Origin of the sequence: Halorarum salinum, assembly GCF_013402875.1 — an archaeon.
Taxonomy (GTDB): Archaea; Halobacteriota; Halobacteria; order Halobacteriales; family Haloferacaceae; genus Halorarum; species Halorarum salinum.
On the sequence record NZ_CP058579.1, the window covers coordinates 681,092 to 735,746 of the forward strand.

At 71.2% G+C, this 54,655-nt stretch carries 59 protein-coding genes (2 of these 59 cut by a window edge); 37 read left to right on the forward strand and 22 right to left on the reverse strand.

Annotation, left to right across the window (positions count from 1 at the left end; translation table 11 throughout):
• Window positions 1–1,225, forward strand: partial view of a DUF4382 domain-containing protein gene (locus HUG12_RS03225; protein ID WP_179267396.1) — the 3' portion only. 509 nt of this gene lie to the left of the window's left edge; the window shows 1,225 of its 1,734 coding nt (coding positions 510–1,734); its start codon lies off the left edge, out of view; it ends in the stop codon at window positions 1,223–1,225.
• A 6-nt stretch (window positions 1,226–1,231) separates the two neighbouring features.
• Here HUG12_RS03225 and HUG12_RS03230 read toward each other — a convergent pair whose 3' ends face one another.
• Window positions 1,232–1,885 (reverse strand): hypothetical protein, encoded by a 654-nt coding sequence (locus HUG12_RS03230; protein ID WP_179267397.1) that lies wholly within the window; start codon window positions 1,883–1,885, stop codon window positions 1,232–1,234.
• Between the two features lie 435 nt (window positions 1,886–2,320).
• On the opposite strand from HUG12_RS03230, the gene HUG12_RS03235 reads away from it, so the two are divergent.
• Window positions 2,321–3,364, forward strand: coding sequence for an AAA family ATPase (locus HUG12_RS03235; RefSeq protein ID WP_179267398.1), 1,044 nt, complete (start codon window positions 2,321–2,323; stop codon window positions 3,362–3,364).
• Window positions 3,361–3,951: a protein sorting system archaetidylserine decarboxylase gene (locus HUG12_RS03240; RefSeq protein WP_179267399.1), complete on the forward strand. Its 591-nt coding sequence runs from the start codon at window positions 3,361–3,363 to the stop codon at window positions 3,949–3,951. Before HUG12_RS03235 ends, HUG12_RS03240 begins: the two co-directional genes overlap by 4 nt.
• 66 nt (window positions 3,952–4,017) lie before the next feature.
• Here the strand turns inward: HUG12_RS03240 and HUG12_RS03245 are convergent, their stop codons facing one another.
• Window positions 4,018–5,010: a THUMP domain-containing protein gene (locus HUG12_RS03245; protein ID WP_179270551.1), complete on the reverse strand. Its 993-nt coding sequence runs from the start codon at window positions 5,008–5,010 to the stop codon at window positions 4,018–4,020.
• 146 nt (window positions 5,011–5,156) lie between these two features.
• Between HUG12_RS03245 and HUG12_RS03250 the strand changes: the two genes are divergently transcribed.
• From HUG12_RS03250 to HUG12_RS03265, 4 genes are all read left to right on the forward strand, one after another.
• Window positions 5,157–5,717: a TATA-box-binding protein gene (locus HUG12_RS03250; RefSeq protein WP_179267400.1), complete on the forward strand. Its 561-nt coding sequence runs from the start codon at window positions 5,157–5,159 to the stop codon at window positions 5,715–5,717.
• Between the two features lie 4 nt (window positions 5,718–5,721).
• On the forward strand, window positions 5,722–6,132 hold the full coding sequence (locus HUG12_RS03255; RefSeq protein ID WP_179267401.1) for a DUF7473 family protein: 411 nt from the start codon (window positions 5,722–5,724) through the stop codon (window positions 6,130–6,132).
• Window positions 6,129–7,196, forward strand: coding sequence for a CPBP family intramembrane glutamic endopeptidase (locus tag HUG12_RS03260; RefSeq protein ID WP_246308130.1), 1,068 nt, complete (start codon window positions 6,129–6,131; stop codon window positions 7,194–7,196). The genes HUG12_RS03255 and HUG12_RS03260 overlap by 4 nt, the downstream gene beginning before the upstream one ends.
• A gap of 74 nt (window positions 7,197–7,270) precedes the next feature.
• The gene (locus HUG12_RS03265; protein ID WP_179267402.1) at window positions 7,271–7,825 is read left to right on the forward strand and encodes a DoxX family protein; all 555 of its coding nucleotides are present in this window, start codon (window positions 7,271–7,273) and stop codon (window positions 7,823–7,825) included.
• 36 nt (window positions 7,826–7,861) lie between these two features.
• Here the strand turns inward: HUG12_RS03265 and hisG are convergent, their stop codons facing one another.
• Window positions 7,862–8,713 (reverse strand): ATP phosphoribosyltransferase, encoded by an 852-nt coding sequence (gene hisG / locus HUG12_RS03270; RefSeq protein WP_179267403.1) that lies wholly within the window; start codon window positions 8,711–8,713, stop codon window positions 7,862–7,864.
• 153 nt (window positions 8,714–8,866) lie between these two features.
• Between hisG and HUG12_RS03275 the strand changes: the two genes are divergently transcribed.
• The 5 genes from HUG12_RS03275 (at window position 8,867) to HUG12_RS03295 (ending at window position 14,667) form a co-directional block, all read left to right on the forward strand.
• Window positions 8,867–9,961, forward strand: coding sequence for a hypothetical protein (locus HUG12_RS03275; RefSeq protein WP_179267404.1), 1,095 nt, complete (start codon window positions 8,867–8,869; stop codon window positions 9,959–9,961).
• A gap of 126 nt (window positions 9,962–10,087) precedes the next feature.
• Window positions 10,088–11,386 carry an amidohydrolase gene (locus HUG12_RS03280; protein ID WP_179267405.1) on the forward strand — a complete coding sequence of 433 codons (1,299 nt, stop codon included), beginning with the start codon at window positions 10,088–10,090 and terminating at the stop codon, window positions 11,384–11,386.
• Between the two features lie 97 nt (window positions 11,387–11,483).
• Window positions 11,484–12,056 carry a putative glycolipid-binding domain-containing protein gene (locus tag HUG12_RS03285; protein ID WP_179267406.1) on the forward strand — a complete coding sequence of 191 codons (573 nt, stop codon included), beginning with the start codon at window positions 11,484–11,486 and terminating at the stop codon, window positions 12,054–12,056.
• A 105-nt stretch (window positions 12,057–12,161) separates the two neighbouring features.
• Entirely contained in the window at window positions 12,162–13,451 is a 1,290-nt protein-coding gene (locus HUG12_RS03290) for an adenosylhomocysteinase (protein WP_179267407.1), read from the forward strand.
• 91 nt (window positions 13,452–13,542) lie between these two features.
• Entirely contained in the window at window positions 13,543–14,667 is a 1,125-nt protein-coding gene (locus HUG12_RS03295) for a CNNM domain-containing protein (protein WP_179267408.1), read from the forward strand.
• 111 nt (window positions 14,668–14,778) lie between these two features.
• Here the strand turns inward: HUG12_RS03295 and HUG12_RS03300 are convergent, their stop codons facing one another.
• Together HUG12_RS03300 and thpR are read right to left on the reverse strand one after the other, a co-directional pair.
• Window positions 14,779–15,591, reverse strand: a complete 813-nt coding sequence (locus tag HUG12_RS03300; RefSeq protein WP_179267409.1) for a formate/nitrite transporter family protein — start codon at window positions 15,589–15,591, stop codon at window positions 14,779–14,781.
• 124 nt (window positions 15,592–15,715) lie between these two features.
• Window positions 15,716–16,273, reverse strand: coding sequence for an RNA 2',3'-cyclic phosphodiesterase (gene thpR / locus HUG12_RS03305; RefSeq protein ID WP_179267410.1), 558 nt, complete (start codon window positions 16,271–16,273; stop codon window positions 15,716–15,718).
• A 74-nt stretch (window positions 16,274–16,347) separates the two neighbouring features.
• Here thpR and HUG12_RS03310 point away from each other — a divergent pair, with 74 nt between their 5' ends.
• The 4 genes from HUG12_RS03310 (at window position 16,348) to HUG12_RS03325 (ending at window position 19,187) form a co-directional block, all read left to right on the forward strand.
• The gene (locus HUG12_RS03310; protein ID WP_179267411.1) at window positions 16,348–17,094 is read left to right on the forward strand and encodes a tetratricopeptide repeat protein; all 747 of its coding nucleotides are present in this window, start codon (window positions 16,348–16,350) and stop codon (window positions 17,092–17,094) included.
• Entirely contained in the window at window positions 17,094–17,396 is a 303-nt protein-coding gene (locus HUG12_RS03315) for a DUF424 domain-containing protein (RefSeq protein WP_179267412.1), read from the forward strand. Before HUG12_RS03310 ends, HUG12_RS03315 begins: the two co-directional genes overlap by 1 nt.
• A 111-nt stretch (window positions 17,397–17,507) precedes the next feature.
• Window positions 17,508–17,828, forward strand: coding sequence for a hypothetical protein (locus HUG12_RS03320; RefSeq protein ID WP_179267413.1), 321 nt, complete (start codon window positions 17,508–17,510; stop codon window positions 17,826–17,828).
• Between the two features lie 78 nt (window positions 17,829–17,906).
• Window positions 17,907–19,187 (forward strand): aminotransferase class V-fold PLP-dependent enzyme, encoded by a 1,281-nt coding sequence (locus HUG12_RS03325; protein ID WP_179267414.1) that lies wholly within the window; start codon window positions 17,907–17,909, stop codon window positions 19,185–19,187.
• A gap of 79 nt (window positions 19,188–19,266) precedes the next feature.
• Here the strand turns inward: HUG12_RS03325 and HUG12_RS03330 are convergent, their stop codons facing one another.
• The gene (locus HUG12_RS03330) at window positions 19,267–19,929 is read right to left on the reverse strand and encodes a hypothetical protein (protein WP_179267415.1); all 663 of its coding nucleotides are present in this window, start codon (window positions 19,927–19,929) and stop codon (window positions 19,267–19,269) included.
• Window positions 19,930–20,172: 243 nt separating this feature from the next.
• On the opposite strand from HUG12_RS03330, the gene HUG12_RS03335 reads away from it, so the two are divergent.
• A complete protein-coding gene (locus tag HUG12_RS03335) occupies window positions 20,173–20,595 on the forward strand; it encodes an iron-sulfur cluster assembly scaffold protein (protein WP_179270553.1) in 423 nt (140 codons plus the stop codon).
• A 140-nt stretch (window positions 20,596–20,735) separates the two neighbouring features.
• Here the strand turns inward: HUG12_RS03335 and radA are convergent, their stop codons facing one another.
• From radA to htpX, 4 genes are all read right to left on the reverse strand, one after another.
• Complete coding sequence (gene radA / locus HUG12_RS03340) at window positions 20,736–21,767, reverse strand: DNA repair and recombination protein RadA (RefSeq protein ID WP_179267416.1); 1,032 nt, start codon at window positions 21,765–21,767, stop codon at window positions 20,736–20,738.
• A 233-nt stretch (window positions 21,768–22,000) separates the two neighbouring features.
• Entirely contained in the window at window positions 22,001–22,612 is a 612-nt protein-coding gene (gene pspAB / locus HUG12_RS03345) for a PspA-associated protein PspAB (protein ID WP_179267417.1), read from the reverse strand.
• Complete coding sequence (gene rmuC, locus HUG12_RS03350) at window positions 22,612–23,643, reverse strand: DNA recombination protein RmuC (protein ID WP_179267418.1); 1,032 nt, start codon at window positions 23,641–23,643, stop codon at window positions 22,612–22,614. Before rmuC ends, pspAB begins: the two co-directional genes overlap by 1 nt.
• 461 nt (window positions 23,644–24,104) lie before the next feature.
• Window positions 24,105–24,971, reverse strand: a complete 867-nt coding sequence (htpX, locus tag HUG12_RS03355; protein ID WP_179267419.1) for a zinc metalloprotease HtpX — start codon at window positions 24,969–24,971, stop codon at window positions 24,105–24,107.
• Window positions 24,972–25,127: 156 nt separating this feature from the next.
• On the opposite strand from htpX, the gene HUG12_RS03360 reads away from it, so the two are divergent.
• The 8 genes from HUG12_RS03360 to HUG12_RS03395 all read left to right on the forward strand — a co-directional run bounded on the left by HUG12_RS03360 (window position 25,128) and on the right by HUG12_RS03395 (window position 31,707).
• Window positions 25,128–26,351 carry an inorganic phosphate transporter gene (locus HUG12_RS03360; RefSeq protein ID WP_179267420.1) on the forward strand — a complete coding sequence of 408 codons (1,224 nt, stop codon included), beginning with the start codon at window positions 25,128–25,130 and terminating at the stop codon, window positions 26,349–26,351.
• 126 nt (window positions 26,352–26,477) lie between these two features.
• Complete coding sequence (gene fer, locus HUG12_RS03365) at window positions 26,478–26,867, forward strand: ferredoxin Fer (RefSeq protein ID WP_179267421.1); 390 nt, start codon at window positions 26,478–26,480, stop codon at window positions 26,865–26,867.
• A gap of 198 nt (window positions 26,868–27,065) precedes the next feature.
• A complete protein-coding gene (locus tag HUG12_RS03370; RefSeq protein WP_179267422.1) occupies window positions 27,066–27,260 on the forward strand; it encodes a hypothetical protein in 195 nt (64 codons plus the stop codon).
• A 62-nt stretch (window positions 27,261–27,322) separates the two neighbouring features.
• Window positions 27,323–27,976 carry a metal-dependent hydrolase gene (locus tag HUG12_RS03375; protein WP_345776997.1) on the forward strand — a complete coding sequence of 218 codons (654 nt, stop codon included), beginning with the start codon at window positions 27,323–27,325 and terminating at the stop codon, window positions 27,974–27,976.
• A 92-nt stretch (window positions 27,977–28,068) separates the two neighbouring features.
• The gene (locus HUG12_RS03380) at window positions 28,069–28,752 is read left to right on the forward strand and encodes a hypothetical protein (RefSeq protein ID WP_179267423.1); all 684 of its coding nucleotides are present in this window, start codon (window positions 28,069–28,071) and stop codon (window positions 28,750–28,752) included.
• A gap of 53 nt (window positions 28,753–28,805) precedes the next feature.
• Window positions 28,806–29,876, forward strand: coding sequence for a prepilin peptidase (locus HUG12_RS03385; RefSeq protein ID WP_179267424.1), 1,071 nt, complete (start codon window positions 28,806–28,808; stop codon window positions 29,874–29,876).
• Window positions 29,877–30,173: 297 nt separating this feature from the next.
• Complete coding sequence (gene hisI / locus HUG12_RS03390) at window positions 30,174–30,551, forward strand: phosphoribosyl-AMP cyclohydrolase (RefSeq protein ID WP_179267425.1); 378 nt, start codon at window positions 30,174–30,176, stop codon at window positions 30,549–30,551.
• 4 nt (window positions 30,552–30,555) lie between these two features.
• Complete coding sequence (locus HUG12_RS03395) at window positions 30,556–31,707, forward strand: DUF7118 family protein (RefSeq protein ID WP_179267426.1); 1,152 nt, start codon at window positions 30,556–30,558, stop codon at window positions 31,705–31,707.
• 16 nt (window positions 31,708–31,723) lie between these two features.
• Here HUG12_RS03395 and HUG12_RS03400 read toward each other — a convergent pair whose 3' ends face one another.
• Window positions 31,724–32,284 (reverse strand): GNAT family N-acetyltransferase, encoded by a 561-nt coding sequence (locus HUG12_RS03400; RefSeq protein WP_179267427.1) that lies wholly within the window; start codon window positions 32,282–32,284, stop codon window positions 31,724–31,726.
• An 80-nt stretch (window positions 32,285–32,364) separates the two neighbouring features.
• Window positions 32,365–33,726, reverse strand: coding sequence for a phosphoglucosamine mutase (glmM, locus tag HUG12_RS03405; protein WP_179267428.1), 1,362 nt, complete (start codon window positions 33,724–33,726; stop codon window positions 32,365–32,367).
• A gap of 217 nt (window positions 33,727–33,943) precedes the next feature.
• Between glmM and HUG12_RS03410 the strand changes: the two genes are divergently transcribed.
• The 4 genes from HUG12_RS03410 (at window position 33,944) to HUG12_RS03425 (ending at window position 36,716) form a co-directional block, all read left to right on the forward strand.
• The gene (locus tag HUG12_RS03410) at window positions 33,944–34,279 is read left to right on the forward strand and encodes a DUF7344 domain-containing protein (protein WP_179267429.1); all 336 of its coding nucleotides are present in this window, start codon (window positions 33,944–33,946) and stop codon (window positions 34,277–34,279) included.
• A 147-nt stretch (window positions 34,280–34,426) separates the two neighbouring features.
• Window positions 34,427–35,851 carry a dihydrolipoyl dehydrogenase gene (gene lpdA / locus HUG12_RS03415; protein WP_179267430.1) on the forward strand — a complete coding sequence of 475 codons (1,425 nt, stop codon included), beginning with the start codon at window positions 34,427–34,429 and terminating at the stop codon, window positions 35,849–35,851.
• A 175-nt stretch (window positions 35,852–36,026) separates the two neighbouring features.
• On the forward strand, window positions 36,027–36,197 hold the full coding sequence (locus HUG12_RS03420; protein ID WP_179267431.1) for a hypothetical protein: 171 nt from the start codon (window positions 36,027–36,029) through the stop codon (window positions 36,195–36,197).
• 66 nt (window positions 36,198–36,263) lie between these two features.
• Window positions 36,264–36,716, forward strand: coding sequence for a hypothetical protein (locus HUG12_RS03425; RefSeq protein WP_179267432.1), 453 nt, complete (start codon window positions 36,264–36,266; stop codon window positions 36,714–36,716).
• Here HUG12_RS03425 and HUG12_RS03430 read toward each other — a convergent pair.
• Both HUG12_RS03430 and HUG12_RS03435 read right to left on the reverse strand, forming a co-directional pair.
• Complete coding sequence (locus tag HUG12_RS03430; RefSeq protein ID WP_179267433.1) at window positions 36,652–37,167, reverse strand: 2'-5' RNA ligase family protein; 516 nt, start codon at window positions 37,165–37,167, stop codon at window positions 36,652–36,654. The two genes, HUG12_RS03425 and HUG12_RS03430, sit on opposite strands and share 65 nt — an antisense overlap.
• 9 nt (window positions 37,168–37,176) lie before the next feature.
• A complete protein-coding gene (locus HUG12_RS03435; protein ID WP_179267434.1) occupies window positions 37,177–37,350 on the reverse strand; it encodes a DUF7554 family protein in 174 nt (57 codons plus the stop codon).
• 91 nt (window positions 37,351–37,441) lie between these two features.
• On the opposite strand from HUG12_RS03435, the gene HUG12_RS03440 reads away from it, so the two are divergent.
• From HUG12_RS03440 to HUG12_RS03450, 3 genes are all read left to right on the forward strand, one after another.
• A complete protein-coding gene (locus HUG12_RS03440) occupies window positions 37,442–38,623 on the forward strand; it encodes a helix-turn-helix transcriptional regulator (protein WP_179267435.1) in 1,182 nt (393 codons plus the stop codon).
• Between the two features lie 93 nt (window positions 38,624–38,716).
• Window positions 38,717–39,718 carry a DUF7096 domain-containing protein gene (locus tag HUG12_RS03445; protein WP_179267436.1) on the forward strand — a complete coding sequence of 334 codons (1,002 nt, stop codon included), beginning with the start codon at window positions 38,717–38,719 and terminating at the stop codon, window positions 39,716–39,718.
• A gap of 104 nt (window positions 39,719–39,822) precedes the next feature.
• Window positions 39,823–40,920, forward strand: coding sequence for an SPFH domain-containing protein (locus tag HUG12_RS03450; protein WP_394354280.1), 1,098 nt, complete (start codon window positions 39,823–39,825; stop codon window positions 40,918–40,920).
• Between the two features lie 62 nt (window positions 40,921–40,982).
• Here the strand turns inward: HUG12_RS03450 and HUG12_RS03455 are convergent, their stop codons facing one another.
• Window positions 40,983–41,246, reverse strand: a complete 264-nt coding sequence (locus tag HUG12_RS03455; RefSeq protein WP_179270555.1) for a glutathione S-transferase N-terminal domain-containing protein — start codon at window positions 41,244–41,246, stop codon at window positions 40,983–40,985.
• A gap of 144 nt (window positions 41,247–41,390) precedes the next feature.
• Between HUG12_RS03455 and HUG12_RS03460 the strand changes: the two genes are divergently transcribed.
• Both HUG12_RS03460 and HUG12_RS03465 read left to right on the forward strand, forming a co-directional pair.
• Window positions 41,391–42,509 carry a 60S ribosomal export protein NMD3 gene (locus HUG12_RS03460; protein WP_179267438.1) on the forward strand — a complete coding sequence of 373 codons (1,119 nt, stop codon included), beginning with the start codon at window positions 41,391–41,393 and terminating at the stop codon, window positions 42,507–42,509.
• Window positions 42,510–42,689: 180 nt separating this feature from the next.
• Window positions 42,690–43,679 carry a glycosyltransferase family 4 protein gene (locus HUG12_RS03465; protein ID WP_179267439.1) on the forward strand — a complete coding sequence of 330 codons (990 nt, stop codon included), beginning with the start codon at window positions 42,690–42,692 and terminating at the stop codon, window positions 43,677–43,679.
• 47 nt (window positions 43,680–43,726) lie between these two features.
• Here the strand turns inward: HUG12_RS03465 and HUG12_RS03470 are convergent, their stop codons facing one another.
• Together HUG12_RS03470 and HUG12_RS03475 are read right to left on the reverse strand one after the other, a co-directional pair.
• Window positions 43,727–43,912, reverse strand: coding sequence for a DUF7317 family protein (locus tag HUG12_RS03470; RefSeq protein WP_179267440.1), 186 nt, complete (start codon window positions 43,910–43,912; stop codon window positions 43,727–43,729).
• Between the two features lie 145 nt (window positions 43,913–44,057).
• Window positions 44,058–45,956, reverse strand: a complete 1,899-nt coding sequence (locus tag HUG12_RS03475) for a helicase C-terminal domain-containing protein (RefSeq protein WP_179267441.1) — start codon at window positions 45,954–45,956, stop codon at window positions 44,058–44,060.
• Window positions 45,957–46,129: 173 nt separating this feature from the next.
• Here HUG12_RS03475 and HUG12_RS03480 point away from each other — a divergent pair, with 173 nt between their 5' ends.
• Window positions 46,130–46,843 (forward strand): histidine phosphatase family protein, encoded by a 714-nt coding sequence (locus tag HUG12_RS03480; protein WP_179267442.1) that lies wholly within the window; start codon window positions 46,130–46,132, stop codon window positions 46,841–46,843.
• A gap of 64 nt (window positions 46,844–46,907) precedes the next feature.
• Here HUG12_RS03480 and larE read toward each other — a convergent pair whose 3' ends face one another.
• From larE to HUG12_RS03500, 4 genes are all read right to left on the reverse strand, one after another.
• The gene (gene larE, locus HUG12_RS03485) at window positions 46,908–47,843 is read right to left on the reverse strand and encodes an ATP-dependent sacrificial sulfur transferase LarE (protein ID WP_179267443.1); all 936 of its coding nucleotides are present in this window, start codon (window positions 47,841–47,843) and stop codon (window positions 46,908–46,910) included.
• Window positions 47,844–48,087: 244 nt separating this feature from the next.
• The gene (locus tag HUG12_RS03490) at window positions 48,088–48,456 is read right to left on the reverse strand and encodes an Hsp20/alpha crystallin family protein (RefSeq protein WP_179267444.1); all 369 of its coding nucleotides are present in this window, start codon (window positions 48,454–48,456) and stop codon (window positions 48,088–48,090) included.
• A gap of 126 nt (window positions 48,457–48,582) precedes the next feature.
• Entirely contained in the window at window positions 48,583–49,710 is a 1,128-nt protein-coding gene (locus tag HUG12_RS03495) for an ORC1-type DNA replication protein (RefSeq protein ID WP_179267445.1), read from the reverse strand.
• A gap of 157 nt (window positions 49,711–49,867) precedes the next feature.
• The gene (locus tag HUG12_RS03500) at window positions 49,868–51,895 is read right to left on the reverse strand and encodes a MutS2 family protein (RefSeq protein ID WP_179267446.1); all 2,028 of its coding nucleotides are present in this window, start codon (window positions 51,893–51,895) and stop codon (window positions 49,868–49,870) included.
• Between the two features lie 556 nt (window positions 51,896–52,451).
• Between HUG12_RS03500 and HUG12_RS03505 the strand changes: the two genes are divergently transcribed.
• Window positions 52,452–53,450, forward strand: a complete 999-nt coding sequence (locus HUG12_RS03505; protein WP_179267447.1) for a tyrosine--tRNA ligase — start codon at window positions 52,452–52,454, stop codon at window positions 53,448–53,450.
• 240 nt (window positions 53,451–53,690) lie between these two features.
• Entirely contained in the window at window positions 53,691–54,170 is a 480-nt protein-coding gene (locus HUG12_RS03510) for a universal stress protein (RefSeq protein WP_246308132.1), read from the forward strand.
• Window positions 54,171–54,306: 136 nt separating this feature from the next.
• On the opposite strand, the gene HUG12_RS03515 is transcribed toward HUG12_RS03510, so the two are convergent.
• Window positions 54,307–54,655, reverse strand: partial view of a hypothetical protein gene (locus HUG12_RS03515; protein WP_179267448.1) — the 3' end only. Its footprint extends 1,586 nt past the window's final position; only the last 349 of its 1,935 coding nucleotides appear in the window; its start codon lies beyond the right edge, outside the window; the stop codon is at window positions 54,307–54,309.

The following is a 54,655-nucleotide window of genomic DNA, read 5'->3' on the forward strand; positions in this document are numbered from 1 at the left end:
CGAGGCCGACGTGAAGCTGCCGAGCGAGCGGCTCCGCCTCAACAAGGGGTTCGCGGTGGGGAACGGCGAATCGGTCGACTTCGTCTTCGACGTGACCGTCTTCGAACGCGGCCCGAACGGCTACGTCCTCCGGCCCGTGGCGGGCGAGTCCGGCACCGGCGACGAGGTCGACATCGAGGCCCTCGAGCGCGGAAACGGCTCCGCGGCCGGCGGAGGCAACGCGAACGGGTCGGGCAACGCCGGGAACGGCGGCGACGGTGCCGGAAACGGCGCGAACGGTAACGATGGGGCCGACGATGGCGACGGCTCGAGCGATGAGGCGAACGGGAACGGCGCCGACGGGACGAGCGGCAACGGCGACGTGAACGCCGACACGGAGGGTAGCATGACCTTCTACGTGAGCGACGAGGAGAACGCCATCGGCGACTTCGAACGTCTGAACGTGACGGTGACGGCGGTCGGTCTGCACCGCGCGGGCGACGGCGACTCCGGCGGCTGGGTCGAGCGGGACGTCGACGACCGGACCGTCGACCTGACGACGCTGACGGGGGCGAACGCGACGCGGCTCGGCACCTTCGGCGTCGGGAACGGCACCTACGACAGGGTGTTCGTCCACGTCGGCGGGATCGACGGAACGCTGGCGGACGGCGAGTCGGTGAACGTCAAGCTCCCGTCGAGCAAGCTCCAGGTGGACAAACGGTTCACCGTCGGGAACGGCGAATCGGTCGACTTCGTCTACGACATGACGGCGTTCGAGGCCGGCAACTCGGGCAAGTACATCCTCAAGCCGGTCGTGGGCGAGTCCGGGACGGGCGACGAAGTGGACATCGACCCCGTCGACGAGGACGATTCGAACGAAGGCGACGCGGACGACGAGTCGGCGGACGGGGACGGATCGGCGGACGACGCCGCCCTGAACGCCTCCTTCGTCGGCGACGTCTCGGCCGGCGAGGAGGCCACCGTCGCGGTGACCCGGAGCGGTACCGGGGTCGAGAACGCGACGGTCAGCGTGACCCAGCAGGCCGACGACGGGCTCTCGATCGTCGAGTTCGAGACGGACGCGAACGGGACCGCGACGTTCGACGTCGATGCGAACGCGACCGGGCTGAGTGTGACCGTCGAAGACGGCGGCGACGAGGTCGAACTCGAACGCGAGTTCGAGGCCGATGGAACCGACGACGGGAGCGGTGACAGCGCCGCGTTGCGGGCCCCGCTCCCTGGGTGATCCCGGTCAGGACTCGGTTTCCGCGGTTCCGTCGGCTTCGGTTCCGTGAGCCGTGGGTTCGCCGGTCGAGGCTCCGTCGGTCGGAGTAGCGTCGGTCGGAGTGCCGTCAGGGGTGGCCCCGTCAGCTCCGCCGGACGAGCCGCCGGAGTCGCCTCCGGACACGCTCCGGCCGGCGCCGGCGCTCCCGCCGATCGCGTCGGAGGAGGCGTAGTTCACGCCGACGTACTCGCCGTCGTGCAGCAGGACGAGCGTGTAGTCGGCCGGCACGGTCAGGTTCGCCGCGAAGCGCGCCTCGGCGCGGCCCGCCTCGCACGTACCGGCGTCGCCGTCCCGGACGGTCCGTACGTCGAGCATGAACGTTTCCGGCGCGATGCGGTCGAACCGGGCGTCGAGGCTCACGTCGGGCCCGGCGACGGTGAGGTTCTCGCGGAGCGTGAGGTTCTGGCCGGAGCCGTTCGGGGCGCTCTCGGTCCGGTCGACGGCGCCGGGTTCGGTCGGGTCGACGCAGCCGACCGCCGTCGTTTCGAAGCCGTTGAGGCCGGCGTCGGGCTGTTCCGCGAACGGGTCGTCGATCGCGACCGCCGTCGTGACGCCGCCGGCGGCGGCGCCGCCGACGAACGCGAGGAGGGCGATCACGATGGCGGTGGTGCGGGAGACCATGCGTTCAGTGGGTTTCGACTCCGGGTTATCAGTGTTGTCGTCGATCCTGTAGGAGTGGCTGTCCGGGTGGAGGGGAACTGCGGAGATGGTCTCGAAAGCCTCCGCGGCTGTCGGCTCGGGGACCGCAACTGCGCTCCTCGCCTCGGTCGCGCCGCTCCCTCGGCCGCGGTGCTCGTCCCTCGCGCGCGTCCGGCGGGCACTACCCGGGACCTGCGGTCCCGTGCGGTCACCCTCGCTCGCACGCTCGCTCGCGTGACCGAGGCGCGGCCGCCGCGCGCCAAGTGGCTGACTCCCCATCGACGCGAGCACTGTGGCGGGGACGCAGAACGCGGGGCTTTCGAGGAGGCCTTGTTTCACCTCGCTCCGTCTGACACGTCCTAACCGAACCAACTAGAACGGCCACGTTCATAGCCCCCGGCCCGCTACGAGCCACCAATGGACGGCCCGCTGTGGACCGAGACGCACGCCCCCGACCTCGCTGACCTCCCCCAGCCGGAGGTGCGCGAGCGGCTCTCCCGGGCGGTCGACGAGCCGATGAACCTCGTCGTCCAGGGTCCGACCGGCGTCGGCAAGACCGCCGCCGTCAGGGCGCTCGCCCGCGAGACCCACGCCGACCCGGGCAACGACCTCATCGAGATCAACGTCGCGGACTTCTTCGGCCGCACGAAGAAGGAGATCCGCACCGACCCGCGCTTCGAGCCGTTCCTCCAGGGCCGGAGCCGGATGGCCAAGCGCGACATGATCAACCGGGTGCTGAAGGAGTCCGCGGCCAACGCGCCGATGTCCGGCGAGTACAAGACGGTCCTGCTGGACAACGCCGAGGAGATCCGCGAGGACTTCCAGCAGGCGCTCCGGCGCGTGATGGAGCAGTACCACCGCGCGACCCAGTTCGTCATCGCGACGCGCCAGCCCTCGAAGCTCATCCCGCCGATCCGGTCGCGCTGCTTCCCGGTGCCGATGCGCGTCCCGACCACCGACGAGACCATCGGCGTGCTCGCGGGCATCTGCGAGGCCGAGGACGTCGAGTACGACGAGGACGGGCTGGAGTTCGTCGCCAGCGCGGCCAACGGCGACCTCCGCCGTGCCGTGCTGGCGACCCAGGCCGCCGCGGTCGAGCACGACGAGGTGACGATGCAGGGCGCCTACGAGACGCTCGACGACGTCGGGAACGACGAGCAGGTGCTCTCGGCGCTCGAATCAGCCCGGAAGGGGGAGCTGAAGGACGCCCGGAGCACCGTCGACGACCTGCTCTCCGATGAGGGGTTCGACGGCGGGGGGCTCCTCCGGGAGCTCTGCCGGGTCGCGCGCTCGAAGTCGGACGCCTCGCCCGAGTCGGTCGCGCGCCTCCACGCGCTCGCCGGCGAGGTCGACCTCGACCTCTCGGAGGGGCTGGACGACCGGCTCCACCTCACTCACCTGCTGGCCGCGTGGGGTGCGGGCCGCAGGACGACCGAACGGCCGGTCCGCGGGAAGGCATGAGGCTCGCGACCGGCTCCCGGCGGTACGTGCTCCCGCCGCTCCTGCTCGGGGTTCCGGTGCTGCTCATCGCCACCCCCGTCGGCCTCGCGCTGCTCGCGCTGGCCGGCTTTCTCGCGTGGTTCTTCCGCGACCCCAGCCGGGAACCTGCCGGCGAGGGCGTGCTCTCGCCGGCCGACGGCCGCGTCTCGGTGCTGCGCGAGGACGGCGACCGCGTCCGCGTCGGCGTGTTCATGAGCCCGTTCGACGTCCACGTCAACCGCGCTCCCGTGGGGGGCGAGGTGACGCGGATCGACCACCGCGGCGCCGCACACAGACCCGCGTTTTCGAAGGAGTCGGCCCGCAACGAGCGCGTCGAGTACTCCCTTGGCGACGCCGACGGCGCGCTCATCGCGGGCTGGTTCGCCCGGCGGATCACCCCCTACGTTTCCCGTGGAGAGTCGGTGGCGCGCGGCGAGCGGATCGGCCACATCGCGTTCGGCTCGCGGGCCGACGTCGTGCTGCCGCCGGAGTACGGGATGGCGGACGTGCGGGTTCGGAAGGGCGAGAAGGTGCGCGCCGGCGAGTCGATAATCGCGAGGGCGGACTGAATCCGACGTCGCGCCGACCGGTCGCCCCCTGTAGATCCCGCTGCTTCCGCCGTACCCACCGCGGACTCACTCCCGCTCCAGAACCAGTACGTGCCGGACGAGCGATCGGTGGACGCGCCGCTCGAACGAGTCCGTCACCGACCACCCCGCGTCCTCGGCCTCGGTCCGCCACGACCGATCCGCGATCAGCACCCCGCGAGGCGCGACTCTGGCGGCCTCCGAGAGCGCGCCCGCGACCAGGTCCGCCAGTTCGTGCCGGGCGATCTTCGACTGGCGGCCGTAGGGCGCGTCGAACACGGCGCCGTCGGCCGCGTCGTCTCGAACCCCGAGTTCCGTCGCGTCGCCGCGGATCACCGCGAAGCCGTCGTCGAGGTAGTGCGCGAGGTTCCCCCTGGCGCCCCGGGCCATCTTCGCCTGGGCGTCGTTGCCGAGGACCTCGCTCCCGACGAGTCCGGCCTCGATGAGCACCCCGCCCGTCCCGCACATGGGGTCGAGGATGCGGCTCCCCGGGCCCGCTCCGGCGAGGTTGGCGTACGCCCGGGCGTCCATCGGCGCCATGCTCCCGGGCTGGAAGAACGGCCGGTCGGTCGGCTTGCGGGTCGAGAAGTCCCGCACCGACTCGGCGACGACCCAGCCGACGAGACAGACCCCGCCGGCGAACAGCACCCGGAGGACCAGGTCCGGGTCGTCGAGGTCGACGGCGAACCCGCGGGCGACGAGCGCGGCGCCGCACTCGCGCTCGGCCTCGCCGGTGCTCGCGTCGGCGGAGTCGCGGACGACGCGGGCACGGACCGCGACGGTGGGGCGGTCCTCGCCCGCTCCGACGCCGACCCCTTCCGGGTCGAGGTCCGCCGACTCGACGAGGGCCCGGGCGGCCGCCACGTCGGCGTCGATGCGACCGAGGAGCGCGAGCGCGCGGCGGGTGTAGGCGAGGCCGCGGACCCGGGAGGGGTCGACCGCGTCCGCGACGGCGAGGCCGGGGGCGACGACCGAGACGTCGCTCGCGGCGGTCGCTGCCTCCCGGGCCGCGAAGGCGTCCTCCTCGCCGGCGAGTTCCAGCCCGTACACGGCCGGAGCGTCGGCGCGCCGTCGTATGAACCCCGCGGCTCGGCGATCGCGGGCGCGTCCCGGCACTTAAGTGATCCGACGCCCGGTTCCGGCGGCGGTACTACTTTAACCCTTAAATACGACGCTTAAAGCGAGAGATGGCCGACGCAAAGGAGTCGATTCACATCGAGAACGTCGTCGCGTCGACGGGAATCGGGCAGGAGCTCGACCTCCAGACCGTCGCGATGGACCTCGAGGGCGCTGATTACGACCCGGAGCAGTTCCCCGGGCTGGTGTATCGCACGCAGGATCCAAAGAGCGCGGCGCTCATCTTCCGGTCGGGCAAGATCGTCTGTACCGGGGCGAACTCGACCGCCGCCGTCCGGGAGGCGCTCCACCTCGTGTTCGACGAGCTGCGGGCGCTCGACATCCCCATCGAGGAGGACCCGGAGATCACCGTCCAGAACATCGTCACCTCCGCGGACCTGGGCGCGTCGCTGAACCTCAACGCCATCGCCATCGGCCTCGGGCTGGAGAACATCGAGTACGAGCCCGAGCAGTTCCCCGGGCTCGTCTACCGGCTCGGCGAGCCGGACGTGGTCGCGCTGCTGTTCGGCTCCGGCAAGCTCGTCATCACGGGCGGGAAGGAGCCGAGCGACGCGGAGGCGGCCGTCGACGTCATCACGGAACGGCTGTCGGAGCTCGGCCTCCTCGGCTGATCGGATGCTCCCGCAGCCCTCGACGCTCCCGGTAGCTCCCGTGTTCCCGCAGCCGTCGCCGACGCCACTGCAGACCTCGCCGGGCCGGATCGTCGCCGGCTTCCTGCTCATCGCGCTCCTCTCGACGTTCATCGCCAACACCGCCGCCTACTTCGTGATGGGCGACGCCGCCGAACTCGGGCGGGCCGTGCTCCCGGGCGCAGCGATGGCTGCCGTCGGCCTCATGGCGGCCGTCCTCCCGGTCCCCGCCGTCGTCGTCCTCGCGCTCGTCGTCGACTACGCCGCCGTCTCGGTCGCCTACGGGTTGAACCGGCGGGGGACGGCGATGGTGACCGCGATGCACTACACGCTCACCGTCGTCGTCGCCGTGTTCGCCAGCTACTCGCTCGCGCTGTACCAGGACGCCCCGCTGTGACCCGGGACCGTTCGTCCGACTCGGGGGAGTCGTCCGACTCGGAACGGTCGCGGGAGCCGGAGCGCTCGCCGGACGCGGACCGGTCGGGTCCGGACCTGCCGCCCGACTCGAACCTGCCGCCGGAGCCCGACCTGTCCCCCGAGTCCCGCCGCGACGGACTCAGCCGGCTCGTCTGGACTCACGACGAGCGCCGGCCCACGGCCCCGCTCCGCCTGGTCGCCGCGGTCGTCGCCGTCGGCGTCGCGTTCGTCGGCACGTCGCTCTCCCTCGCGTTCCTCCCGCTCGCGGGCGTCGCGTTCACCGTCGTCGCCTCGCTCGCGAATCCGGTCGTCGTCTCGCTCGCGGTGCTGCTGGTCGCGTACGCCGTGGACCGCCGCCGGCTGGCGGACCTGGGGCTGCGACGCGAGCGGGGGTGGCTCTCCGACCTCTGGTTCGGCCTCGCGCTCGGCGTCGGCCTCCAGGCGCTCGTCGCGGGCGTCGGCCTCGCGGCGGGCTGGTACCGGCTCGCCGGGACCCTCGTCGGCCCGCCGGTCGGGTTACTGACGGCGCTCGTGCTGTTCCTCGGCGTCGGGTTCTACGAGGAACTGCTGCTCCGGGGCTACCTGCTCACGAACCTCGGCGAGTGGTTCTCCCGGCACGCCGGCCAGCGCGTCGCGGCGGGGCTCGCGCTGCTCGCCTCCAGCGGCGTGTTCGGCGCGGCCCACGTCGCGAACCCCGGCGCCACGGCCGTCTCGACGCTCGGCATCACGTTCGCGGGCGTGTTCCTCGGCCTCGGCTACCTGCTGACGGGGCGGCTCTCGCTCCCGGTCGGCGTCCACATCTCGTGGAACTACGCGCAGGGCGCCGTGTTCGGCTTCCCGGTGAGCGGGCTGGACGTGGGGGCGAGCCTGCTCGCGCTGGAGCCCACCGGCCCCCGGGCGGTCACCGGCGGGGAGTTCGGCCCGGAAGCGGGGCTGCTCGGAGTGCTGGCGCTCTGCGTGGGGATCGGCGCGACCGTGTGGTGGGTTCGGTGGCGCGGCGGGAGCGGACTCGACGGTCGGGTGCTGACGCTCGACCGGCGGTGACCGACCCGTCACCGCCCGTGGTTCCGGCCCGAATCGAGGAGTATCTTTACCAGGAATCCGCGTGTTTTCCGGCCATGTCCTCCCAAGAAGTGGAGCTACGGAGCACGATCGCGGGGTTCACGGCCGAGGGGAGACTGCACACGCTGAGCGTCTGGTTCATCCTCGCGCTGCGACTCATGATGGGGCTGGCGTTCCTCCAGAGCGGGGTCGACAAGGTTCTCTCGGGCGAGTTCTCCGCGAGCGGCTACCTGCAGAACGCGCCGCCGGCGAACGGCAGCCCCGTCGCCGACCTCTTCGTCGCGATGGGGAACACCCCCTGGTTCGTTGAGTTCGTGAACGTCGCCGTGCCGTGGGGTGAGGTCCTCATCGGACTCGGCCTGATCGTGGGGGCGTTCACTCGACTGGCGGCGTTCTTCGGCGCGTTCATGATGCTCCTGTTCTACCTGGGGAACTGGGACATCGCCCACGGCTACATCAACGGCGACTTCGCGTACATGCTCGTGTTCCTCTCGGTCGCCGCGTTCGGCGCCGGGCGCATCCTCGGCCTCGACACCTACATCGAACGGTACGAGGTCGGCGGCCGCTCGCTCGTCGAGCGGTACCCCTGGGCCAGCTATCTCCTCGGGTAAGGGCCGACCCCTCTCCGCGTCCGTCCCGGCGATCGCCTACTCCACCAGCCGCTCGATCTCGGTGACGAGGATGTCGCTCGCGCCGACGGCCTTCAGGTCCGAGATGACGCCGAACACCTCCCGTTCGTCGACGACGGCGTGGACCGCCACGTGGTCCTCCTCGCCGTCGGCGACGTCCATCACCGTCGGCCCGCCCATGCCCGGAATCACGTCCTTCACGTCCTCCAGTCGGTCGCTCGGGGCGTTCATCATCAGGTAGCGCTTCCCGTCGGCGGCGATGACCGACGAGAAGGCGGTCTCGACCTCCCGCACCTTCGGGTCGTCGGCGACGTCCGGGCGGGCGAACAGCCGGACCGAGGAGGCGAGCACCTCGTCGACGACCGCGAGGCGGTTCACCTGCAGCGTCGTCCCGGTCGAGGTGATGTCGACGATGGCGTCGGCCATCTCCACGTGCGGGGTGAGTTCGGTCGCGCCCGTCACCTCCACGACGTCGGCGTCGATGTCCCGCTCCGCGAGGTAGGCTCGGGTGACCGCCGGGAACTCCGTGGCGATCGTCAGCCCCTCGACGTCGCCGGGGTCGGCGATGTCGCCGTCCTCGGGCGCGGCGAGGACGAGCCGACAGCGACCGAAGCCCAGGTCGAGCAGGTCCGCGAGGTCGTGTCCGGACTCGCGGGCCTGGTCGAGCCCCGTGACGCCCAGGTCGGCGGCGCCGTCGGCGACGTACTCCGGGACGTCGGCGGCGCGCGCGAACAGGATGGAGACGTCCGGGTCGACGGTGTCAGCGTACAGCTGGCGGTCGGCGGTCTCCTCGACGTGGAGGCCGGCCCGTTCGAGGAGGTCCATCGTCGGCTCGTGCAGGCGCCCCTTGTTGGGCACGGCGATGCGCATGGGTGGGACGAGGCGGCGGGCCGGGAACTGTCTTTCCCTCGCGACGGGCGGCGTGGACCGGCGGCCCTGGCTCGGCCGCGGTGGGGTACCGCGGTCGAGGACTGTGCGAAAACGGTCGACGGATTGAGGGTTCGGTGCCACACACCGTGCGGCATGAACGCGCTCGTCGCCCCGGCGTTCGGCTATCTCGCGGTCGTGGCTGGGGCCGCACTCGCCGGTCGTCTGCTCGGACTGCTCGTCCACCGGACCGAGGCGCCGCTCCGCTGGTACCGCCGCGGCATCGCCCTGCTGTGCCCGGCCGCCGCCGTCGTCGCCTTCGGCGCGCTCGCGGCGACGGGCGCGTTCGACCTGGTGGCCGCCGCGCTTCCCGCCGGCACGCTCGGGCTAGTGGGGTTCGTCTCGGCGTTCGTCCTCCCTCCGACGCTCGCCACGTTCGTCCCGTACCTCGCCTCCGCCCGCACCTACGGGGACCTGCGAGGCCACGAGGTCGAGCCGATCGACGCCCTGCGTCAACTCGTCCGCTACCTGCTTTCGGTGCTGGTTCCGATCGGCGTGATGGCCTGGTTCGCCCTCGCGGTCGACGGCGGCGCGCTCGTCGTCGCCTGGGCGGCGCTCGCGGCCGCGGCGGTCGTCCTCGCGGTCTGTGCCCCCCTGCTCGCCGTCCTCGGACGGAGGACCCGGCCCCCGACCGACGCCGAACGCGAACGGATGGAAGCCGCCATCGAACGGGCGGACGTCCCGGTCCGGGGGGTCCGGGTGATGCCGACGGACGGGGGGAGCGCCCAGGCCCGGATCCTGGGCGTCGGCGGCCTCCGGCACCTCTTTCTCACCGACGCGGTCCTCGAGGAGTTCGACGACGAGGGCACGGCCGCGCTCGTCGGCCTCGCGGGGAGCCACCGCGACTACCACCTCCCGTCCGTCGGGTTGCTGGTCTACGGGGCCGCTGCGAGCGTCGCGTCGGCCGTCGGCGGGGGGCCGATTCCCGCGTTCCTCGTCGGCTACGTCGTCTCCAACGAGTGCGTCAGACGCCTCTCGTACCGCGCGGACGCGGCGGCAGTCGGGCGGTCCGGCCTCGATCCGGCGACCGTGACCGCGGCGCTGGAACGGGTTGCGGCCCTCCACGACCGGCAGGACAGTCCGTCGGCCGTCGCACGGGTTCTCCTGTCGGTCCCCGACTTCCCCCGACGACTGGCGGCGGTCCGCGCGCGGACGGCCCGCGGGGCCCCGGATGGTGACGGGTCCCGCTGAGGTCGATCGGCCGCGGACGGAACCCGCCCACGGGACGGTCCGGCGGAACGACCGCCGGAGATTCGCCCTCGCGCCCCGCCCACCTTCTTCGACGGATTGAGGGTCCGGCGCCGCCCAGGCCGGGACATGAGCACCCTCGCAGTCGCCGGCGGGCGGGTCCTCCTCCCGAACCACTCGATCGAGCAAGCGGACGTACTCGTCGACGCCGACGCCGGCGAGATACTGGACGTCGCCCCGGATCTCGCCCCAGAGGCGGACGAGACGCTGGACGCCTCCGGGGGACTCGTGATTCCCGGCCTCGTGAACGCCCACGGCCACGCCGCGATGACGCTCCTGCGCGGCTACGCCGACGACAAACCGCTGGAGGCGTGGCTGCAGGAGGACATCTGGCCCGCGGAGGCCGAACTGACGCCCGAGGACGTCGCGGCCGGCACCCGCCTCGCCGCCGTGGAGATGATCCGGAGCGGGACGACCGCGTTCGCGGACATGTACTTCCACGTCGGCGAGGTCGTCGAGGCGGTCCGGGAGGCCGGCCTCCGCGCCCGTGTCGGCCACGGCGTCGTCACCGTCGGCAAGGACGAGGAGGCCGCACGGGCGGACTTCGCGGAGTCGCTGTCCGTGGCCGAGGAGTACGACGGCGCGGCGGACGGCCGGATCCGGACGGCGGTGATGCCCCACGCGCCCCACACCGTCGGCACCGGGTACTTCGAGGAGTTCGTCCCGGCGGCCCGCGAGGCGGGACTCCCGTTCCACTTCCACCTGAACGAGACGGAGGCGTACCTCGACCCGGTCGCGGAGGAGGCGGGGGTGCGACCGACCGAGTACGCCGACGACCTCGGCCTGCTCGCCGAGGACACCTGGGTCGCCCACGGCGTCCACCTGGATTCGGGGGAGGTCGATCGCCTCGCCGAATCGGACACGGCCGTCGTCCACTGCCCGGCCTCGAACATGAAACTCGCCTCCGGGATGGCGCCCGTACAGGCGATGCTCGACGCCGGCGTGCCCGTCGCGCTCGGCACCGACGGCGCGGCCTCGAACAACGACCTCGACCTGTTCGGCGAACTCCGCGACGCGGCGATGCTGGGGAAGTTAGCGGCGGACGACGCCGAGGCGGTCGACGCGGACGCCGCCGTCCGGATGGCCACCGAGGGCGGCGCGGAGGCGCTCGGGTTCGACGGCGGGCGGATCGAGGCGGGCGCGAAGGCCGACCTCGCGGTCGTGGATCTGGAGGCCGCACACCTGACGCCGCAGCACGACCTGGTTTCGCACCTGACCTATGCTGTACGCGGCAGTGACGTCCGGCACACGGTGTGTGACGGTGCGGTGCTGATGCGGGATCGCGAGGTGCTGACGCTGGACGAGGAGGCCGTTCGGGAGCGGGCGGAGGAGGCCGCGAGCGAGCTGGTGGCGCGGGCTGAGGACTGAGCTTTCGGAAGCTACGTAGTCGGGGGTTTTCGAACGGCCGCCGCTGGCGACCAACCGGTACCGGATGGGTTAATCTCCGCCGCGATAGCCTCGTGACGTGTTTCGAGACGTCTACTGGAAGCGGATCGACGGGACTGGAGGAGAGCATCTTCGACTCATCGAGGATTCGAGCGGTGTTTCCGCCCAAAGCGTCGTCGTGGGCGTCGTCGATGGCAGCCCGGTGCGTGTTCACTACGAGATCGAACTCGATCGTCAGTACCGCGTTCAGCGAGTCGATGTCACGACGCCAGGACGGGGACCCGACTCGTTGACGCTTCGAGCCGACGGGGAGGGGAATTGGACCGACGGGCGAGGGGAGGAGTTGCCAGCACTCGATGGCTGCATCGACGTGGACGTTTCGGCGACGCCGTTCTCCAACACGTTACCGATCCGACGAGCGGGTCTCGAACGGGACGAACCGACCGAACTCTCCGTCGTCTACGTCAGGGTTCCCGAACTCTCCGTCGAGGTAGCCACGCAGCGGTACACCCGTCTCGACCCGGCGGACGGAGACGGCGGGAAGTATCGGTACGAAAGCGTGTCCAGCGGGTTCACGGCGGAACTGACGGTCGATTCCGACGGTCTCGTGGTCGAGTACCCGGGGTTGTTCGATCGGGTGCCGCTCCCGTAACCACGGACGGGGGGCGACGTTCCGATACGAATCGGAGTCGGCGGACCACCGTACCGAAGTCCGCCTTCGGCGGCGTTAAGGCACGACCACTCGAACCCACGCATCATGAGTCAATCGTCGTACCCGCCGGTCACACAGCACCTCGACGACCCCGATGCCGCAGCGCGGGAAGGCCGACGGAAGATGGACTGGGCGCTCCAGCACATGCCGATCCTCTCGAAACTCCGCGAGGACTACGAGGAGTCGAAACCCTTCGAGGGCCAGGTCATCGGCATGGCGATGCACGTCGAGGCGAAGACCGCGAACCTCGTCGAACTGCTCGCCGACGGCGGCGCCGAGGTCGCCATCACCGGCTGCAACCCGCTCTCGACCCACGACGACGTGAGCGCGGCGCTCGACGCCCACGAGCGCATCACCTCCTACGCGGTCCGCGAGGTCGACGACGAGGGCTACTACGCCGCCATCGAGTCGGTGCTCTCCCACGAACCGACCCTCACCGTCGACGACGGGATGGACATGGTCGCGGCCGTCCACGAGGACCACCCCGAACTCATCGACTCCATCGTCGGGGGCTGCGAGGAGACGACGACGGGCGTCCACCGCCTGCGCGCGATGGACGAGGACGGGGCGCTCGAGTACCCCATCTTCGCCGTGAACGACACGCCGATGAAGCGGCTGTTCGACAACGTCCACGGCACCGGCGAGTCCTCGCTCGCGACCATCGCGATGACGACGAACCTCTCGTGGGCCGGCAAGACGGTCGTCGTCGCCGGCTACGGCTACTGCGGGAAGGGCGTCGCCAAGAAGGCGGCCGGGCAGAACGCGAACGTCGTCGTCACCGAGGTCGAACCACGTCGGGCGCTGGAGGCGCACATGGAGGGGTACGACGTCAGGCCGATGGCCGAGGCCGCCGAGGACGCGGACGTGGTGCTCACGACGACCGGCAACCGCGACGTGGTCACCCGGGAGCACTTCGAGGTCATGAAGGACGGCGTCCTGCTGGCGAACGCGGGCCACTTCGACGTCGAGGTGAACCTGGACGACCTCGACGACCTGGCCGTCGACCGCTACGAGGCGCGCGAGGGCGTCGAGGCGTACGAGATGGCCGACGGCCGGCGGCTGAACGTGCTCGCCGAGGGGCGTCTCGTCAACCTCGCCGCGCCCATCGCGCTCGGCCACCCGGTCGAGGTGATGGACCAGAGCTTCGGCGTGCAGGCGGTCTGCGTCCGCGAACTGGTCGAGAACGGCGGCGACTACGAGGCCGGCGTCCACGAGGTGCCGGACGTTCTGGACCGGGAGGTCGCCGAGATCAAACTGGCGGCCGAGGGCGTCTCGTACGACGAACTCACCGACGAGCAGCGCGAGTACATGGGCTCCTGGCAGCACGGGACGTAGGGCCGACGGCCACCCCGAGCCGGCGCGTCCGGCGCCCGTCCGCACCGTCCGGCCGTCAAAACCTTACGGTCAGGTCGGCCAGTGAAACCCGATGAACGCCGCCGTCGTCGCCGCGAGGCTGGTCGCCGGCCTCGCGCTCATCCTGGCGAACGGCTTCTTCGTCGCCATCGAGTTCGCGCTCACCCGGGTCCGGCAGTACACCGAGTCCGAGTTCGACGCGCCGGGGCTCCGCCGGGCCTGGGAGATGACCGACGACCTGGAGATCTACCTCACGAGCTGTCAGGTCGGCATCACGGCCACCAGCATCGCGGTCGGCATCGTCGCCGAACCGGCGCTGGCAGCGATCTTCGAGCCGTTCCTCGCGGACACGTTCTGGGCCTCCGTGGGCGCCGGCGGGGTGCTCGCGTTCCTGGTCATCAACCTCGTCCACCTCACCCACGGCGAGCAGACGCCGACGTATCTCGGCGTCGAGCGGACCAAGACCGTCTGTCGGTACGGGGCGACGCCGCTGTACTACTTCGCGAAGGCGATCTCCCCGGTGATGTGGATCGGCGACCACGTCGCGAAGTGGACGCTGCGGCTGGTCGGCGTGGAGATGACCGGGGCGTGGCTCGAGGCCGAGGAGGAGCGCATCGAGAGCCGCGCGCAGTTGCGGAACCGCATGGACTCGCTGCTCGACCGGGGCGACCTGACCGAGGAACGCCGGGAGGAGGTGCTGAACGCCCTCACCGCCGGCGAGCGCCCGGTCGTGGACGCCGTCGTCGACCCCGAGGACGTGGTGTTCCTCTCGACGGAGAACTCCCCGGAGGAGAACTTCGAGCGCCTGGCCGACGCGCCCCACACCCGCTACCCCCTCGTCGGCGAGGGGCCCGAGGACTTCCGGGGCGTCGTGTACGTCCCCGCCGTCGTCGGCGCCGTCGACGAACTCAGGGCCGGCGAGACCACCTTCGAGGAACTCGCCGCGCCGCCGCTGACGCTCCCGCCCGACACGACCGTCAGCGACGCGATCGACGAGTTCCAGGCCGAACGCCAGGAACTCGCGCTCGTCCGCGACGACGACGGCGTCGTCGGGCTGCTCACCGCGACCGACGCGTTCGAGGCGGTGATGGGCGACCTGGAGGACCCCCTGGACGAGGGAGCAGTGACGGACGGGCGGGCGGGCGGGGGGAGCCGACGAGCGGACGGCGACGACCGCGGGCGGGCGAGCGGGGCGTGAGGACGACCGGGGCACGAGGGCGACGGGGGGGCGAGGACCACCGGGATACGAGGACGAACGGCGCGAGCATACGGCTTGCTCGCGGAGGCCCGCGCGGCGACTCGCGACGGCCTACCGCTGACTGTCCGCCCCGACGACGTACCCATACTTGAGCAGCGCGACGAACACCGCGCCGCCGACCGCGTTTCCGACCGTGGCGAGCGCGAGGAAACGGACGTACTCCACCACGCCGACGGCGTCGGAGGAGAACACGGCGACGAGCACCTCGACGTTGCCGGCGATGGAGTGCGGGAGGTGGCCGTAGCCGATGGCGCCCGTCACCATGACGACGACCGCCAGCCGGGAGAGCGTCGAGTCGGCGGCCGCGACCAGCCACGCGACGAGCCCCATCAGCCAGCCGGCGAGCACCGCCCCCCCGAGCAGCGCGGTCGCGGGCTGCCCGACGAACGGGTCGGCGATCTCGGTCAACGACTCCACGTCCGCCAGGCCGTACGCGGGAGCGAACCAGACGGCGAAGGCGGCGAAGACGGCGCCGCCCACGACGTTCCCGACGTACACGAGCCCCCACAGCCGGCCGAGGTCGGGCAGTCCGGCCTCGCCGTCGAGGACCGGGAGCACCGCCAGCGACGTGTGCTCGGTGAACAGCTGGGTTCCGCCGAGGATGACGAGCACGAAGCCGAACGCGTAGCCGAGCGCGGTGAGCATCCGGACGGTCGGCTCCACGTACACGCCCTCGGTGTGGGTGAGCGTGGCCGCGACGAGCAGCGGCCCGAAGCCGATGTCCAGCCCCGCGGACAGCCCGGAGAGGAACAGCGACGAGCGGGGCCGGGACATCTCGTGGACGCCGGTCCCCACGAGCCGGTCGACGATGGTGGAGTCCGTGGCGCGCTCCTCGTCCGCGACACGCCGCTCTACGTCCGCCATGGAACCCGGTTCGACCGGGCGACGGATGAATCCGCGGGCCGAGTCGGCCGGGGTCGCGTTCCCCGCGGGCGCGGTCGGCGGCGGGCGCGGTCGACGGCCCCGGCCGCGGCCAACCCCCGTGCCGTCACAGCGGGAACCGGGCGACGGTCCGGTACGTCGGCCCGTCGCGGTCGAGTTCGCTCGCCTTCAGACGGAGTTCGCTCGCCTCGAACCGGCCGAGTTCGGGGTCGGTCTCCCGGAGGAACCGCCGTACGTCCTCCTTCCCGCGGGCGTCGCTCATCCGCGCCAGCGTCACGTGTGGGGTGAACTCGTGCTCCTCCGGGTCGAACCCGAGCGCGACCGTCTCGCGCTCGACGGCCTCGTGGAGCCGGACGAGTTCCTCGGCGCCCTCGTCGATTCCGACCCAGACGACCCTGATGTACTCCTCGTCGGGGAACGCGCCGAGCCCGGCGACCTCGACCGGGAACGGCCCCGCGTCGGCGGCGTCGACGGCCCGCTCCAGCGCGTCGACCGCTTCGTCGACGTCGTCCTCGGGGGTGTCGCCGAGGAACTTCACCGTCACGTGCGCGTCCCCGGGGTCCGTGTACGAGAGGCCGGGCGCGTCCGGAGCGTCCTCCCGGAGGTCGGCGAACGCCCCCGCGAGCGCGTCCGGGAGGTCGAGCGCGACGAACAGTCGCGGCATACGGGATGGTGGGGACCGGAGGGGCAAAAGCCCGACGCGCAAGCCTTACCCGCACGGTTCGCCAATCCGCAGGTATGACTGACGAGGAGCGACCCCACGAGTTCTCGTCCGGACAGGGGCTCGACGAGGACTACGAGGAGTTCACCCTCGACCCGGAGGAGCTGAACGCCGACCCCTCCCAGGTCGACCCCGTCGACACCCGGGTCATCACCGACCTCCTCGACGAGCGGAACATCGCGAAAGAGCAGGTCGACACGGAGAGTCTCATCGACGTCGGGCTCTCCTACATGGGCATCAACCGGTTCGAGGAGGCGACCGAGACGTTCGGCCGCGCGGCCCAGTTCGCCGAGGACGACAGCCTCGCCGAGCAGGAGGCGTGGGTGAACAAGGGCGTCGCGCACGCCCAGCTCGAGGAGTACGACGAGGCCATCGGCGCCTACCGCGAGGCGCTCCGCATCGACGACGACTCCGAGCACGCCGCCAGCGCCGAGACGAACCTGGCGTACGCGCTCTACGAGTTCGGCGAGAGCGAGGAGGCGCTCGAGCACGCCGAGCGCGCCGTGGAGATCGACCCCCGGTTCGCCCAGGCCTGGTACAACCGCGGCTTCTTCCTGGTCGAGCGGGGCCTGCTGGAGGACGCGGTCAACGCCTTCGACAACGCCATCCGCCTCGGCATGCGCAACGCCGAGGTGCTGGAGGAGAAGGCCCGCGCGCTGGACGAACTCGGCGAGGAGGAGGAGGCCGAGGCGGTCGCCGAGCGCGCCGAGGAACTGCGCAAGGAGGCCGAGCAGGAGATGGTCGAGGAGTTCGAGGAAGGCTGATGCTGCTGAAGGAGCGCGACACGCCCGAGGGGACGCTGGTGTCGGTCTGTGACCCCGACTGCCTCGGCGAGACGTACGAGAACGGCGCGGTCACCCTGGAGGTGACCGAGGAGTTCTACGGCGGAGAGAACGCCGAACCTGCCGACGAGGACGTGGTCGTCGAGAGCCTCCTGGCCGCCACCACGGCGAACCTCGTCGGCGAGGAGTGCGTCTCGGTGGCGGTGGAGGCGGGCATCATCGACGAGGAGCGCGTGCTGGACGTCGGGGGGACGGTCCACGCGCAGTTGCTCTGGCTCAGGTAGGCGTTCCCGTCGGGGGCCACCCCGATCTCCGGCCCGGGAACGTCGCATCCGTCGCGGACCCGCCGGCTCCGAGCGCCGGGACTTTTGCCGTCGCCCGCCGTCCGCACACCCATGGTCGACACCCGCCTGCTCGTCCGGATCGACGCGTTCCTGGGACTGTTCGCGCTCTGTCTGGTGCTCGCGACGTTCTATCTCGTCGTCAGGGCGCCCCTCGTCGGGTTCGCCGCGCTCGTCGTCCTCGGGCTCGGGCTGTACGGGCTCGGCTCGTACGTGAGCGGATTCCTCGACGGCGCCGGCGACGTCCCCGGGCTCTCGGTCGGCGACGGTGCGAGCGACGCCGCGGCCGGCGGCGTCGAAACCGACGACGTCGGCGAGGGGCGGGGAGGCGAACCGGGGGCCGCGATCGGACCGGACGCCGACGCCCGCGAGTAGCCCGGCGAAACCGCTCCCGGTTACGAACCGTCGCCCGGACCGAAGGGATGTTAGCCCTCGGACCCCTTTCCCCCGGTAATGGAACCCACTCAGGAACCGTACCCCCTCGACGTGGCGGCCGTCAGGGCGGACTTCCCCATCCTCGACCGGAAGGTCGGCGGCGACGCGACCGTCCCCGGCGAGGGCGAGGGCGACACGACGCCGCTCGTCTACCTCGACAACGCGGCGACCAGCCAGACGCCCGAACAGGTCGTCGACGCCATCGCGGAGTACTACCGCTCGTACAACGCGAACGTCCACCGCGGCATCCACCAGCTGAGTCAGGAGGCCAGCGTGGCCTACGAGGAGGCGCACGACCGCGTCGCCGAGTTCGTCGGCGCCGACGGGCGCGAGGAGATCGTCTTCACGAAGAACACCACCGAGGCGGAGAACCTCGTCGCGTACGCCTGGGGGCTGAACGAACTCGGTCCCGGCGACAACGTCGTGCTCACCGAGATGGAGCACCACGCCTCGCTGGTCACCTGGCAGCAGACCGCCCGGAAGACGGGCGCGGAGGCCAGGTTCGTTCGCATCACCGACGAGGGGCGGCTGGACATGGACCACGCGCGGGAGCTGATCGACGAGGACACGAAGCTCGTGTCGGTGGCCCACAGTTCGAACACGCTCGGCACGCTCAACCCCGTCGAGGAGCTCGCGGACCTCGCGCACGACCGCGGCGCGCTAATCTTCCTCGACGGCGCCCAGTCGGTCCCCCACCGCCCGGTCGACGTGAAGGAACTCGACTGCGACTTCCTCGCCTTCTCGGGCCACAAGATGCTCGGGCCGACGGGCATCGGCGTGCTGTACGGGAAGGAGGGGATCCTGGAGGGGATGGAGCCGTACCTCTACGGCGGCGACATGATCCGCAAGGTCAGCTTCGAGGAGACCCAGTGGGAGGACCTGCCGTGGAAGTTCGAGGCCGGGACGCCCAACATCGCCCAGGGGATCGCGCTCCACGCCGCCATCGACTACCTCGACGACCTGGGGATGGGGAACGTCCACGAGCACGAGTCGGTGCTGACCGAGTACGCCTACGACCGACTCGCCGAGTTCGACGACGTGGAGATCTACGGCCCGCCGGGCGACGAGCGCGGCGGCCTCGTCTCGTTCAACGTCGGCGGCGTCCACGCCCACGACCTCTCGAGCATCCTCAACGAGCACGGCGTCGCCATCCGCGCTGGCGACCACTGTACGCAGCCGCTCCACGACGTGCTCGGGACGGCCGCGTCGGCGCGTGCGAGCTTCTACGTGTACAACACGCGCGAGGAGATCGACAAGTTGGTCGAGGCCGTCGACGACGCGAGAGAACTGTTTGCGTAAACGGACGACCCCGAACGGGGACTCTGCGTCGATCCCAGCGGCTTCCTTCCACGAAAAAGAGCGAACTCGGAGGACCGCTCTATTCCCACCGTTCCTCGGTTGCAGCGACGGGGATGTTTCGGACGGAGAAGGTTTCCCCACTCAGCTCGACCGTCACGTCGATCGTATCCGGAAGGAACTCTTCGAGTTGAGAGAACTGAAACGGCGGGCTCTGAATCATTCCCGGTGATGAGGACTTGCTGGCATCAACGGGGTATTCAACCGCGATCCATCTAACGTGGTCCGGGAACTCTTGATCTGTTGGGGTTGCCCGAACTGCCACACGTAGTCTCGTTGCATCCTCCCCAAACTCCTGACTTACTTGTTGGGACACTAGTTCACGGGCCTTTTGGCTGGCCTCAGAGAGTACGGCCCTCGTGAATGAAACCTCGTACGTGGGGCTCACCTTCTCTTTCGCCGTTTCATCACGAATCCCTTGCTTTTGTCTCGTGATTGGCTCGCCATTTTGTAGGAAAGTAGGCGGTTTTCGTTGCTGTTGCTGATCCACCTCTGAATTGAGATGTATGCCTGCGACGTGCTCCGTGAGTCCCGACTCGACGATGGCGTTTTCGACGGTTTCGGGGGCGACAGCAAACTCGTCAGCTATTTTCTCGACGGATTCTCCCCCAGTTAAAAGCTGTCCGACAGCAGCAGCGACACGCCGATCTGCGTGCAGGAGGACGAACTCATTTACTTCAGTCATTTTTAGAGGTAAACGGCGGTGGTATATACAATCTTTGGCGGTTTCTGTCTGTTATTGTTAGTCACCAATCCGCACCTCGAATTGATTTTCAATATTTTCGACTGCAATCCAATTCGAGGTTGAGCTCACAGAGAACAGAGGTGTCCACAAAACCACTTCTCTGTCGCTCACGAACGAACGCAACCCAAAAGGTGGGGCGGTAGGCTTTTCGGGCCGACTCGCCTAGGTCGGTCAACAATGGGAATCGGCGGCGGCTCCGACATGTATCGCCAGCAGATCCTCGACCACTACAAGAACCCCCGCAACTACGGCGAGATGGACGACCCGACGTTCTCGCACGTCGGCGAGAACCCCTCCTGCGGGGACACCATCAGGGTCGACGTCCGGCTGGCCGACGACGGCGAGACCATCGAACGCGTCGCGTTCTCGGGCGACGGCTGCGCCATCTCGCAGGCCTCGGCGTCGATGCTCTCCCAGCGCCTCCGCGGGATGACCCTGGAGGAACTGGACGAACTGGACACCGAGGACGTCACCGAGATGCTCGGCGTCGACATCTCCCCGATGCGGATCAAGTGCGCCGTGCTCGCCCGGCAGGTCGCACAGGACGGCGCGAAGCTTCACGAGGGCGACCTCGAGGACCTCGACGTGACGAAGACGGAGGACTGACGCGGTCGCCGTCCCCGCTTCGATTCCCGCTCACCGGTTTTGCGGATTCCCACGGCGAAGAGCCCCGCCGCTGCGGGGCGTAGTGCTCGAGGGGAAAGCCGAAACGGGGGAGCGCGTCGTCCGCGAGGTACGCTGGCCGACTACTCCGGCTTGAGCCCCTCGTCCTGGACGCGCATGATCGACTCGCCGTCGGCCAGGTTCGGCGCGTCGACGAGCTTCACGATGCGCTTGTCGCCCTTCGACTTGCGGAGGTACATCCGGAACGTGGAGGTGTGCCCGAGGATGTTCCCGCCGATGGGCTGGGTCGGGTCGCCGAAGTAGGAGTCGGGGTTGGAGGCGACCTGGTTCGTCACGAGCACGACCGAGTTGTAGAGGTTGCCCACGCGCATCAGGTCGTGGAGGTGCTTGTTCAGCTTCTGCTGGCGGTCGGCCAGTTGGCCGCGGCCGACGTACTCCGCGCGGAAGTGGGCCGTGAGCGAGTCGACGCACAGCAGTCGGACCGGGAACTCGTCGTCCTCGTGCTCGCTCGCGACCTCCTTGGCCTTCTCCGCGAGGAGGATCTGGTGGTTGGAGTTGAACGCCTTCGCGACGTGGATCTTGTCGAGCACGTCCTCGAGCAGCGCCTCCATCGTCTCCTCGTCGCCGGGGCTCCCCTCGATCTCGCGCTCCTCGAGCAGCGCCTCGAGGACCTCGTCGTCGAGCCCGCGCACCATGTCGTCGATGCGCTCGGGGCGGAAGGTGTCCTCCGAGTCGATGAAGATGCAGCTCCCCTCCAGCCCGCCGTACTCCTTCGGGAGCTGGACGTTCACGGCCATCTGGTGGGTGACCTGCGACTTGCCGGCGCCGAACTCGCCGTACACCTCGGTGATCGACTGCGTCTCGAGGCCGCCGTCGAGCATCTCGTCCACCTCGGGGATGAGCCACGAGAGCTTCCCGATCTGCTGGCGGCGTTCGAGCACCTGCGCGCCGGACTCGAAGCCGCCGACGTCGGCGGCCTTCCGCGCGCCCTGGATGACGTCGTTGGCGGTCGAGTCGCCGATGTCGGCGGTGTTGCCCAGCTCGCTGGGGCTGGCGACCGCGATGCTCTGGTAGCTTTCGAATCCCGCTTCGACGAGTTTGTCCGCCGTCGCCGGCCCGACGCCGGGAAGGCTTTCGAGGTCGTCTTCTGCCATCGTGATACCGGCTTGTGCGGCTCCACACATAAACCCCCGTTAACAGGGAAGTGGAAGTGAAAACGCGGGCAAGCGCCGGGGCTGTTCTGTCGGCGTCGCGAAGTTTCAGGGAGGAAGGGGCGCGCGTCGAGGGGGGACCCTACTTGTGGCGGACGGGCAGTGGTGCCGGACGGAGGGTCGTACGGGACGGACGGCGAGGTGGCGGCGACCGTCGGGTTCGACGGTCGCCGGACCTACCCCCAGGGATGGCCCCCGCGGCTGTCGGGCCAGAGCGGGTACCAGTACTCCTTGTCCGGTTCGAGGTCGAGTTCGCCGTCGAGCACCGACTCCAGTTTACCCTCGATCCGCCCGTCGTGCTCGCCGTTCTTCGGGGCGAACGGGTAGTAGGCGCCCCGCCGGAACGAGTAGATCCAGTAGGCTCGGTCGCTCGAATCTCTCGTCCGCTCGAACCCGAAGACGGCCGCGAGGAGCCGCGAGCCGTAACCCCGCTCGACGAACGTGTCGGCCGCGAAGTGGATGGAGGTGACGAGGTCCTCGGGGTCGTCGTCCGCGAGCACGACCCACTGGTAGCCGTGGTCGTCCGCGTGGCGGCGGAACTCCGTGCCGGTCTCCTCGCTCCCGGCGTGGAGGATCTCCTCGACCTCCTCGACCGTCGAGGCGAAGTCGGTGGAGTCGACCGAGGAGAAGCAGAGCGCCGCCTCCCCGACCGGGGCGAAGCCGAGGTCGGCCTCCATCGTCACGTAGGCGGTGCTCATCCCGAACAGGTCGTCCGGGTCGGCCTCGCGCGTGGCGTCGCTCTCCGCGCTGATGCCCAGCGCCGCCTTCACGGAGTCGAACAGCCCCATCAGGTTCCCTCCCCGTCGGCCGCCCCCCGACCGTCGGTTCCGTCGCGTCCCTCCGTCGAGCCACGTCCGTCCGTCGCGACCCCGTCGCCGGCCGCCAGGGTCGGCTCGTCGATCCGGTCGAACTCCCCGCGGAGCCGTCGGTACTCCCGGTCGACGTCCTCGGCCTTGTTCGCCGCGTTGCGGACGTGCGTCTGCAGGACGCCCCACTCGTCCTCGACGGCGGCGAAGGCCTCCCGGAGCGAGTCGAGCTGGTCGGCGACCGCCTCGGCCTCCTCGGAGAGCCGCCGGGCCTGCACGTCGGCCTTGATGAGTTCCAGCTTGTGGCCGAACGTGAGCGGCGAGACGACCTGGACGCCCTCCCTCGTGAACTCGCGCAGCATGTCGTACTCCTCGGTGACGAGGTGGTAGTAGACGCTCTCGGAGGGGACGAACGCGAACGCGAAGTCGGTCGTGCCCGCCGCGGGCCGGACGTAGTCGTCCGCGATCTTCGCCAGCTGCGACTCCACGTCGCCCGCGAAGGCGTCGCGGTAGCGGGCCGCCTCGGCCTCGTCGTCGGTCCCGACGGCGCGCTCGTAGTTGTCCAGCGGGAACTTCGAGTCGACGCAGACGAGCCCCGAGGAGGTGCGGATGTGGGCGTCCGGCGTCTTCCCGTCGACGACCCGCTCGCGGAGGCCGTACATCTCCGGCGGGAGGTGGTCCGAGAGCAGCACGTCGAGCTGTTCCTCGCCGAAGGCGCCGCGCTTGCGGGGGTCCCGGAGCATGCCGTCGATGTCCGAGTGGAGCTCCCGCATCCGTCCCGCGTGGTCCTCGATGCGGTCCACCTTCTCGACGAACTCGAGGTCGGTGAACGTCCGGCTGACCGCGGCGGTGAGCACGTCCGAGTCGACCTCGACGTCGGCGTCCCGGCTGCCGAGCGATCGGACCGAGAACCAGAGCCGTACGAGCAGGAGCGCGACGGCGAACAGGAGCGCCACCACGAGCGCGAGCAGCGCCGTCGTGGGCGAGAGGCCGCCGGACTGGAGCGGGAGCATACGCCCGGATACGGAAACTCCGCGTAAAAGGATTGGTTCGTATTCGTCCGAGAAGCCGAGGTCGGTGTTCCCGAAGTTCCGGCCATGACCTGCTCCGCCGGGATCAGCACGACCGCGAAAGCCCCCGCGGCTCTCGGGTCGCGGCGCCTCAAGCACCGCAGGCGAGCGACCGCAGGGAGCGAGACGAGGGTCACGCGAGAGAAGCGAGCGTGATGGTTCGAGACGGCGTGGCCGTCTCGTCACTCCGCGAATCGGAGATTCGCTGAGGCCGCGAGAGCGAAGCTCTCGCCCGCTGCCGAAAATCTCCGATTTTCGTGCACTTCCGAGGAGCCCGCTCCGAGGTAAACCGCAGAGCGTGCCGCGGACGGTCGAGCGCCCGGGGACTTTCGAGGCGTTCGTGGTCGTCGGAAACAGCTCATCGTGACCGAGAAGCCCTCACTCGTTTCAAAACCGAATCCGAATCAGACCGTCTCCAGTTCCCGCTCCAGGTCGCGGAGCCGCTGGACGCGGCTCTCCGTGGGCGGGTGCGTGGAGAACAGCTTCCCCACCACGCCGCTCTTCAGCGGGATGATGAAGAACGCGTTCATCTCGGAGGTCTCCCGCAGGTCGTCGTCGGGCACCTTGTCCATCCGCCCGTCGATGGTGAGAAGCGCCGAGGCGAGCGCGCCGGGCTTGCCCGTGATCGCCGCGCCGCCGCGGTCCGCGGAGTACTCGCGGTAGCGCGAGAGCGCGCGGATGAGGAAGAACGACACGATCCAGACGACCAGCGAGGCGGCGATGGCGACGAGCACGCCGCCGTTGTTGCGGTTGCGCCCGCCGCCGAAGAACGCCCCCCAGCGGACGACCATGAACGCGATCGTCGAGAGGAACGAGGCGATGGTCATCACCATCACGTCGCGGTTCTTCACGTGCGCGAGTTCGTGTGCGAGCACGCCCTCCAGTTCGTCGTCGTCGAGCGTGCGGAGCAGCCCGGTCGTCACGGCCACGGCCGCGTTCTTCTGGGACCGGCCGGTCGCGAACGCGTTCGGCACCTGCGAGTCGGCCACGGCCACCTTCGGCTTCGGCAGGTCGGCCTGCTGGCTCAGCCGGGTGATCTTGCGGTGCAGGTCGGGGTACTCCTCCTCGCTCACCTTCTTCGCGCCCATCGAGTACAGCGCGAGCCTGTCGCTGAAGAAGAACTGTGCGAGCAGGAACGGCACCATGAGGACGAGGAACCCGACGTACCTCGTCTGCGAGATGACCGCCGCGAAAACGACGTAGAGGGCGAACAGGAGGAACATCGTGAAGATCATTCGGCCGCGCAGCCCCCAGTCCGTCTTCCATTCCATGTCGGGTAGTAATCGCTTCGTGGCTTAAACGCTGTCGTGCGAGCGCGTGTCCTCCGAACCCCCTCCCCCGGTCACGCCGACGCCTTCGGTCACGCCGGGGGGCAACGCCCGAACGCGGGACGTGGCACTTATCTCGCGTCGGTCGTTCCTACCGGTGTGGTCGAGACACTCCTCCTCGTCGGGCTCGCGGTCGCGGTCTTCGTCGGTTTCAACATCGGCGGCTCCTCGACGGGCGTCGCGTTCGGCCCCGCGGTCGGCAGCGGCGTCGTCTCGAAGCTGACGGCGGCCGCGCTCATGACCGTGTTCGCCCTGCTCGGCGGCTGGACGGTCGGTCGGGAGGTCATCGAGACGATGGGCGGGGAGATCGTCCCGGCCTCCCTGTTCTCCCCCACGGTGAGCATCGCCGTGCTGTTCTTCATCGGCGTGTCGCTGCTGCTCTCGAACGTGGTCGGCGTCCCGGCCTCCACGTCGATGACGGCGGTCGGGTCCATCGCGGGCCTGGGGCTCGCGACGGGGCGGCTGAACGCCGAGGTGATGCTGGAGATCGTCGGCTGGTGGGTCGTCTCGCCGGTCGTCGCCTTCTGGCTCAGCGGCGTCATCGGCCGCTACTTCTACCCCTACCTCGTCGAGTGGTTCGCCGTGACCCGGAGCGACGGGGCGCTGCTCGCGCTCGACCGCTCCGGGACGCTCCCGCGCCCGACGCTGGGCCCGGGAACCACCCGGCGGGAGTTCCTCGGCACCGCGCTGGTCGTCATCATCGCCTGCTACATGGCGTTCTCGGCGGGGGCCTCGAACGTCGCGAACGCGGTCGCGCCGCTGGTCGGAAACGGCTCCATAAGCGCCAGCGAGGGGGTCCTCGTCGGCGCGGCCGCCATCGGAGTGGGCGCGTTCACCATCGCCCGGCGGACGCTCGACACGATGGGGAACGACCTCACGGAGATGCCGCTTCTGGCCGCGCTGGTGGTCGCGACCGTCAGCGCCTCCGTGGTCACCTTCCTCTCGGCGCTCGGCATCCCCGCCAGCTTCGTCGTCATCGCGACGATGAGCATCGTCGGCCTCGGCTGGGGGCGGGCGACGCGGACCTCGACCATCACCCAGACCGCCCGCGGGGAGGGGCCGCGGATGTCGGTCGGCGCGCTCGCGGCCGACGCGGAGGACGTGCCGACCGTCGGCGACCGGGACGCCGGGGCGTCCCCCGACGAGCACAACCCCCGACCGCGCCCGGCGCCCATCGGCGACGAGGAACCCGAGGACATCCCGCGTGCGGACGACCTGTTCGAACCGACCGCGACCGCCCGGGTCATCCTCCTCCAGAACGTCGTGCCCGTCATCGCGACGGTCGCCTCCTACCTCCTGTTCGCCTACGGGGGCGTCGTCTGAGGCGCGTCCCTGCACCCCCGCTTCCGCCCCCGATCCCGCGTTTTGGCCGGCCTAAACCGTCGTACCCATCGAAACCGGGGCCGGAGATAGCAACATCTAATTGGCCGGCCGCCGAAGCCGGACGTGATGCCCACGGTCGAATACCTCAACTACGAAGTGCTGGATGATCACGGCTGGGAGATGGACGACGACGACCTCTTCGGCGAGGCCGCCGACGCAGGCCTCGACGACGAGGATTACGGCGAACTCGAGGTCAACGAGGGCGAGTACATCCTCGAGGCCGCGGAGGCACAGGGGTACGACTGGCCGTTCTCGTGCCGTGCGGGCGCCTGCGCCAACTGCGCGGCCATCCTGACGGAGGGCGAGATCGAGATGGACATGCAGCAGATCCTCTCGGACGAGGAGGTCGAGGAGAAGAACGTCCGGCTCACCTGCATCGGGTCGCCCGCGGCCGATGAGGTCCAGATCGTCTACAACGCGAAGCACCTGGACTACCTGCAGAACCGCGTCATCTAGGCCTCGGAGACCGACTTCCGAGCCGTCCCGTCGGGGAATCGTCTGCGCGGTCGAGCGGCGCGCTCCTCCGGACCGGTTTCGACTCGCCACTCGCCTCGGAGGCTCTTCCCGACCGCTCGACCGGCATCCGGTCGACCGGGCCGTCCGCACTCCCGTCCGGCAGGTAAATCTTTCCTGAAGCGACGCGTACCGGCGGCCATGAGCCTCAGGTTCGGCCTGGCCGTCCTCGGCGTCCTGGAATTGCTCGCCCCGCGCCAGGTCGTCGACTTCTGGATGGATCTGGCGGTGACCGACGACGGCGACGTCGAACTGCGGCCGTGGGTGTACACGGCCGCGCGCGTCGAGGGACTCGTCATCGTACTCTGGTACTTGACCCGGCGACCGGACGAGTAGGTCGTCCCGGAGGGCGGCCGATCGACACGCTCAACCGTTCGTGTCGCCTTCGAACCGACCCGATGATGCTGCCGACGCACGCGCTGGGCGGAATGCTGCTCGCCCTGCCGGCGGCGCTCGCCGTGCCGGAGTTCTCGGGCGTCGCCCTCGCGGCGGGTTTCCTCGGCGGCGTGCTCCCCGACCTGGACATGTACGCCGGCCACCGTCGGACGCTCCACTACCCGGTCTACTACTCGGCGCTCGCCCTGCCGGCCGCGGCCGCCGCCGGACTGTTCCCGTCCGTAGCGACGGTCGCGGTCGCGACCCTCCTCCTCGCCGCGGCGGGCCACAGCGTCGCCGACGTGTTCGGCGGCGGGCTGGAGCTTCGACCATGGGAGGGAAACTCGCGGCGCGCGGTGTACGACCACCACCGCGGCCGCTGGATCGCGCCCCGTCGCTGGATCCGCTACGACGGGTCGCCGGCGGACCTCCTGCTCTCGGCGGCGATCGCCGCGCCCCTGTTGGTCGCGGTCGACGGCCTCGCGGTCGACGGCCCGTACCCGGCGCTCGTCGGCGGGACCCTCGCCGTCGCGGCCGCGTACGCGGCGCTCCGCCGCACGCTCCCGGCGGTCGCGGAGCGGGTCGTCTCGCTGCTCCCGGAACGGACGGCCGCGTACCTCCCGGCCCGATACCGGGCGAGCGGCGACGCCCGGGCGGCGTCGGCACCCGAACGGTGACGTCCTTAGCGTGCGTGGGGGCCAGTACCCGCGAGGAACGACGCGTGAACCGAGAACCGCCGGACGCGGGTGACCCGTCGGGAGGAGACTGAATGGTCGAACCGCTCGACGTCGGCGTCCTGTCGCTCCAGGTCGCCATCGCCGGGACGCTGTTGGAGGGAGTTCGCCGGCGGGACCCCGCCGCGGTCGTGAACGCGGCCGTCTCGCTGGGCGCCGCCTTCCTCCCCCTGGCGCTCGGGGTCGGCCTCTCGCTCGAGTTCGGCGAGGTCGGTCCGGTGCTCTCGCTGTGGATCGGCGTCGCCGGGTTCCTCCACTGTCTGGGGATGCTCGGCCTGTACGAGTCCGTCCCGTGGTGGGACCACGTGACCCACACGGTGTCGGCGGCGCTGGTGGCGGCGCTCGTCTACGCGGGCGTCCTCGTCGGCGCACGGCAGTCGCCCCACGTCCCCCCCGGCCCGCTCACCGTCGGCGGCGCGACGGTCCTGTCGACGCTCGCGATCGGCGTCTTCTGGGAACTCGTCGAACTGGTCGCCCGCGACGTCGGGGAGTCCCTCGACGTCGAACCCGTGCTCGTCCACTACGGGTGGCGGGACACGGCGCTCGACCTGGGGTTCGACGCCGTCGGCGCGCTCGCGGTCGTCCTCCTCGACGTCCGGTCGTTCGTCCCCCTCGCCGAGGCGTTCCCCGGCGCGACGACCGCGCTGCTCGCCTGGACCACGGGCATCGTCGTCGTCGGATCGGCCCTCATGGCGCTGGTCGCCCTGCTCGGCGGGTGAGCGCGGGGTCCCGATTCCCAACGGCTAACTCCCCGGGGGTCCCGTAGCCCGCAATGACCGTGCTCGGCGTCGCCACGCTGGCCGACCTGCTCCGCCTGCTGGTCGTACCGGCGTTCGCGTGGGCGGCCCATCGCGACGTCCGCACCCGACGGCTCCCGAACCGGCTCTGGCCCCCGCTGCTGGCGGTGGGGCTGCTCGCGCTCGCGCTCGACCTGGCCGCCAACTACCCGTTCGTGAGCTACGAGGGGCGGCTGTTTCTCGTCCGGACCGGCTTCGCGCTGCTGTTTCTCGTCCCGTTCTCGGTGCTCGCCTACCGGCTGGCCGCGTTCGGCGGCGCCGACATGAAGGCGGTCGTCGTCCTCGCGGTCGTCTTCCCGGGCACGCCCGAGTACATCGTCCCGACGGCGGTGCTCCCGGAAGCCACCTGGCTCCACGACGCCGTCTACCCGCTGTACCCCTCGACGCTCGGCGTGACAGCGATGTCCGCGCTGACGAACGGCGTGCTGCTCGGCGCGGCGTTCGTCCTCGCGCTGGGGCTCCGGAACGCGCTCGCCGGACGCCTCTCGACGGCGATGTTCGTCGGCGAGTGGACCGACGTCACGGACCTTCCCGACCGACACGGCTCGCTGCTCGACGCCGACGGGGTGGTCCCCTCCCGCGGACTCGACCTCGACGCGCTGCGGATGTACCTCCGCTGGCGGCGGGCGACGCTCGCGGACCTCCGCGCGGACCCGGACCGCCACCGCGACCCGGCGAGCGTGACCGGGACCGGCGAGCCGACCGACGGCGGCGTCCACGTCGGCCCGCGGACGGACGGCGGGGTGTCCGTGGGGGAGGAGTCCGCCGCCGAACCGGCCGTCGACCGGGAGGCCTCGGGCGGCGTGGCCGAGCGGGAGTACGACGACCCGTGGGCGGCCGAGCGCTTCCTCGACTCCATCGAGGGGACCGCGTACGGCACCGACCCGGAGACGCTCCGCGAGGGGCTCGAGACCGTCTCCGAGGCCGACGCCGTCTGGGTGTCTCCGGGGCTCCCGTTCGTCGTCCCGCTGTTCCTGGGGCTGGTGGTGGCGTTGGTCTACGGCGACGTGCTGACTGTGGTGCTGGCCGCTCTCGGGTTGCTGTAGGGTCCGGTTCGGGGTCGCTGGTTGGTCTGGTTCGCTTGTGGATCCCGTGAACGCCGACTTGCGGTTCCTGGGGACGGCCTCGAAAGCCCCCGGCTGGCTACGCTCCCGCGGCACGCTCTGCGCTCCTCGAACGCTCGCGTTGCTCACGCCCTCCGGTGCTTGAGGCGCCGGGGTTCGCGTAGCCAGCCGGCCCCTTTCAGTCCCACCCTGACCGCTCGCTCACCCGCCTCCCGCCACGGAACCGGACCACGGTCGGACGCACAAGACCTATCGGCCCGACGCGCCTCCTCTCGACCGATGAGTTCGACCACTGGGGACGTCAAGGTGGACTTCGGCGACGACGGGCTTGTCCCCGCCGTCGCCCAGGACGCCGACACGGGGGAGGTGCTGATGCTCGCGTACGCCGACGAGGAGGCGCTCGCCCGCACCCGCGAGACGGGCCGGGCGCACTACCGCTCCCGGTCGCGCGACGAACTGTGGGAGAAGGGCGCGACCAGCGGACACGTCCAGGAGATCGAGGAGGTCCGCGTCGACTGCGACGCCGACGCCCTCCTCTATCTCGTCGACCAGACCGGGGGCGCCTGCCACACCGGCTACCGCTCCTGCTTCCACCGCACCGTCGACGGCGAGACGGTCGGCGAACGGGCGTTCGACCCCGAGGACGTGTACGAGTGAGACGATGCCCGGGAGCGAGGCGGGCGACGACCCCGCGGCGGAACTCCGGACGGCGCGTCGACGGCTCGCGGACGCGGAGGCGGCCATCGCGGAGCGCGGCGAGTCCGACGTCGAACGCGTCCGCGACGCGACCGAACGGGCCGACCGGCTGTTGAACAGCTACGAGGGCTCGGCCACGGGGACGGGCGACTTCAAGGCGTACGTCGAGTTCCAGGGCGAGTTCGCCGACCTCGTCGAGGGGCTCCCCGAGGACCTGCCGGCGCGGGAGGCATTCGAGGCGGCGAACGAGGTCGTGGACCAGCGCCGGCTCTCCGAGTCCGACTTCGCGACCGCCCGCGACGCGCTCGCGCCGGCGCGTGACGTCGCCGAACTGCTCTCGGACCGCGAGGACGCCCGCGCGGCGGTCAGGTCGGCCGAGCGGGGCGCGGAGTCGCGGATCGAGGAGCTAGACGGCCGGATCGAGGACCGCGAGCGGGTGCTCGCGCTCGGCGAGGCGTTCGAGGCGGCGGGCGGCGCCGACGGCGACGTGGAGGCCCGTGTCGCGACGCTCCGGGAGACGGTCGGGGCGTACGACGGGGCGGTCCGGGAGGCGTTCCGGGAGTTCCGGCGCGAGGCCGGCGCGCGCGATTTCCTCGCGTTCGTCGCCAACACGGTCCACTACCCGCTCGTGCGGTTCGAGGCGCCGCCCGACGAACTGGTCGAGTACGTGGAGGGCCACGCGGTCGGCGAGGAGCCGGTGCCGGACCTGCTCTCGTACGCGGACTACTCGAGTTCGAAGCTCGGCCACTACGTCGACGACCCCGGGACGTTCCGGGCCCGCGTTCGGGTCCACCGCACGTACCTCGACCGGCTCTCGGCCGACCCGCTGACGGTCGGCTGGCCCGCCCCGCCGGCGGGGGAGCTCCGGGCGCTCGCCCGCGAACTCGTCTCCGTGGTCGCGAAGTTCGCCGACGAGGGAGTCGTCGCGGACGCCCGGACGCTCAAGCGGGCGGCCGCGCGGGACGACTACGACCGCCTCCGCCGCGTCGCCGTCGCGGAGGCCGACCTCACCGACGAGGAGCGACGGAAGCTGGAGTCGGGTGCCATCGCCGACGAACTGGAGGCCGCCCGCGCGGAGCGCGAGCGGCTGCGCGAGGCGCTCGCCGACGCCGATTGAGGGGTCGCCGCTCCCGTCAGACGGGTTTCCCGTACACCACCGTCGGATACGCCTCCCCCTCGACCTCGAAGGTGGCCTCGCCCCTGAGCGCGAACCCGCGCGACTCGTAGAAGCCGCGGGCGGCGTCGTTGTCGCGGAAGGTTTCGAGGACGACCGCTTCCGTGTCGGCGGGCAGGCGGTCGAGCCCGTCGGCCAGGAGCCGGCTTCCGAACCCCTCGCCCTGCCTGCCCGGGTCGACGTAGAGCGCCCGGAGCCCGGCCTCGTCCGCGCCGACGAACGGCTTCGCGAGGTCGGGGGTTCGGACGAACTGGGCGAACGCCACGACGCCCGGGTCGTGGCCGGTTCCGGAACCGGCGACTCCGGAGCCAGCGGCGTCCGGGTCGGCGGCGACGAGGAAGACCTGCCCGTCGCGCCGGGCGTCGGCGTAGCGTTCGCGGAGCGCCTCCCCCTCCGGGACCTCGAACCGGTCCAGAACGTCCCCCGGAAGGATGCCGGCGTAGGCGTCGCGCCACGCCGTGCGGTTCACCGCCATCGCGGCGCGGAACTCCTCCAGCGACTCGACCGGACGGACTTCCATACCGGGCGCTCGCGCTCGGGCGTGAAAAAGCGGGGCGTGCCGACGGACCGACCGGGGGCCGCGGGCCACTCGAACCGCGATCACCGGGCGGCGTCGAGCGCCTCGCGGACGTTCTCGGCCAGCCGTTCGGCGCGGTTGCGGTCGCGCGCCTCGGCGTAGATGCGCACCTTCGGCTCGGTGCCCGACGGGCGCACGAGCACCCAGGCGTCGCCGTAGTCGAGGCGGTGGCCGTCGATGGTGGTCGGGCGGGCGTCCGCGGCGGCGGCGTACGACTCGGCCGCTTCGAGCAGCGCGTCGAGTTCGGCCTGGTCCCCGTACTCGACGTTGAGCCGGACGTTGTAGTAGCCGCCGTACGGCGAGACGACGTCGCTGACCGGCCGTCCCCGCTCGGCGAGCAGTTCGAGGAACTTCGCGCCGGTGAACGCGCCGTCGCGAACGAGCCGGTGGTCCGGGAAGAAGACGCCGCCGTTCCCCTCGCCGGCGACCGGGACGGACTCGCCCGCGGCCCACAGCTCCCGGATGCGGGTGATGATGTTCGTCGAGCCGATGGGCGTCAGTTCCAGCGTCGCGCCGGCCTCCTCGCAGACGTCCACGAGCCGCTGTGAGACGTTCACTGCCGCGACGGTCGTGTCGCCCGCCGAGAGCCCGCGGGCCGCGAGCGCCGCGAGCGAGGCGTCGCCCTCGACGTAGTCGCCGCGCTCGTCGAAGAAGATGGCGCGGTCGGCGTCGCCGTCGTGGGCGATGCCGACGTCCGCGTCGGCCGCGCGGACGAGGCGGCCGAGGTCGTCGAGGTTCCCCTCGACCGGCTCCGGGTCCCTGCCGGGGAAGTGGCCGTCCGGCTGGGCGTTGACGGTGACGACCTCGCACCCGAGTTCGCGGAAGAAGCCGGGGGAGGTGAGCGCCCCCGCGCCGTGGCCGGGGTCGAGCGCGACCGTGAGGCCGGCGGCGGCGATGGCCTCCCGGTCGACCGACGCGAGCATCTCCTCGACGTAGTCGGCGTTCGCGTCGTGGACGTGCGTCGTGTCGCCCACCTCGTCCCACGCGGCGTCCGCGAACGTCTCGGCGAGCAGCGTCTCCTCGACCCGTTCGAGCCTGTCGACCGGGAGTTCGACGCCGTCCGCGCCGACGAGTTTCACGCCGTTGTACTCCGGGGGGTTGTGCGACGCGGTGACGAGCACGCCGGGGACCGCCGCCGCCTCGCAGTAGCGGACCGCCGCGGGCGTCGGAACGACGCCGAGGCGGTCGACGTCGACGCCCGCGCTGGCGATCCCCGTCGCCGCCGCGTCGGCGAACATCGCGCCCGTCGTGCGGGTGTCCCGTGCGAGCGCGACCCGGTCGGCGTCCCAGACGGTCGCGGCCGCCTTCGCGACCCGCAGGACGAACTCCGGGGTTAGCTCCTCGCCCGCGACGCCGCGGGTCCCGCTGGAGCCGAAGATCTTCATTCGGGAGGTGGTCCGACCGGTATCGGGATAGTGGTTGCGAACCGCGGCTCGCCCGGAGCCCCGGATTCGGACCGCCGTTCCGACGACGGGACGCTCGCCAGAGCGCCGCTTCCCCGCCGCATCCGAGGTCGTAGAAAAGGTTTTGTAAACACGGAACAATTGCCCCGAAGTATGTCGGCGAACCGAACGGTTTCGGCCGGGTCCGAGGGGGTCACCAGTGCAACGGAACAGGCGTGACCTGCGCACGGGAGCGGCGTTGCGGCTGCTCGCGAGCCCGCGGCGACGGGTAGTCCTGCGTCGCCTGGTCGACGAGGAGGACGGGGTCGCGTCGATCACCGAGCTCGCGGACGCGATCGTGGACGCGGAGTCCCCCCCGACGCGTCAGGAGCCGGAACGGGTCGACCGCGTCGTCGTCGACCTCCATCACGCCCAGCTCCCGAAGCTGGCCGACGAGCACGTCGTCGAGTACGACGCCCGAACCGGGAGCGTCAGCTACCGGCCGACCGAGTCCGTCGAGAAGCTGCTTCGGTTCCTCGACGAGGAACTGGAGTGAGTCGCCGGGTGAAGCGGGCCGTCGGCGGGGCGAGCCGGTAGCGGTCGGAGTCGTCCCCGGACGGCGTCGGCTCGCCGTCCGGGACGAGCGGTACGGTGCGTGCAATTCCTGCCAGTTTATCACTCCGGAGGCACAGGCGTTACCAAGATGGTCGTCGGAGACATCTCGACCGGCACGGACGTTGCTGTCATCGGCGCTGGACCCGGCGGGTACGTGGCCGCGATCCGCGCCGCACAGGAGGGGCTCGACGTCACTCTCGTCGAACGGGACGCCTACGGCGGGGTCTGTCTGAACCACGGCTGCATCCCCTCGAAGGCGTTCATCCACGGCGCGGACGTCGCCCACGAGGCGGGCAACGCCGAGGAACTGGGCATCCACGCCGACCCGGCGGTCGACGTGGCCCAGATGCAGGAGTGGAAGTCGGGCGTCGTCGACCGGCTCACCGGCGGGGTCGAGAAGCTCTGCAAGGCCAACGGCGTCAACCTCGTCGAGGGCACCGCCACCTTCGCCGACGAGAACAAGCTCCGGGTCGCCCACGACGGCGAGGGGCAGGGGAGCGAGTCGATCGAGTTCGAGCACGCCATCGTCGCCACCGGCTCGCGACCCATCCGGATCCCCGGCTTCGACTTCTCCGACGACCCGGTGCTCTCCTCGCGCGACCTCCTCGCGATGGAGGCGGTCCCGGATCGGCTCGTCGTGGTCGGCGCGGGCTACATCGGGATGGAGCTCTCGACGATGCTCGCGAAACTCGGCTGCGAGGTGACCGTCGTCGAGATGCTGGAGGACGTGCTGCCCGGCTACGAGGACGACGTGAAGCGGGCCGTCCGGAAGCGCGCGGAGGAACTGGGCATCGAGTTCCACTTCGGCGAGGGCGCGAGCGGCTGGCGCGGGACGCCCAACGGCGTCGTCGTCACCACCGAGACCGAGGACGGGATGGAGACGGAGTACGCCGGCGACGCCGTCCTCGTCGCCGTCGGACGCCAGCCCGTCACCGACACGCTCGAACTCGGCGCCGTCGGCCTCGAACCGAACGAGGACGGCTTCATCGAGACGGACCACCAGGCCCGCACCGAGGTCGACAGCATCTTCGCCATCGGCGACGTCGCCGGCGAACCGATGCTCGCGCACAAGGCCAGCAAGGAGGGCGTCGTCGCCGCCGAGGCCGCCGCGGGCGAACCCGCCGCGCTGGACTACCAGGCCGTCCCCGCGGCCGTCTTCACCGACCCCGAGATCGGCACGGTCGGCATGACCGAGGCCGAGGCCGAGGAGGCGGGCTTCGACCCGGCCGTCGGCCAGATGCCGTTCAACGCCTCCGGCCGCGCGCTCACGATGGGTGACTCGGACGGGTTCGTCCGCGTCGTCGCCGACGCCGAATCCGGCTTCGTGCTCGGCGGGCAGATCGTCGGCCCCGAGGCCTCGGAGCTCGTCGCGGAGCTCGCGCTCGCCGTCGAGATGGGCGCGACGCTGGAGGACGTCGCCGCGACCATCCACACCCACCCGACGCTCGCGGAGGCCGTGAAGGAGGCCGCCGAGAACGCGATGGGGAAGGCGATCCACACGCTGAACCGATAGGCCGACGCTCCGCCCGCCGGTCGAGGGCGACGGCGGCCCGTACACGACGACCGTACTCCCCGGTCGGTTTTTCGAAACCCGTCGACAGGTCGACTTTCGTACCTATCAATCGGACGTTTTTTCGTGTTGTCACTGGCCGAAATGTATATTGGCCGCTCCGGCGTCGATGCGCGTAATGGGGGAGGACCTGCAGTCCGGCGGAGAGCCCGAGTTTCTCGGCCAGTGCAGCGACTGCGGACACGTGTACACGATACAGGAACTGGAGGACGGAGAACTGAGACCGGTCGGCACGGACGGGACGTGTACGTGCGGGAACGACGGGTTCGTGATCCATCCCGCGGAGTAGGCCGTTCCGGGGGCCCGCCTCGGGCCGGAGCGCTCGCCGTCCGAGGGTTCACGCGGGAGCGTTCCCGTGGGACGCGACATCCGTCTCCCGGACGTTCTTCACGTCCCGTACGCATCACCGGCCAGGGGTCTCTTCGACCGGGACACGGACGTGAGCGACGAGGAGCCCTCCGACGACGCCGACCGGTTCGAACCCGTGGCGGGGACCGCGCCGGCGGAGGGATCGGAGGACGACGGGGAGGCGGACGCGAACGACGAGCCGCGACTCGCCCCCGTTCGCCTCCGGGACGACGACTTCAGCGGCACCCTCAAGCGCGCGGTGGACCAGGAGGCGGGCGTCGTCCTGTACGCCTACGAGAACGGCAACGGCGGCGGGCTGGCGGCGGTCCCGCTCGCGGAGACGGAGCTCCCGACCGGCTCCGACCGACGTCCGCGGCGGGCGTACCGCGTCCCCTTCACCGGAGCGGGAACCGCGTCGCGAACTCCCGGTACTCCCGGGTCCAGATGCCGAGTTCGGTGACCGTCCAGGAGACGTCGCCGAAGTCGCGCTCGCGGAGGCGGTCCAGCGCGTCCTCGACCGCGTCGCGGTCGGTCCCGACCCCCCTCGCGAGGGTGACGTGCGGGTCGTACTCCCCGCCCTCGAGCCCCTCGACGGCGCCGAAGTCGCGCACGACGCGCTCGTGGACGTCCCGCAACCCCTCTCCCTCGACGGCGAGGTAGACGACCGGACTGTCGCCGTTCGGCGGGTTGTCGAAGGTGTCGACGCCGGTCACCCTGGCCTCGAACGGGCGCACGCCCGCGAGCGTCGGGCGCAGTTGCTCCCGGAGGCGGTCGGGCGGCTCGGCGTCGCCGAACCGTTTGACCACTATCGTCGGGCGCTTCCTGACCGTCCGGAAGGGGACCAGTTCCGGGGCGAGGTCGGCGGCGATGCGCTTTGCGACCGGCGGGACCGGGATGTTCAGGCTGTACACGTCGTCGTCTCAGATGCGGTCTAGCAACCAGAGCACGATAAGGACCACGACGGCGAGGCCGATGATCGTCGGGAGCGCCGCGACGACGCCGACGAGGAGCCCCAGGACCTCCCCCACGATCTCCAGAACGATCCAGACGATCACCAGCACCAGCACGATCTTCAGCAGGTCGTCCACGTCCATGCGGGCCACAATCCACCGCTGGGGTCAAAAGCACGACGGCGGGCCGGCACACACGACAACGGTTTTGGCGGGGGCGGTCACACGTCGGGGCATGCGACGAGCCTCCGCCGTCCTCGCCGCGGCCCTCGTCCTCGCGTCCGCCGTCGTACCGGCCGTCGCGCCGGCCGTCGGCGGGAGCCCCGGGGACGACGGGTTCGCCGCCCTCCTCCAGACGGGCGACGTGGAGGCCGACCGCGTCTCCCTCCGCGCGACCGTCGCGGAGGACGGCGCCGCGGAGTGGCGGATCGCCTACCGGATCCGCCTGGACGACGAGAACACGACGCGGGCGTTCGAGAGCCTCCGGGCCGACGTCGAGTCGAACGAGAGCGCGTACGTCTCGCAGTTCGAGTCGCGGATGGCCCCGACCGTCGCGGCCGCCGAGGACGCCACCGGGCGCGAGATGGAGCTGCGGAACGCCTCCGTGACGGTCCAGCGCGACCCGTTCCAGGAGTTCGGGGTGGTCGCCTACGCGTTCACCTGGGACGGCTTCGCCGCCACGAACGGCGACCGCCTGACGGTCGGCGACGCCCTCGGGGGGCTGTTCCTCGACGAGGGGACGAGCCTCACGGTCGCCTGGCCCCGGGGGTACGAGGCCCGCGGCGTCGACCCCGCGCCCGACGACAGGACCGACTCCTCGGTCACCTGGAAGGGCGACCGCGGCTTCGGCCCGGAACAGCCCCGCGTGACGGTCGCGCCCGCGTCGGCGTTCCCGATCCAGCCCGCGTCCGCCGCGCTCGCCGCGCTCGCCGCGCTCGCGCTCGTCGGCGGCGCGTGGGCGTACCGGAACGGGACGCGGCTACCGGACCTGCCACGCCCCGGCGGGGACGGCGCGTCGACGGTCGGCTCCCCGACCGACGGGAGGGCCGCGGACGCGGGCGGTGCGGGCGGCGCCGCCGCGGGCGCCGGCTCCGATGGAACCGACGGGACCCCCCCGGAGGAGCTGTTGAGCCCCCGGGAGCGCGTGCTCCGCCTCGTCGAGTCGAACGGCGGCCGGATGAAGCAGGCCGGCGTCACCGAGGCGCTCGGGTGGAGCGCCGCCCGGACCAGCCAGGTCGTCGGCGACCTCCGGGACGACGGCGACCTGGAGAGCTTCCGACTCGGCCGCGAGAACGTCCTCCGGCTTCCCGGGGAGACGATGGGGGACGGGGGCGACGGGTCGGACGGCGACGACGTGAGCGGGGACCACGGCGCGGACGGGAACGACGGCGCCGGGGGGGAGGGTCGTCGCTCGTGACCCCCTATCGGCGCCGGTTAACGTCGCTTAACCGGGGTGAAGGCGGCTTACGGGAGTGGACGATATATGGGGTGTCGGGTCGTGGGCGCTGACATGGAGCGACTGACCGCGGCGCTCGTGGCCGCGATGCTGGTGACCGCCGGTCTCCCGGCGGCCGCGGCGGTCACGGGCCAGACCGCCGGGGAGGAGGCCCGGCCGGGCGCGCAGTTCGCCGGGGCCGTCGGCGTACAGGGGGCCGAGGTCCGGGGCGAAGTGGAGGGCCGCACGCTCGACGAACGGCTCGAGGCGGCCGACTCCGACGCCTCGCGGGCGGGCGTCGTCGCCGGGGAGTCCGACCGTGCCGAGGAACGGCTCGCGGACCTCCGGGAGCGCCGCTCGACGCTCCGAGACCGGTACGAGAACGGGTCCGTCTCGGAGTCCGAGTACCGCGCCAGGCTCGCCGGCATCGCCGCCGAGTCGCGGGCGCTCGAACGGCGGCTGAACCGGACGAGCGACGCGGCCCGGAGCCTCCCGCCCGAGGCGGCCCGGGAGCACGGCGTGAACGCCTCCGAGGTCGAGACGCTACGGGCCGACGCGGCCTCGCTGACCGACGACGAGGCCGCCGACGCCGCGAGAGGCGTGGCCGGCGAGGGCGCCGGGAACGGCCTCGGCGTGCCGCCCGAGGATCGCGGCCGACAGGGGGACCGCGACGAATCGGGAGACCGCGGCGCGCCGGTCGACGGCGGCGACGACTCCGGGCCCGCCGGCCCCGCGGACGACCGCGGAACGGGCGGGAGCGCGGGAGAGGGGGCGCGGAACGGCACCGCCGGGGAGGGTGGCGCCGGTAGCGACGACGCCCGCGGTACGGGGAACGCGACGGTGGGTGAGGGGAACGCGACGGTGGGTGAGGGGAACGTGACCGTAGGCGAGGGGAACGCGACCGCGGGTGACGACCGGGCCGGCGACCCGGGGAACGGAACCGACGCCGGCGACCGCGGAAACGGGTCGAGCGGCGTGGGGAGCGGGAACGCCGACCCGGGACCCGACGGTGACGGCGCTGGCGGCGGGCACGGCGACGACGCGGACGACGCCGAGGCGACCGCGACCGAAGCCTGACCCCGCCACCGAGCGGACGACCCCGCGAAATGGGTAAGTACCCGGGCACGCCACGTTATGACATGGACGAGGCCGGGCGTGCGTTCTTTCGCGAACTCGGCCGGATGAGCACCGGGGGCGCCGTCCTCGGGGTCGGCGGGTCCCGCGTCGTGTTCGCGGTGCTGGTCGGCGTTGTCGCGCTCCTCCTCTCGACCGTCTCGACCGTCTCCGCCGTCGGGTTCCTAGCGGCCGCGCTCGTCCTGGCGACCGCCGTCTCGGCGGTCGAGATCGTGCAGGCCTACGAGCAGCGCGCGCTCACCGTGTTCGGCGGGTACCGCGGGCTGCTCGACCCGGGGCTCCACCTCGTCCCGCCGTTCGTCTCGCGGACCTATCGCTTCGACCTCCGGACGATCACCATCGACGTGCCGAGACAGGAGGCGATCACCCGCGACAACTCGCCGGTGACCGCCGACGCGGTCGTGTACGTCCGGGTCGTCGACGCGAAACGGGCGTTCCTCCAGGTGGACGACTACCGGAACGCGACCGCGCTGCTCGCCCAGACGACGCTCCGGGCGGTGCTCGGGGACATGGAACTCGACGAGACGCTCTCCCGGCGGAACGTCATCAACACCCGCATCCGGGAGGGGCTGCAGGGCCCGACCGACGACTGGGGCGTCGAGGTGGAGATGGTCGAGGTGCGCGAGGTGCTCCCCACGCCCGTCGTCCGCGACGCGATGGAGGAGCAGACCTCCGCCGAGCGCCGCCGCCGTGCCATGATCCTCGAGGCGCAGGGGGAGCGCCGCGCGGCCGTCGAGTCCGCGGAGGGCGAGCGGGTCTCGAACGTCCTCACCGCGCAGGGCGAGAAGCAGGCGTCCGTGCTGGAGGCGCAGGGCGAGTCCATCGCGACGGTGCTGGCGGCCCGCGCCGCCGAGTCGATGGGCGAGCGCGCCATCGTGGACAAGGGGCTGGAGACGCTCGTCGAGGTCGGACGGGGCGACTCGACGGCGTTCGTGCTCCCCCAGGAGCTCACCTCGCTCGTCGGCCGCTACGGGCGGCGCCTGTCGGGGAGCGACGTGGCGGTCGGCGAGGGGCTCGCGGGCCGGGAGTTCGACGAGGAGGAGCGCGAGATGCTGGGGCTCGACGACATCGAGACCATCGCCGCGGGCGGGAACGGCTCCGACGCCCTTCCGCTGGAGGACGGGGACGCGTCCGAGAGGGAGTGACGGTTCGGGGGTCGGGCGAACCGACGGCCGCCCCGACGCCGTTCGACCGATCGGCTGAGTCGCTACCCGTAGTGCCGCTTCACGTACGCCACGATGTCGTCGCTCCCGTAGAGCGACTCCTCCCGGTCCGTGTCGACGAGGAAGGGGATCTGATCCTCCCCGCCGAACTCGGTCAGCTCCCGGTGGGTCAGTTCGTTGAGCACGTCGCCGCCCTCGTCGCCCGGCAGTCGGGGGTTGTGGACGACGTACGACGCGCCGAGGTCCGTGAGCGCCTCGCGGACCTCCGTGCTGTGCGGACAGCTCTCCGCCTGGTACAGTTCGAGCATCCCGTTCCAGCGTTGGCGGGCCACGTCCGTCAACGTTGTCCGGGCGCCGGCACCCGGGCGGTTCCGAGCGGGGAGTGGCCCGACGCGGACGGTTCCGCTCGGTCGCGTCGCTTAAACCCCACAGCCGCCTAGCCTCGCCAACGAATGAGCGACGCACGCGGCGCCGAGTTCTGCCCGCGCTGTGGCGACCCCGTCCCGGAGCGGGACGAGCCGTTGCCCGGCGAGCCACGCGACCGCGACCGGGTGCTGTGTGACGCCTGCTACTTCGAGGACTTCGACCTCGTCGACGCCCCCGAGCGCGTCGAGATCCAGGTGTGTTCGGGCTGCGGGGCGGTCCGGCGGGGGAACCGCTGGGTCGACGTCGGCGCGCGCGACTACACCGACGTCGCCGTCGAGGAGGTCTCGGAGGCGCTCGGGGTCCACCTCTCCGCCGAGGACGTCCGCTGGGGCGTCGAACCCGAGCAGGTCGACGAGACGACGATCAGGATGCACTGCACGTTCGCGGGGGTCGTCCGCGGCGTGCCGGTCGAGGAGTCGGCGGTCGTCCCGGTGAAGATCTCGCGGGGGACCTGCGACCGCTGCGGGCGCATCGCGGGCGGTTCGTACGCCGCGACGGTGCAGGTCCGCGGGGTCGACCGCGTCCCCGACACCGCCGAGGAGCGCGAGGCGGTCGAGATCGCCGAGTCGCTGGTGGCGGGCCGCGAGGCCGACGGCGACCGGGACGCCTTCGTCACCGAGATCGTCGACCAGCCGGAGGGGACGGACATCAAGCTCTCGACGAACAAGCTGGGCAAGACGGTCGCCACGCGGATCACCGAGCGGCTCGGGGGGAGCTACTCCGAGGCGCCGACGCTCGTCACCGAGGACGGCGACGGCAACGAGGTGTACCGGGTCACCTTCGCGGTCCGCCTGCCGAAGTTCCGTCCCGGCGACGTGGTCGACCCCGACGACGGCGACGGACCGGTGCTCGTCCGGTCCGTGCGGGGGAATTTGAAGGGGGTTCGGCTCCGGACGGGCGAGCGGTACGAGGCGTCCTTCGAGGAGGGCGAGACGCCCGACGCCGAGCCGGTCGGCGAGGCCGGGGACGCCGCGGAGACGACCGTCGTGACCGTCGAGGACGAGAACGCCGTGCAGGTGCTCGACCCCGAGACGTTCGAGGCGGTGACCGTCCCGAACCCCGAGTTCTACGACGGGGACGACACGGTCCGGGCGCTGAGGACGGACGACGGACTGTTCGTGTTGCCCACGGACGACGAGGAGTGACCGGCACGTCCGTACCTGGCTTCGGGGAGGCGGCTCCTGGAGTCCGAGGACGCCCCGGGTGCGGGTACGCGTTCGGTATAGGCTGATGGTATAGGCGGACGGTAACTAAGTCGGGCAGTGGTAGAGAGTCCGACACGAACTGCCGGCGACGGGTCGGAACCCGCCCGGCGCCAAACGACCATGCGCGTGCTCAACCTCGCCACCAGCCAGGACGCGGAGTTCTTCCAGCTACAGGTGAGAGCGCTCGAACGGCAGGGCATCGAGGGGACGACGCTCGGGGTGCCCGGCGACCAGGAACCGACCGACGACGGGATGACCTCCCGGTCGGTGGCCGACTACCTCCGGTTCCACACGCGGGTGCTACGGCGCTCGCTCGACGCCTACGACGTCGTCCACGCGAACTACGGGCTGACCGCGCCCGCGGCGCTCTCACAGCCCACGCGACCGGTCGTCCTCTCGCTCTGGGGGTCGGACCTGCTGGGGGAGTTCGGCTGGCTCAGCCGCCGGTGTGCCCGGCGCGCCGACGCGGTCATCGTCATGAGCGCGGAGATGGCGGACGTTCTCGACGCCGACTGCCACGTCATTCCGCACGGCGTCGACCTGAAGCAGTTCCGTCCGTTCCCCCGACGGACCGCGTGCGAGACGGTCGGCTGGGACCACGACGTCGGGAACGTCCTGTTCCCGTACCCCGAACAGAGCCCGGTGAAGAATTACCCCCGGGCCGAACGGGTGGTCGACGCCGTCCGCGACCGGCTCGACGGCGACGTCGAACTCAGGACGGTGTACGGCGTCCCTCACGCGCGGATGCCGGTCTACATGAACGCCGCCGACGCGCTCCTGGTGACCTCCAGGCGGGAGGGGTCGCCCAACACCGTGAAGGAGGCGATGGCCTGTAACCTGCCGGTCGTGGCGACCGACGTCGGCGACGTCCGCGAGCGGCTGGACGGCGTGACCCCATCGCACGTCCGCCGGACGGACGGGGGGCTCGTCGACGGCCTCCTCGACGTGCTGGAGCGGGGGAGTCAGTCGAACGGCCGGGCGGTCGTGCGGTCGCTCGGGCTGGAACGGATGGGACGGGATATCAGGGCGGTGTACGAGTCGGCGCTGGACGAGCGTAGTGCTCCTTCGGTCGTTCGGACCGTCGAACGGAACCCCGGGACCGAGGATTAGCCGGCCGACGACGGCCTGGTCCCCACGGCGACCGCCCTCCCGGGCGCTCAGTCCGCGCTCGCCGGCCGGTGGCCCGCGGCGGGTACGTCAGGTTCGGACGGCCGGACGCCGAACCGCTCGCGGAGCGTCGCGAACCGCTCCTCGGTCACGCCGGCCCGCGAGGCCGCCTGCGCCGCCGTCAGGGTGCCCGCGCCGTACAGCGTCAGCGCCGTCACGACCGCGTGCCGCGTCATGCCCCTCTATCCTGCAAGGGAATACATAATCCTTCGTGAGATAATATGTCATGAAGGTCGCCGGAACCGCACCGACTCCCTGGAACGTCGGTTAAACGTCCTTCCAGCCGCTCGCCCCCTCCGGGCGCCGCTCGCGTCCCCGGACTCACTCGCCCCAGACGTCCGAGAGCGGGTGGTCGGCCATCGGGTCGTCGTCGGCCTCCTCGCCCGCTGACGCCCCGCGGGTCGAGTCCGTGCCGGCGGCGCCGGTGGTGCCGACAGCGGGACGACCTCCCGAACCCGACCGGGCGCCGGACGAGCGGGAGGACGCTCCGCCGGCGGACCCCGTCCGTCCGCCCCGTCCGGACCGCCCGCCGCTCCGACCCGCCGGCCCGGGTTCGGCGTCCATGCCGGCGAGCGCGGCGGCGGGGTCGAACCCGGGCAGGTCGGGTTCGGTCATCCGGTCGACCTGCTCGCGGAACCACGGCGGGGTGTCGTGCTCCGCGCGCTCGAACAGGTCGAGCAGGCTGGAATCCGCGAGGTAGGTGGCGCCGTGGTCGTCGGGCGCGCGGACGACGCGGCCGCACGCCTGGATGACCGTCCGGAGGGCGGCGCGGTGGTACCACGCCCACTGGCCCTCCTCCAGGCGGCGGGCGACCCGCGAGTCGCCGGTGTTGAGGTACGGCGCCTTGCACAGCACCTGCCAGCGGCAGAGGTCGCCCTTCAGGTCCAGCGCCTCCTCCATCTTCACGGAGACGAACACCTCCGGGTCCGGACTGGCCTTCCACTCCTCCAGTTGCACGTCGCGGTCCTCGCGCTCGTGGGTCCGAACGCGGGCGCGCACGCCGAACTCGCCGAACTTCTCGGCCAGCCGGCCGGCGATGGCGTAGCTGTGGGCGTGGATCAGCCCCTTCTCGTCGGGGTGTTCGGCCATCAGGCGGAGGCAGAGCCGCGCGACCTTCGGCACCGTCTCGTCGCGGTGCTCGTAGGTCATCTTCCCCTGCGTCGCGTCGTACAGCGGCCGGTTCTCGACCGGGAACGTGTGCTCGACGTCGACGAGCGCGACGCGGTCGGGGGTCAGCCCCACCTGGCGGCAGAACGCGTCCTTGTTGAGGATGGTCGCCGAGAGCAGACAGAACTTGTTCCCGCGGTCCCAGACGGTGTGTCTCAGGTACTTCTCGGGGTCGAGCGGCTTGATGGCGAGTTCGCCGCCCTCGCCGTCGGGCTGGTCGACGACCCACGTCGTCGCCGAGTCGCGGTCGCGGTAGTCCTCGAGGAACCAGTTCAGCTCCGAGCGGAGCTCCTGGAGTCGGTCCCGCCGGGCGGCCTCCTCGGGGGTCAGGTCCCCCTTCGCGAGCAGGTCGTCCTTCGCGCGCTCGCAGACGCCGACGAGCTGGTCGGCGAACCTGGCGGTGCGCTCGACCGGCCCGACCTCGTGGTCGTTCACGTCGGGCACCGTGACGTCGTCCCAGACGGGCACCGTCCGCGGCTTCAGCTCGATGGTCGCGTACATCTCGGCCCACTCGGCGAGCCCGTGGGCCTCGTCGATCACGACCACGTCGCGCTTGCGGAACACCTCGGAGCCGGCGGTCTGCATGAAGTACGCCAGCGTCATCGCCGCGATGGGGCGGTTGGAGGCGATGGCGCGGTCGGAGTAGTACGGACAGCGGTGCTTCACCGAGCAGTCGTAGCCGCGCTGGCGGGCGCAGGGCGCCCGGTTCACCGGCGTCGTCTCCTCGCCGGGGAGGATGCAGGCGTAGTTCGACTTGCCGCGGATGACGTTGAGGTCCTCCAGCAGGTCGTCCTCGGCGACGTCGTCGAGCTGGGACACCTGCGGCGTCGTGTAGTAGGCGCCGGTCGCCTGCGAGGGGGTGGACTCCTCGACGGTCCGGGCCGCGCCGGCGACCGAGCGCGCGAGGAGCGACTTCCCGCTCCCGGTCGGCGCCCGGACGAGGACCACGTCGTTGCCGTCGGCGAAGGCGTCTCGGACGTCCTCGAGGGCCGCCTCCTGGGCGCCGCGGAAGGAGGGCGCGGGGAACGACGGGAGGATTCTGTCGGGGTCCACTTTCGTACCGGATACTGCGTCGGAGTCGGGGTAAGGGTGTCGGATGGGTCGCCGTCCGTGTGTTTCGCCGACCGATCGACGACGTGCTCCGGACCGGTCGACGTCGAGTTCGGGGCCGGGGGGTCGACGAGACGGTACCACCGTTTTTGCCGCCCGTGCGCCAACGACCACCGATGACCACGGTGCTGCTGTGTCGGCACGGCGAGACGGCGTGGAACCGCGAGCGCCGCGTCCAGGGCTGGGCGCCGACGAGCCTCACCGACAGGGGGTGCGAGCAGTCGGGGGCGCTCGCCGACCACGTCGCGGCCGGGTACGACGTCGACCGGGTGGTCGCCTCGGACCTCGAGCGGGCCGCCGAGACGGCCCGGGTCCTCGGCCGGGCGGTCGGCGCCGATCCCGAGCTGGATCCGGCGTGGCGCGAGCGGGACTTCGGACGCCTCCAGGGGCTCTCCTACGCCGACCTGTTCGAGGGCTACCCGGAGTACGCGCTGGGCGAGACGGGCCATGCGGCCGCCGAGGCGACGCCGGAGGGCGGCGAGAGCCTGCTGGCGATGCGCGAGCGCGTGCTGACCGCCTGGGAGGGGTTGCTCGCCGAGGCGGCGAACGGGGTGGACGGGGTGGCGAACGGGGAGCCGAGAGCGAACGGGGCGGAGAGGACGGACCGCGCGATCGGCGCGGACCGAACGGTCGCGGTCGTCACCCACGGCGGCCCGCTGTACGCGGTCACGGGCGCGGTGAAGGGGCTGGACCTCGTGGCCGCGACGCTCGAACAGGAGCAGGGCAACTGCGCGCTGAACGAGGTTCGCGTGCGGGACGGCGACGCGACGCTGGTCGCGGAGAACGAGACCGGATTCCAGGCGGAGGCGACCGTCCAGCGGAACTACTGACCCGGAAGCGAGGTTTGGTTACCAGTTCCGTCCGAGCAGCCGCGGAACGCCGCGTTCAGGACCGCTATCGGCCGGTCGGGTACTCCCGGGAGAGCGCGTCGGCCGGGTCGGCGTCCCCGTCGAACCCCTTCGTTTCGACTCCATCGGCGGCCGTCGGTCCCGACCGTTCGGTCCCGTTCGCGGTTCCGTCCTCGGCCGGGCTGACGCTCCCGGTCCGGTACCCCTCCAGGTCGAGCGTGACGTGGTCGAAGCCGAGGTCGAACAGGTGCTCGCGGGCGGCCCGCACGAACTCGGGGTCCAGCGCGGCCTCCAGTTCGTCCGCGCCGACCTCGATGCGGGCGAGGCCGTCGTGGTCCCGCACCCGGAACTGGGAGAACCCCCAGGTCCGGAGCAGGCGTTCCGCCTTCTCGATGCGGGTCAGGCGCTCCTCGGTCACCTCCAGGCCGGTCGGGATGCGCGAGGAGAGGCACGCCATCGAGGGCTTGTCGGCGACGTCGAGGCCGTAGTGGGCCGCGATCTGGCGCACCTCGTCCTTGGTGATGGCGGCCTCCAGCAGCGGGGAAGCGACGTTCAGTTCCTCGACCGCCTGCAGGCCCGGCCGGTGGCCCTCGCCCGGGTCGGAGGCGTTCGTCCCGTCGCAGACGGTGTCGATGCCGCGCTCCCGGGCGGCCTCGTACATCCGCGAGAGCCGCATCGTCCGGCAGTGGTAGCAGCGGTCGTCGCCGTTCGTCACGAAGTCCGGATCCTCGAGTTCGGAGAACTCCACGAGCGCGTGCTCGATGCCGATGTCGTCGGCGACCCGGCGGGCGTCGGCCAGTTCCTCGGCCGGGAGCGTCTCGCTCTTCGCCGTACAGGCCACCGCGTCATCGCCGAGTGCGTCGTGCGCGAGCGCCGCGACCACGCTGGAGTCCACCCCGCCCGAGAAGGCGACGAGGGCGCCGTCGAGCCGCGAGAGCGACTCGCGGGCGGCGGCCGCCTTCGCCGCGACGTCGTCGTCCATGGGTGGACTGTGACCTCGCGGGGCAAAAGCCCCGCGTTCGGGGCACTCGGGGAACCGAACGTCCGACGGTTCACGGTCGGGACGCGATCCGACGACCGTCACGCAGCGTGAACCCGCCGGGACGCGCTCGTCGGAGAGCACCGCAAAAACACGCGATCGGTCGCCGATTCCGTCCGAACACCGGGCCACGTTCCGCGGCCCGGAACCGGCCCTCGGATCGAGCCTCGCACGGCGGGGTACGACGTCACTGCACCTCGATGGAGGTGCCGCGCGTGGTGGCGCCCTCGAGGACGGGCAGGCGGACCTCGAGCACGCCGTTCCGGTAGGCGGCCTCGATCTCGTCCGGCTCGATCTCCTTGGGCATCCGGAACGTCCGATGGTACGTCTTCCGCCGGTTTCGAGCCTCGTCGTCCCGTTCGGCCGAGACGTTCAGCCGGCCCTCGAACCAGTTGACCTCGATCTCCTCGCGCTCGAAGCCCGGCAGTTCGACCGTCAGGACGAAGTCGTCGTCCTCCTCGTACAGTTCGTAGTCGCCGCCGCCGGTCCCGAAGAGCCGGTACGGCAGGTCGAGACTCCGCGTCCAGTTGCTGGTGGGGCTCGTCGGTAGCGCCATGCTGCACCACCCACGTGGTCGTACGGGGCGCCGCATACAAATCGTTTGTGGTATTTTACGCCGCGTTCGAGGAATGATAGCAGTAATATCGTCTAGAACGGCCGTTACGGAAGATGGGCCGGTCAGTCACTCCAGCCGATCCAGCACGGCGTCGGGTTCGTACGCCAGCGAGAGCGACCGCGAGCGCCCGCGCCCGTCGACCTCGGCGTACTCCGTCTCGACGACGCCGAGCTGTTCCAGCTTCTTGATGATCTCCGAGTAGCGGGTGTAGCCCAGGTCGGTCCGCTCGTGGAACGCCTCGTACACCGCGCCCGCCTGCTCGCCGTCGTGGGTGGCGAGCACCTCCACCAGCGCGCGCTCGGACTCCGAGAGCCCGCGCAGGCTCCGGGAGAGGTGGACGTACTTCGACTTGTCGTACGCCTCCTCCACGTCCTCGGTGGAGACGGTCTTGGATGCGCGCATCTCGGCGTTCAACCCCGCGCGGCGGAGCAGGTCGATGCCGACCCGGAGGTCGCCCGACTCGGCGGTCAGCTCCGCGACGCGGTCGAGTTCGGTCGAGGAGAGCACGCCCTCGTTGAAGCCGCGCTTCGCGCGCTCGCCGAGGATGTCGACGATCTCGCCGACGCCGTACGTCGGGAAGTACACCTCCTCCGGGCGGAACACCGACTGGACGCGGGAGTCGAGGTCCTCCATCACGTCGAGCGAGAGGTCCGAGGAGACGCAGATGACGCCGATCTTCGCGCCCGAGTGGGTCTCGTGGGCCCGCAGCAGCGAGTACAGCGTGTCGGAGGCCTCGTTCTCGTAGAACAGGTAGTTGACGTCGTCGAGCGCCACGACGAGCACCTGGTCCTCCTCGACCAGCCGGTCGGTGATCTGGCCGAACAGCTTCTTGAACGAGATGCCCGAGGAGGGCGGCTCGTAGTCGAACAGCCCCTCGAACACGCGGGAGAAGACGGCGTAGCGGGTCGAGTCGACCTGGCAGTTCACCCGCACCGTCCGGACGTCCGTCTGGGCGCGCAGTTCGCCGAACAGCTTCTGGATCGCGGTCGTCTTCCCGGTGCCGGGCGGGCCGCGCACGACCGTGTTGAGCGGCCGGGATCCCCGCGCGGCGGGCCGGAGCGCGTACTTCAGCGACTCCAGCTGGCTCTCGCGGTGGCGGAACGTCTCCGGGACGTAGTCGATCTCGAAGACGTGCTCGTCTCTGAACACGGACTCGTCCCACGAGAGCATCCCCTCCTCGGGGTCACCGGGCATCGTGGTGAGAGGTCGGGTCCGTGACTACTTAACCGTTTTCCGGTTGCGGGGCGGAAGTGAACGCCGATGTTTCGGGGCGTCGTGTCGGGGTTCGCGGCGGTTCCAGTTTCAGTTTCAGTCGGTCCGAACGAGCCGACACCTGGCGATCGAGGCGGGGCTAGAACTTCTCCAGCAGCCCCTCATAGAACTCCGCCGACCCGTCGCTCCGGGCGTCCCCCGCCAGTTTCTCGACGATCAACTCGGGCGTCGAGCGCGCCAGGTGGTCCTTCCGCGGCGACCGGTTCACCACCAGTTCGCCGTCCTCCAGCCCCACCGCCTCGATGCCGTCGACGGCGACGTCGAAGTCCGCGGCGGCCCGGATCTCCCGCGCGAGGTGGGAGACGAACACCGCCGTCGCGCCCTGCCCGTCCAGCGCCTCGAGGATGCCGGCGATGATCTTCGCGGAGGCGCCCGGTTCGGTGATCGACTCCAGTTCGTCGACGAGGACGAGTCGCCCCGTCGCGCCCTCGACGAGGTCGCCGAAGTCCCGCAGGGTCGACTCGAACGCGCCGGCGTCGAGGGTTCCCTGCGATTTCGCGTAGTAGTGGAGTTCGGAGAAGCGCTGGAGGCGGACGGAGTCGGCCGGGACCGGCAGCCCCATGTGCGCGAGCGTGACGACGAGCGCGACCAGGTCGAGCGTCGAGGTCTTCCCGCCGGAGTTGACCCCCGAGAGGAGCGTCACGCCCGACACGTCGTAATCCACCGGGTCGACGTCCGTGAACTCGACGTCGAGCAGCGGCGAGCGGCCGGCCCCGACCGCGAACCCCCCGCTCGCGGAGTCGGCGTCCGCGTCGCCGTCCCCGACCGCGGGCCCGCCCACGAACTCCGGCATCGTGCAGTCGAACTCGCGGGCGAACCGCGAGACGGCGAGTTCGACGTCGAGTTCCAGCGCGTCCCGGACGAGGTCGTCCGCGTCCGCGCGTAGCGCCGCGAGGTCCGCCGCGAGGTCGGCCTTGAGCCGGGAGGCGCGGCGGTCCCGGGCCGTCTTGAGCTCCGTCCGCAGGCGGGCCAGCGGCTCCTCGTTGTGCTCGACCGGGAACGTCGGATCGGCCGCGAAGATCCGTTCCGCGAACTCGGTCTCGCCCGAGTCGAGTCCGAGCGCGTCGACGAAGTGCTCGCGGGCCCTCGCCAGCGCCTCGTCGTACTCGTCGGCCAGCTCCCGCGAGAGCAGTTTGTCGACCCGGGCCCCCTGCTCGACCAGCGAGAGGAAGTCCTGGCCCTCGATGGTGACGTCCTGCTCGCGGATGGCGTCCCGGAGGTGGTCGTTCGCCACCGAACAGGCGGTGCTCGCCGCGGCGTCGAGGTCGTCCACCGCGTTCGAGAGCCGCGCCAGTTCGTCGTCGCCGGCGACGGTTCCGTCCCCGTCGAGCCGCGAGAGCGCGTCCCGGAGGGCGTCCGGGTCGCAGGCGGGGTCCACGTCGGCCGCCTCGTGGACCGCCGCGGCGGCCTCCAGGCGTCCCCGGTTCTCCGCGAAGAAGGAGAGCAGGCGCTCGGGCGCGACCTCCTCGACGTCGTCCTCGGGGTCGGGGACGACGCGCACGTCGCCCTCGACGTCTATGCCGGCGAACCGCTCGTCGAGCGCGATCACCGTCGAGTACGACCGGGCGAGCTCGGCGAGGTCGCGCGCGTCCTCGACGACCTCGACCGACAGTTCGGGGAAGGCGGCCTCGGCCTCGGCGAACCGCTCCGCGTCGGCGGTCGCGAGCGCCCGCTCCCGGATCCGGAGGCCACGCGGCTCCGAGAGGGGTTCGACCCCGGAGAGCGCGTCGAGCACGTCCGGGTCCGGGTCGCGCTCGACGGCCTCGGCCGCCCACTCGCGCACCTCCTCGATGCGGGACCCGACCGGCGAGGGGTAGAGCGTCCGGAGCCGCTTTCGGGCGTAGTCGGTGACCGCGCGCTCCTGGAGCAGGCCCAGCGCGTCGGCGTACACCTCGTCGGCGCGGTCCGTGGCGGTCCACCCGCCGGGGTCGTCGTGGCGCCGGCGGATGGCGCCCTGCGCGACCGCGGCCGCCCGGCCCTCGGTCAGGCCGGGCGCGCGGGCGAGCGCCGCCACGTCGCCCGCGCGGAGGGCGGCCTCCGGGTCGTCCAGGGCGGCGAGCGCGTCGGCCGTCTTCTCGCCCACCCCCGGGATCGACGTGAACTCCATTCGCTCCGGGGGTCGGCGTCGGTCGTGAAAAGCGTTCCCGAGTGTGTGCCGGGTGGTGGCGGGAGGTCCGATTCGGCGGACTACGAGCCTGCTATCGGTCGATGGCGCCGTCAGTTCGAACGGCTGGTCGAACTAGCAGACCACTACCGCTTGCCCGCTGGCGTCCACCAGCCTCCCCAGCCGATTCCCTCGCGCCCGGCGCGCCACAGGAGCGCGCCGGCTCGCTCATCTTACCTCGGAGCACGCTCCTCCTCGGAACTCACCCTCGCTGCGCTCACGTGAGCCTCGTGCGGGGCCGCCGCGCGCCACCCCTGCTGCCATCGCGACCGCCAGTTGGCCGGGGAGCGGCCGTCCCGGTGGACTACCCGCGGCGACCACGAGCGGTAGTCGGGCCCGCGTCGCTCGGCCGAACCTCCGGCGGGGGGGACAGAACGGGGCCGCGGGGGCTTTCGCGGTCGTCGCAGTCCCCGTTCCCACGGCGATATCCAGTAGAATCCACGGGAAGCATCGGCACACATCCGAAAGACGTAATCGGCGCACGCGAATCCCCACCTACATGGACGCCTACGAGCGGATCACCCGGAACGCGTCCGAGGTGATCACCGAGGAGGAGGTGCGGGCGCTGGCCGCAGAGCCCGAGGGCAGGCGGGCGTACGTCGGCTACGAGCCGTCCGGCGTCCTCCACATCGGCCACATGCTCACCGCGAACAAGCTCATCGACCTCCAGGAGGCGGGGTTCGAGATCGTCGTCCTGCTCGCGGACGTGCACGCCTACCTCAACGACAAGGGCACCTTCGAGGAGATCCGCGAGACCGCCGAGCGGATGAAGCGGCAGTTCGTCGCCTACGGGCTCGAGGAGGAGAACACCGAGTTCGTGCTCGGCTCGGAGTTCCAGCTCGACGAGGACTACGTGCTCGACCTCCACCAGATCGAGCTCTCGACCACGCTCAACCGCGCGCAGCGGGCGATGGCCGAGATCCAGGGCGGCGGGGCCGCGAAGGTGAGCCACGTCGTCTACCCGCTGATGCAGGCGCTCGACGTCGAGTACCTCGACCTCGACCTCGCCGTCGGCGGGATGGACCAGCGGAAGGTCCACGTGCTCCACCGCGAGGTCGTCCCCGACCTGGGCTACGAGGCCCGCCCGTGCCTGCACACGCCGATCATCGCCAACCTCGACGACGGCGTCGGGAAGATGTCCTCCTCGACGGGCGTCACCATCTCGATGGAGGACTCGACCGAGGCGATCGAGGAGAAGGTCAACGCGGCCTACTGCCCGCCGACGCGCGACCCCGACCCCGACGGGGAGGGGAACGAGCGGCGGAACCCCGTCCTGGAGATCTTCCAGTACCACGTGTTCCCCCGGTTCGAGACGGTCGTCGTCGAGCGCCCCGAGCAGTACGGCGGCGACCTGGAGTACGACGAGTACGAGGCGCTCGCGGCCGACCTCGAGTCGGGTGAACTCCACCCCGCGGACGCGAAGGGCGCGCTCGCCCGGTACCTCGACGAACTCGTGGCCCCCGGCCGCGCGGTGCTCGCCGAATACGACGGGGAGTAGCGAGGAGAGCCCTCCCGTCGACGGGTGGCGTTCCCCGCGTCGACGGCTCCGCCCGATCGGTTTCTCGCCGCCCCGTCGGACCGTGCCGCCCGTTCACGTGCTCCTCGAAGTGAAACCCGAACTTCCATTATAACGGTCTTTTAGGTCCAAAAACAGTTAACTGAGAGCCGCACTTATCCACGAATGAGCAAAACTGATGGCTCGCGCTGAACGCGCGGCCGGAACCGCTCGTGATCGACCGTGACCGCCACTGCCCACGCCCACTCGACCGCCGACCCCGCCGCCGAACAGTCGTTCGACCGCATCGTCGTCGCCGTCGCCGACCCGGACGACGCCGCGGCGCTCGCCGACGTCGCGACGTCGCTCGCGGCCGCCCACGGCGCGACCGTCCACGCGCTCTCGGTCGTCGACATGGAGGCCGGGGGCGGCCACTGGGACATCGTCGTCGAGCGTCACGAGGCCGACGCCACGGCCGCCGTCGACGCCGTCGCGGAGCGGGTGGCCGAGGCCGGCCTCGACGCGGTCAGGCACGTCCGCTACGGGAGCCCCGACGAGACCATCGCCGCCTACGCCGCCGACCACGGGGCGGACCTCATCGTGATGGGCGCCGGCGCTCGGTCGGGGCTCAGGCGGTTCGTCTCCGCCGGCAGCACCACGCCGCGCGTCCAGCGCCGCTCGTCGGTGCCGGTGCTCGCGGTGCCCGAGACGAGCGAGGAGTAGGCGAAGGCGGTTCCGCAGGGTTCCCGGAGGCGGGGGGCGTGACGCCGCGGTCGGGGACCGTCAGGCGATCGGTCGGTGGAGATGCGCGGCGTGAATCGTTCTCGCAGCGGGGGACCGACGCCCTGATCGGCCGCCGTCAGTCCGCGACGTCCCCCTGGCTCGCCCCGCCGTCGTCGGATCCGTACCCGTGGAGGTGGATCTCCCCGGGAACGGCGAACGAACTGATCCCGGCGTAGTGGGGCATCTCGCCGGTCGCCGCCTCCAGGAGGAGCCAAACGACGACCCGCTCACCCTGGATGGGTTCGCCGTCGGCGTACTGCTGGGGGTGATAGAACGCCCGTTCGACGTCCGGGTCCATCGTACGGGTCGCCGTGCCCTCGCCCGGACCGATCTCGTTCTCCTTCGGTCGGACGACGACGATTTCGGCGTCGCCGTCCAGCACGACATCGACCGTCTCCGGCCCGTTCGGATTGGTGAACCGGACC

Coding starts and splice junctions, on each gene's coding strand:
- HUG12_RS03290 (WP_179267407.1), top strand. CDS start 12,162: ATGAGTCAATCGTCGTACCCGCCGGTCACACAGCACCTCGACGACCCC.
- glmM (WP_179267428.1), bottom strand. CDS start 33,726: ATGAAGATCTTCGGCTCCAGCGGGACCCGCGGCGTCGCGGGCGAGGAG.
- HUG12_RS03505 (WP_179267447.1), top strand. CDS start 52,452: ATGGACGCCTACGAGCGGATCACCCGGAACGCGTCCGAGGTGATCACC.
- HUG12_RS03255 (WP_179267401.1), top strand. CDS start 5,722: ATGCTCCCGCAGCCCTCGACGCTCCCGGTAGCTCCCGTGTTCCCGCAG.
- larE (WP_179267443.1), bottom strand. CDS start 47,843: ATGGACGACGACGTCGCGGCGAAGGCGGCCGCCGCCCGCGAGTCGCTC.
- HUG12_RS03420 (WP_179267431.1), top strand. CDS start 36,027: ATGGGGGAGGACCTGCAGTCCGGCGGAGAGCCCGAGTTTCTCGGCCAG.
- HUG12_RS03465 (WP_179267439.1), top strand. CDS start 42,690: ATGCGCGTGCTCAACCTCGCCACCAGCCAGGACGCGGAGTTCTTCCAG.
- HUG12_RS03240 (WP_179267399.1), top strand. CDS start 3,361: ATGAGGCTCGCGACCGGCTCCCGGCGGTACGTGCTCCCGCCGCTCCTG.
- thpR (WP_179267410.1), bottom strand. CDS start 16,273: ATGCCGCGACTGTTCGTCGCGCTCGACCTCCCGGACGCGCTCGCGGGG.
- HUG12_RS03490 (WP_179267444.1), bottom strand. CDS start 48,456: ATGGCGCTACCGACGAGCCCCACCAGCAACTGGACGCGGAGTCTCGAC.
- HUG12_RS03315 (WP_179267412.1), top strand. CDS start 17,094: ATGCTGCTGAAGGAGCGCGACACGCCCGAGGGGACGCTGGTGTCGGTC.
- pspAB (WP_179267417.1), bottom strand. CDS start 22,612: ATGGGGCTGTTCGACTCCGTGAAGGCGGCGCTGGGCATCAGCGCGGAG.
- HUG12_RS03435 (WP_179267434.1), bottom strand. CDS start 37,350: ATGGACGTGGACGACCTGCTGAAGATCGTGCTGGTGCTGGTGATCGTC.
- HUG12_RS03385 (WP_179267424.1), top strand. CDS start 28,806: ATGACCGTGCTCGGCGTCGCCACGCTGGCCGACCTGCTCCGCCTGCTG.
- HUG12_RS03320 (WP_179267413.1), top strand. CDS start 17,508: ATGGTCGACACCCGCCTGCTCGTCCGGATCGACGCGTTCCTGGGACTG.
- HUG12_RS03395 (WP_179267426.1), top strand. CDS start 30,556: ATGCCCGGGAGCGAGGCGGGCGACGACCCCGCGGCGGAACTCCGGACG.
- HUG12_RS03470 (WP_179267440.1), bottom strand. CDS start 43,912: ATGACGCGGCACGCGGTCGTGACGGCGCTGACGCTGTACGGCGCGGGC.
- HUG12_RS03325 (WP_179267414.1), top strand. CDS start 17,907: ATGGAACCCACTCAGGAACCGTACCCCCTCGACGTGGCGGCCGTCAGG.
- radA (WP_179267416.1), bottom strand. CDS start 21,767: ATGGCAGAAGACGACCTCGAAAGCCTTCCCGGCGTCGGGCCGGCGACG.
- HUG12_RS03300 (WP_179267409.1), bottom strand. CDS start 15,591: ATGGCGGACGTAGAGCGGCGTGTCGCGGACGAGGAGCGCGCCACGGAC.
- hisG (WP_179267403.1), bottom strand. CDS start 8,713: ATGCGCATCGCCGTGCCCAACAAGGGGCGCCTGCACGAGCCGACGATG.
- HUG12_RS03275 (WP_179267404.1), top strand. CDS start 8,867: ATGAACGCGCTCGTCGCCCCGGCGTTCGGCTATCTCGCGGTCGTGGCT.
- HUG12_RS03445 (WP_179267436.1), top strand. CDS start 38,717: ATGGAGCGACTGACCGCGGCGCTCGTGGCCGCGATGCTGGTGACCGCC.
- HUG12_RS03400 (WP_179267427.1), bottom strand. CDS start 32,284: ATGGAAGTCCGTCCGGTCGAGTCGCTGGAGGAGTTCCGCGCCGCGATG.
- HUG12_RS03295 (WP_179267408.1), top strand. CDS start 13,543: ATGAACGCCGCCGTCGTCGCCGCGAGGCTGGTCGCCGGCCTCGCGCTC.
- HUG12_RS03495 (WP_179267445.1), bottom strand. CDS start 49,710: ATGCCCGGTGACCCCGAGGAGGGGATGCTCTCGTGGGACGAGTCCGTG.
- HUG12_RS03380 (WP_179267423.1), top strand. CDS start 28,069: ATGGTCGAACCGCTCGACGTCGGCGTCCTGTCGCTCCAGGTCGCCATC.
- HUG12_RS03450 (WP_394354280.1), top strand. CDS start 39,823: ATGAGCACCGGGGGCGCCGTCCTCGGGGTCGGCGGGTCCCGCGTCGTG.
- HUG12_RS03265 (WP_179267402.1), top strand. CDS start 7,271: ATGTCCTCCCAAGAAGTGGAGCTACGGAGCACGATCGCGGGGTTCACG.
- HUG12_RS03480 (WP_179267442.1), top strand. CDS start 46,130: ATGACCACGGTGCTGCTGTGTCGGCACGGCGAGACGGCGTGGAACCGC.
- fer (WP_179267421.1), top strand. CDS start 26,478: ATGCCCACGGTCGAATACCTCAACTACGAAGTGCTGGATGATCACGGC.
- rmuC (WP_179267418.1), bottom strand. CDS start 23,643: ATGCTCCCGCTCCAGTCCGGCGGCCTCTCGCCCACGACGGCGCTGCTC.
- HUG12_RS03235 (WP_179267398.1), top strand. CDS start 2,321: ATGGACGGCCCGCTGTGGACCGAGACGCACGCCCCCGACCTCGCTGAC.
- HUG12_RS03250 (WP_179267400.1), top strand. CDS start 5,157: ATGGCCGACGCAAAGGAGTCGATTCACATCGAGAACGTCGTCGCGTCG.
- HUG12_RS03375 (WP_345776997.1), top strand. CDS start 27,323: ATGATGCTGCCGACGCACGCGCTGGGCGGAATGCTGCTCGCCCTGCCG.
- HUG12_RS03230 (WP_179267397.1), bottom strand. CDS start 1,885: ATGGTCTCCCGCACCACCGCCATCGTGATCGCCCTCCTCGCGTTCGTC.
- HUG12_RS03500 (WP_179267446.1), bottom strand. CDS start 51,895: ATGGAGTTCACGTCGATCCCGGGGGTGGGCGAGAAGACGGCCGACGCG.
- HUG12_RS03455 (WP_179270555.1), bottom strand. CDS start 41,246: ATGCTCGAACTGTACCAGGCGGAGAGCTGTCCGCACAGCACGGAGGTC.
- lpdA (WP_179267430.1), top strand. CDS start 34,427: ATGGTCGTCGGAGACATCTCGACCGGCACGGACGTTGCTGTCATCGGC.
- HUG12_RS03330 (WP_179267415.1), bottom strand. CDS start 19,929: ATGACTGAAGTAAATGAGTTCGTCCTCCTGCACGCAGATCGGCGTGTC.
- hisI (WP_179267425.1), top strand. CDS start 30,174: ATGAGTTCGACCACTGGGGACGTCAAGGTGGACTTCGGCGACGACGGG.
- HUG12_RS03460 (WP_179267438.1), top strand. CDS start 41,391: ATGAGCGACGCACGCGGCGCCGAGTTCTGCCCGCGCTGTGGCGACCCC.
- HUG12_RS03310 (WP_179267411.1), top strand. CDS start 16,348: ATGACTGACGAGGAGCGACCCCACGAGTTCTCGTCCGGACAGGGGCTC.
- htpX (WP_179267419.1), bottom strand. CDS start 24,971: ATGGAATGGAAGACGGACTGGGGGCTGCGCGGCCGAATGATCTTCACG.
- HUG12_RS03370 (WP_179267422.1), top strand. CDS start 27,066: ATGAGCCTCAGGTTCGGCCTGGCCGTCCTCGGCGTCCTGGAATTGCTC.
- HUG12_RS03440 (WP_179267435.1), top strand. CDS start 37,442: ATGCGACGAGCCTCCGCCGTCCTCGCCGCGGCCCTCGTCCTCGCGTCC.
- HUG12_RS03280 (WP_179267405.1), top strand. CDS start 10,088: ATGAGCACCCTCGCAGTCGCCGGCGGGCGGGTCCTCCTCCCGAACCAC.